We start from the raw sequence: 56174 nt of genomic DNA on the forward strand, positions 1-56174 counted from the left end.
AAAAAAAGCGCCGGCGGCCGTTTGCAGGATGCCGAAGCACGATTGAAAGACATAACTGAAGAAATCAAAACAGTAAAATCGGCGATAGAAGCAAAGCCGCTCGCAGACAAAAAAACAGCCTTGGAAAGCGAACTTTCTTCTTATCCGGAAGCATTGAAGCAATTCCCGAAGGACGGAATGCATCAGCTTGAAAAATACGAATCGCATCTCCATCCGAAAGCGGCCCGTCTTGAGGGGCTTCGGGCAAAAGCGGCTGAACTCAGGCGGCAGGCTGATCTGCTCGCTCCAAATGAGGACTTGCTGCAAAAAGAGCGGCAGCTGCAGGAGCTTTCCGGCGAGCAGCATATGTACGAATCGCGCGGCGAACAGCTTGCCGCCATCCAATCACAGATCCGGCAGACATCTGCCCGCGTTTCGTCAGGATTGCAGCAGCTCGGAAGACATGAGGAGGACGGCATTCTTTCACTGAACACCGATTATGAATATGAATGGCGGCTGCAGGAAGCCGTGCAGAGCGCCGGACAGGCTAGAGAAAGAAAGACACAGCTTGATGCGATTTTCGAACAAGCGCGGCTGGAGCTGGAAGAAGCCGAACGAAAACATGCCGTGACGGCGGAAAACATTTTGGACCCCGCTGTCAGGAAAGAAAAAGAAGCCGCTTTACAATCATATAAGCAAACGGCTGATACAGAAGGAAACAAATGGCAGGCACATGTACAGCATCTGGAAAAACAGCGCGCCAAACAAAAAAAGCTCTTTCTCTGTGCGGGCATTCTGTTCATTGCGATTTTCGCTATGTTAAAGGAATGGCTGCCCGCTGCCCTTTTTACCGGTGCTCTGCTGCTATATATGCTGTCCGGCATGCAAAAACCGCTGCCGTCAGAAAGAGGAGGGCCCGGACACAAGAAAAAGAAGCCGGCGATCTCCAAAGAAGCGGCTGATCTTCTGCAGGAAGAGCTTTGGCGTGACGGCCGGCACCGGCAGCAGCTGATTGCGGATCAAGCCGTGCTCGAACAGAAAGAAGCGGCATATGAAAGAGTCATCCGCCAATATGAAGAATGGGAGGCCGAAATGGCGCCGTCTGAAAAACAGGCGGAACTTTTTATGAATGAACTGGGGTTTTCAGGAAGTCCTTCCCATCTTCTTGACGCATATCATGTGATGAAAGATGTCAAAAAAGAAATCCTTAACAAGCATGAGCTGACCATTGAAGCGGGCAGGCTGCAAAAGCTGCAAAGAGCATTTGAGGACCGGGTCAAAAAGCTGAGTCCTTCAGACGGAAGGGAGCTGTCCGTAAAAGAAAGACTGCACGTTTTGCTGGCGCAGGCGGAACGGGCCCGTGAGGAAGCAAAACGAAAACAGGCGCTCGAAACGGATCTGCTGCATGCACAAGAGCAAATGCGTGAATTAAACGAAGAAGTTCATTACTACGAACAGCAGGTCAAACAGCTTTTCATGGCGGCAGGCGCAAACAACCGCGAACACTTTTGTGAACTCGCCAGGCTGAATGAAAGCCGCCGGGAAACAGAGCGGCAGCTGCGCGAAATCAAAACGCACTTGTCCGGCATAGGCGGAAAACAGCTGGAGCCGTACATGAGCCGCACAGTGTCCGAACTTGAACATACAGTCGTTCAGAAGGAAACAGAGAAAAAAACGCTTGAGGAAAAAAGCGCCCAGCTCCGTGAGCAAACCGCTTTATTAACGGTGAAGCAAGAGCAGCTGGAGTCCTCGGGGCTTGTATCCGATTTAAAACAGCAGACAGAAATGCAGAAGGAGCGCGTGAAAAAAAACGCTAAAGAGTGGGCTGCATTACAGACGGTCAGACACATCATCAGGGAAAAAATGGAGCGGCATAAAAAAGTGACGCTTCCCCGTCTGTTAGAAACCGCCGGTGCATTATACGGACCGCTTACGGACGGACGCTATCACAAATTGTATTTCTCCGAGGCTGATGATTCCATTATGGTCATGCGGAAAGACGGAACGGTGTTTTCTGCAGGCGAACTCTCACAGGCGGCATGCGAGCAGCTTTATGCGGCGATTCGTTTTGCCCTTGCGTCAGAGAGGGAATCTGCGGTATCACTGCCGTTTTTACTTGATGACAGTTTTGTCCATTTTGACAGGCAGAGGCTGCAGCGGCTGTTTGATGTGCTGAATCAGCTTTCAGAAGGCGGGCGGCAGATACTTTATTTCACCTGCCATGAGCATGTCAGCCGGTCTTTTCACAGCGGACAAGTCATGCGGCTCCTGTCATAAAAGAGTTTATTTTCAAAAAAGAGGTATGTGCTATACTGGTATTATGTAAGATATGGAGGGAGCTTTTAATAGAATGGCAAAAGGTATTATGCTGCACGAGGTCGGCGAGCAGGTCGATCAATACTTTCTGATTAAATCTTCGACTAAGGGAATCGCAAGCAACGGAAAACCATTCCTGACGTTAATGCTGCAGGACCAATCGGGAGATATCGAAGCGAAGCTGTGGGATGCCAAGCCGACTGATGAAGTAACATACGCGGCGCAGACGATCGTGAAGGTGATCGGAGATGTCCATCACTATCGCGGACGAAACCAGCTTAAGCTGAGAAACATCCGGCCGGCCGGCGAGAACGAAAATGTCAGCATTGATGATTTTCTGGAAACGGCGCCGATTCCGAAAAATGAAATGATGGAAACCGTCACTCAATACATTTTTGAAATGAAAAACCCAAACATCCAGCGGATCACAAGACATCTGGTCAAAAAATATGCGGCTGAGTTTATGGATTACCCGGCTGCGGCTAAAAACCACCATGAGTTCGTCTCCGGGCTCGCGTATCATGTAGTGTCCATGCTGAACCTGGCAAAAGCGATTGCCGATCTGTATCCGTCTCTTGACCGGGATTTACTGTATGCCGGAGTCATTCTGCATGATCTAGGCAAAGTAAAAGAGCTTTCAGGCCCCGTCTCCACAACGTACACCGTGGAAGGGAATCTGCTCGGGCACATTTCGATCATGGTGACAGAGCTTTCAAAAGCAGCCGAAGAGCTTCAGATTGACGCTGAAGAAGTGCTGATTCTGAAGCATTTGATTTTAAGCCATCACGGAAAAGCGGAATGGGGAAGCCCGAAACCGCCGATGGTGAAAGAAGCGGAAATTCTGCACTACATTGACAATCTGGATGCAAAAATGATCATGATGGACAGAGCGCTGGAACGGGTGAAGCCGGGCGAATACACAGAGCGTGTATTTGCGCTTGAAAACCGTTCTTTCTACAAACCGACTTTCCATCAATAAGATAAAAAGGCCGATTCTCTACGATCGGTCTTTTTTACGTTCAGCTCTCATAACTTGTCTTTATCAAGCATAGCTTAGAATAAAGACTCTGGGTGAAAAAGGGAGGAAACCGACGTGCTATTTTTTCCTTGGTGGGTATACCTTTGCATTATCGGAATTATTTTCAGTGCTTATAAGCTTTTCACAACAGCTAAAGAAGAGGAAAAGCTTGACCAGTCGTTTATTGAAAAAGAAGGAAGGGTGTATATTGAACGGATGGAACAGGAACGCGAGCGCCGTATGGCGGCGCCCGCAGGTGAAAACGGGGATGCAGAAGAAAACTCCAATCATTCGATCGCATAAAAAAACTGTGCGGCTCGCCGAGAGCCCGCACAGTTTTTTTATTTAGATTGAGAAGATGATGATGTTGAAGTGTTAAACGTGTCTTTTAAGTCCTTGTCTTCAACTTTTACGTCAGCTTTTTTCATGACTTTTTGAATTGCCGCCTGTACAGCTGAGTTGTCGTTTAATTTCTGCTTAAGAACTTCTTCTTTCAGTTCTTTTTTCATGTCATCATATTTGCCGCGTTCTTCTGTCTTTTTGATGATATGATAACCGAATTTTGTTTTGACCGGATCGCTGACTTGTCCGACTTTCAGGCCGAATGCAGCTTTGCTGAATGTTTCATCCATTGACTTTTTATCGAACCAGCCAAGGTCGCCGCCGTTGTCTTTTGAGCTGTCAGTTGAATATTCTTTCGCAAGCGTTTCAAACTTCTCGCCTTTTTTCAGCTTTTTCTCCACTTCGTCAGCTGTCTTTTTGTCAGCGACAAGGATGTGGCTCGCGCGGATTTTACCTTTTAAGCCGTCGTAATATTCTTTCGTATCGGAGTCAGTCACTTTGATGTTGTCTTTCGCCGCTTTTTGCGCAAGCAGTTCGTACTTCACCTGATCTTTCAGGTAATCTTCGCCGTACTGCTGTTTAAGGGCGCTGTACTGATCGCCGAGCTGCGTTTTGTACTCTTTCAGCTTGTTATCGATTTCTTTATCCGATACTTTGTATTTTTTTGCTAATACTTTTTCTTGTACGAGCTGTGTCAGCACACTTGCGCCCGCGGTTTTTTTCATGTTCGTGTAGAGCTCGCCTTTTGTTACATTTCCGGCATCCGTCTTGGCAATCACGTCGTTGTCGCCGCTGCTGCAAGCGCTGAGAGCCAGGACGCTCGTTGCCGTAATAGCTGCTATCGCGATTTTCTTCATTCCATTAAACACTCCTAATCATCCAAATTAAATTGCATATGCGTATCATAACATATTGTGGCTTTCTGTAAAAAGATTTTAAATAAAGGGCATTCGTCTAGTCAAACTTTTTCCTGATACATACAAATATATTGATCATGAAAAGGAGGTAATGAACCATGGGCGGAGGATATTCAAACGGTTTCGCACTGCTCGTAGTACTGTTCATATTGCTTATCATCGTAGGTGCAGCTTACATTTGTTAAGCGAAACGGATCGCTTTTTCCAAAAGCGGTCCGTTTTCTTACCCGGGCGCCTAATCGTTTCAGAAGTAAATTGCATATGATGTAATTGGAAAAATAAAACGTTTTGTAGGAGGTGCTTTTGGAGATGGGTGAAGTATTTGCAGGCGGTTTTGCATTATTGGTTGTTCTGTTCATCTTATTGATCATCATCGGCGCTTCTTGGCTTTATTAAGAAAAAAATATGGCTGTCGGGGGTCAGACCTCCGTCAGCCATATTTTTTGCCTGTTTACACAGTAAAGGAGATCTCGACGAATGAAGAGATCAGTAAAATTAAAATAGATACATTAATAAAACGGAATACCTTATCCTGCCGGTCTTCAGGAATCTCTCTGACAAGGCATAATGTATTTGTGAGCCTGTTTATGAAATAAAGAATAAACAGGGCAGCCACGATAAAATAGAATAAAATGATGGGAGATTCCCCCTCTCTCTGAACTGCTCCCATATTACATTACCAAATATTTATTAAAAAAGATAGAATGTAACCTGAAAAATCAGCGGGACATCAAGACTCCGGCACTTTTTTTACTAAAATATCAAAACCGTCGGATTCCTGGTCAATCAGACATGATTTGGGCGCTTTGACCAGATGGAGCGCAAACAGAAGATCAGGCAGGCAATACCCCGCATGAATACTCGAAATCATATAAAAGTAATGAGCGTGTCTCGGAAATGCCAGTCCGGCATAAAACAATAACGGCGTAATGAATAAAAACGGGCTGATCGTTGAAATCAGCATCGTTGTTTTCGGTATGCCTTTCCATGTCGGCATCCGCAAGAAGTACATTTTCATTTCCTTTTTTCTTTTTTTACAGATCATCGGCAGGACATGTATGACTTTATGTACAAATAAAGTAACAACGAGCAGAACACAAAAAGCAAACACGTGCCCGTCACTTAAACTGATATTCGGACGCAGCAGCCCGAATGCCAAGAAGTTGCATATAAAAAACAGGATCATAAAACCTACAGCAGTCAATAATAAACGAACCGCACCATAATCTTTGATCAGATTAATGGTTTTCCAGCAATTCATCAGAGTCATCCTTCCGTACAAAGATGGAATACAATCTCAAAATAATTTACTCTCTTCAGGAGAAAAAATCAATCCTTTTTTAAAGAAAAAAATAAACCTGGAAAGAGAAGAACAGAAGAGCTCGGTGAAACATGGAAATGTACGGTTTAACCTTTCTTCTCCATTCATTATCAGCTAAAATAAGATTAAAGATAGAAAGAAGTGAAACGGATGGATTCAATGGATCAGCGTATCGGGCGTTTAGAATATTACATACAATTGCTGGTGAAAACGGTGGATATGGATAAGTACCCTTTTTATGCGATGATGATTGAAAAAGGGCTGACCGAAGAAGAAGGAGAAGAGGTCGGGCGGATCTGCCGCGAATTGGAGGACGAGCTGGAGTCGCAAAAAGCGCAAGGCTTTGTGACGTTTGACAAGCTCCTTGCGCTTTTTGCGGGACAGCTGAACGAAAAATTAGATGTTCATGAAACGATTTTTGCTCTGTATGAGCAGGGGCTTTATACAGCGCTGATGGAAGAATTTATTGAGATTATGAAGCACTTTGATTAACTGTTGATCGGTTCCAGCTCTTCAGCCGTTTCATGGGCAGCCGATTCGTCTGTTTTTTTCTTCAGCCTTCCGTCTTCACTATCAAAATCATTGTTTATGTTTGTCAATGATTTCTCGAATATCTCCATAAAATCTTCGCCGTAAATGTGGCGGATGACACAGGTTAATTCTTCAACCTCAGGAAACTTCCCGAATAAGTGGTAGATCGGCTGTGAGCCTTTAAACACAGCGTTTCTCGACGGATCAAACTCCTCAAGCAGGCTTTCGAATACATTTTCCCCTTCTTCTGTTAACTGAATGTACGTGTTCCGTTTATCATTCAGCCGCTTGGAAAATTTCAGATATCCCCGTTCTTCAAGCTTTTTTGAAAAGTTAAATGCAGTTGATACGTGCATAACGCCGAATTTGGCGATTTCTGAAATAGAAGCTCCTTTAAGCTGATAGGCAATCCATAATATATGATGCTCATTAATATTAAGGTCGTACGGCTTCAGCCAATTCTGCCAGTCTTTCTCGATAGATTTCCAGAGCGCTTTGGACAGCTGCGCCATTTTTTGGGTATAGATTAAAGCTTCTTTTAGATCGTAAGGCGGTTCAACACGATTCAATACAGATCACCTGCTTCACATTTTCTTTTCCTCTATTATGCCAATAAAATAAAGATTAATAAAGATGAAAATTTAAGAATTTTATAATAAATTCTTGATCCGTTGCTGGGAAAGGCTTTAAACCGCAAAAAAAAGTGCGGAACGCAATATGTCCGCACTTTTTTTGGTTGTATAGGATATTAGTTTTGTAAGGTTTTCTCCAGCTGTCTGATTTTCTCTTCGATATCAGCGATTTCCTTTTGGAGATCCTGCTGGTGCGGCTTGATTTCCTCCTGCCACCTTTTAATGCTGGTCTGAAGCTCTCCGCCTACGTCTTTAATGACTTCTGCGCTTTCTTTCGCCGTTTGGACAAGCTGGTCCTTAAGCGCCATTCCGTCTTTTTTTAACCGTTTGATTGTGTCCTCAATTGAATTGCAATTCGCTTTGATTTTGCCCCGCAGCTCTTTTCCGGATGAAGGAGCCGAGAGTAACACCGCTGCGCCTCCGATCAATCCGCCTACGAAAAGGCCTGTTAAAAGGGAACGTCCGTCAGCCATTTGAAATCACCCCGTTTTTTTTCTCGTAACTTTTATCATTTTTGTTCAGAAGAATAAACTTCTATACATAGCTTGCTTTATTTTAGCATATTTTTTAAGGGAAAAGGAGGGAGAAGGTTGTCTGTCTTTATGATTGTTTTATCTTGTATGGCTCTTGTCTTTGCGGCGGGCGCCGTTTATTACCTGAAACTGCTCGGCCAGGCCGCTTCTTATCCGCCGAAGCGGGTCGTCCGCCAAAAGGCCATTGTCTGCTCAGCAGGAACCGCCCTCGCATTGTTCCTTATCTTTTTCACAAAACTTCTCGTATAAAACATGCTGAAACACATTAAAAAACCTCTTCCGGCCGGAAGAGGTTTCGGTATGCGGTTATTTCACCGTTTCAATCATATTGGACCGTTTTAAGATCGTCTGCACAATCGGATGCATAATGATAATGGCGATCGTATTCAGCGCAGCCGCCGGAAGGACGACCGCGAGCACCAATGCGGTGAATCCGCCCGGCAGGCCGACAATCAGAAGGGCCAGCGCCAAAAAGAGCAAACCGGAGATGAAGGTGCCGGCTATCGTAATGACGGCGGCGGCCGCTGTTTTCACGCTCTTTTTCACCAAAAGCGCCAGCGCGAGAAACAGAAACGCCGTTACCGGTTTTTCAATGATATTCGGAAGCTGTCCGCCCGGAAAAGATGTCGTGAGTGCGGAAATGATTCCCGTTACAATCCCAATCATCAGCACGTTCTGCACACGGGGGAATAACAGAATACCCATAAACATCATCACAAGCATCATATCGGGTTTCATTCCGAATAATACCGGCGGCATAATGGAATGAAGCACCGCTCCGATTGCCGCAAACAGGGCCATAATGACTAATTCTTTTGTTTTCATACTAAGCTCTCCTCTGCTAAGCTTTTTCGCCATCCAATAATATGCTCGTCATTTATTGCGATGGCCGGAAAAATTGATATGCAAACAGTATATCAAAGGAACCGTTATGTTAGAAGAAATTTATTCGTTTTCCTGCTGGAACTTTCTCATAAACTGAGCCAGTTTTTCACAATCAGCCAGGCTGACGGCGTTGTAGATAGACGCCCTGCAGCCTCCGACTGAGCGGTGGCCTCCGAGTCCGGTCATTTTAGCCGCTTTCGCTTCTTCAACGAATTTTTTCGTGAGACTGCTGTCGCGGAGGGTGAACGTGACGTTCATGTGAGAACGGCTGTCTTTTGCGGCATGCCCCGCGTAAAACCCGCCGCTTGCGTCGATTGTGCCGTACAGGACGTCGGCCTTTTCCTGATTGCGCCGTTCAGCCGCTTCGACACCGCCGTTTTCAGCCAGCCATTCAAGGACGAGGCTCAGCATATAAATCGCAAATGTAGGCGGCGTATTATACAGTGAATCGGCTTTTGTGTGAGTGGAGTATTTCAAAATTTTAGGGACGTTGGCGTTTTCGTTTTCAAGCCATGATTTTTTCATGATGACGACCGTGACGCCGGACGGCCCGAGGTTTTTTTGGGCTCCGCCATAGATGACATCAAACGTTTTGACATCAATTTTTCTGCTCAGGATGTCGCTTGACATGTCGGCTACGAGCGGGATCGGTGAATTCGGGAACTCTTTCCACTGCGTTCCGAAAATCGTGTTGTTTGACGTAACATGCAGATAGGCGCCGTCTTTGATTCCTGAGAGGTCTGCTTCCGGTATGTGGTTGTGGTTTGAATCTGCGCTTGTTGCCGTAACGGATGTGTTTCCGAACAGTTTCGCCTCGGCGAGTGCTTTTTCAGACCATGCGCCCGTTACGATGAAGTGCGCCGTTTTTTCCGGCGTTAAAAAGTTCATCGGCAGCATGGAGAATTGAAGGCTTGCGCCGCCTTGAAGAAATAAAATATCATAATCGTCGGGAATATCCATCAGTTCTTTCAGAAGGCTTTTGGCTTTTTGGTGCACCGCGTCATATTCTTTGCTCCGGTGGGACAGCTCCATGACGGACATGCCGGTATCATTGAAGTTGACAAATTCTTTTTGTGCTTTTTGCAGCACATCCAGTGGAAGGGCTGCGGGTCCTGCATTGAAATTCGTTGTACGTTCCATGTTTACGATCTCTCCCTGTTTTCCGCTTTAGTGTAAGAAATAATACAATTATCCTATCACAATTTTTTGATTTTTTTGATATGAAAAAATATAATTTATGTTTTTTGTGTTTCCGGACGCAAAAAAACCTCATCTTTAAGATGAGGCAAGCCGTTTTCTGACGGTTGAAGCGATCTCCTGAAGATCGTCAGGCGTATAGTCTTCGGCGTGGGTCTTCCAGACAGCCCCGAAACCGTCTCCTTTTCCGTAACGCGGAATGATATGCATGTGAAAATGGAACACCGATTGGCCCGCTTTTTCACCGTTGTTATTGAGAATATTCAGCCCGATCGGCTCGAATTCATCGCGGATGGCGCGTGCGATTTTCGGCACCGCTTCAAAATATTCTTTAGAAAGCTCAGGCGTAAACTCGTACACGTTTTCGATATGTGTTTTCGGAATCACGAGCGTATGGCCTTTTGTGACCTGGCTGATATCAAGAAACGCCACGACGTGTTCATTTTCGTATACTTTTGAAGACGGAATGTCACCGGCAATGATTTTGCAGAAAATACAATCGTCCGCTTTGTGCATAGATGGGTTTCCTCCCTGAAAAGAAATATATGTATATTCTCATCGTACCACAAAAACGGCCAAAACAAAAAACAGGATGAACGGCTGCGCGTTCACCCTGATGCAGAAGTACGAGCTTTATCACAGAAAATTGAATATGCCTTTTGTAAGCACCTCATTTGTTTTTAAAATGAAGACTTATGGGTCTGCTTAATCATTCCTGGGACAAACACCTCATTTGATTATTTCATCATGAATGAAGAACATCATCAAAGCAGTGTGTGAAGAAATTGTAAGCACAGGACATGTTGATTTTCATCCAACTGTTCTAAGACGTCTTTTATAAACACCTCATTTTCAGTTGATTAAAGCTGTTTCCTTCTACATATATTATGATGTCCGCCAAAACGATAACTATGCACACTTTTCACGTGAGAAAAAAAGGGAATCGTTTCAAATCAGACTTTATTTTTGGTACTATGAAGAAAAACGAATCAGAAGGGGAGAAATTATGTCTCTGCTATCGGTAAAAGACTTAACCGGCGGTTATACGAGAAACCCGGTCTTAAAAAATGTTTCATTCACCCTTGAGCCGAACCAGATTGTCGGACTCATCGGATTAAACGGCGCGGGCAAAAGCACGACGATCCGGCATATTATCGGATTAATGGACCCGCATAAAGGCGCGATCGAGCTGAACGGCAAGACGTTTTCGGAGGATAAGGAAAGCTACCGCTCGCAATTTACGTACATCCCAGAAACGCCGGTGCTGTATGAAGAACTGACGCTCAAAGAGCATCTGGAGCTGACGGCCATGGCGTACGGCCTTTCCAAAGAAACGCTTGAAAAAAGGCTTCCTCCGCTTCTGAAAGAATTCAGAATGGAAAAAAGGCTGAAATGGTTTCCCGCTCACTTTTCCAAAGGGATGAAGCAGAAAGTCATGATCATGTGCGCGTTTCTCGCGGAGCCTTCGCTTTATATCATTGACGAGCCGTTTCTCGGCCTTGACCCGCTTGCGATCAATGCATTGCTGGAGCGGATGGACGCCGCGAAAAAAGCCGGATCAAGCGTGCTGATGTCAACGCATATCCTGGCTACGGCAGAGCGCTACTGTGACGCTTTCATTATTTTACATAACGGCGAAGTGCGGGCAAGCGGCACACTGGAAGAACTGAGAGAGCAGTTCGGCATGGAAGACGCAGCTCTTGATGACTTGTATATTGAACTGACGAAGGAAGACGCCGGCCATGAATAATATGTCTACTATTTGGCAGTCCCGGCTTGAAGAGCATATAAAGGAAACCAGAATGTATATGAAATATATGCTCAATGATCATCTCGTCATTGTGCTGATCTTTTTTATTGCCGGCGCGGCAAGCTGGTACAGCAAGTGGGTCAAAGACATTCCCGTTCATTTTCCGTCATTTTGGGTGATGGCGGTGCTCTTTTCATTTGTGCTGACCGGTTCATACGTCCGGACGCTGCTAAAGGAAGCGGACCTCGTGTTTCTGCTGCCGCTTGAACCGAAAATGGGGACATACTTTAAACATTCATTTAAGTACAGCTATCTGTCACAGCTGTTTCCGCTTATTGCCCTGTCGGTTGTATGCATGCCCCTGTTTTTCGCTGTAAGTCCGGGGGCGTCGCTTGCGTCGTATGCCGCCGTATTTATTCAGATGCTGGCGGTAAAAGCGTGGAATCAGGCCATGGAGTGGCGGATGACGTTTATGAATGACAGAAGCATGAAAATGATGGATGCGGTCATACGCTTTATCTGCAATATGCTGCTTTTATACTTCGTCTTACAGTCGTTTTATGTGTACGCTGCCGCCGTCTATGTTGTGATGGCCGGCCTTTATGTGTATTTCACATCGGCCGCAAAACATAAATCATTAAAATGGGAAGCCCATATTGAATATGAATTAAGAAGGAAGCAGCGGTTTTACAGAATCGCCAATCTGTTTACCGATGTGCCTCACCTGAAGAAACAGGCAAAACGCCGGGCGTATCTCGACTTTTTGCTCAGAATGATTCCATTTGAACAGCGGAAAACGTTCTCCTATATGTATGCGCGGGCCTTTCTGCGTTCAAATGATTATCTCGGCATTCAGGTCAGGCTCACGATTATTTTTATCCTGATTATTATGCTCGTTTCCGCCAATCCGTGGATCACGGCGGCGTTAACCGTATTTACCGTCTTTATTACGGGAATACAGCTTCTGCCGCTGTTCGGGCATTTTCATCACCTTTCTCTGCAGGAGCTTTACCCGGTCAATCAGAAAGCGAAGCTGCAAAGTTTCTTTTCGCTGATGAAATCGGCATTAACCGTGCAGGCGCTGCTGTTCTGTGCAGCGTCAGCTTATGCCGCGGGAGTCAGCGGGGCGCTGTATGCGGCTGTTGCTTCAGCCGTTCTGATTTTTGTGATCATGCCTTCGTATATGGGCGGAAGATTGAAAAAGTACGGCAAGCTGTAATCTATCGGGTTTTTGAGACCTCAATGAAAGAAGGAGACACAGATGACCGACGATCAGCAGCTGATACAGGAAGCACTGCAATGGAAAGCGCGTTTTTTGCGCAAAGATTCTATGCTTGAACGTTTTTCTAAAGGAATGCAGGCGAAAATAAATGAGCGGATTCCCGATAAAATTCATGCCGTTATCACAGAAAGCATAAAAAAAATGACCGAAGCAACAATGGCGGGTTCAAATCTGGTGAAAAGCAAGCGGGATACAAACGGTATGACGCTTGCTGAAAAAGATGCCCTCGCCAGACAAACCATCGTATCGTACCAAAAGGTCGCGGCAGCCGAAGGTATCGGTACGGGGGCCGGCGGAATTTTTTTAGGGATGGCTGATTTTCCTTTGCTGCTATCCATTAAAATGAAATGTCTGTTCGATCTTGCCTCCATTTACGGCTATGATGTGAAAGACAGGGATGAGCGATTGTTTTTGCTGTTTATTTTTCAGCTGGCTTTCTCAAGCGGTGAACAGCGGAAACGCATATACTCAATGATTGAACAATGGGATTCGAAAAAGCATGATGTCGATTGGAGAGTTCTTCAGCAGGAATACCGCGATTATCTGGACGTGGTGAAGTTGTTTCAGCTTTTGCCGGTTGTCGGAGCCGCCGTGGGCGGAGCGGCCAATTATAAACTGCTGTCACAGCTCGGTGAGACGGCAAGACACGTTTTTCATTTAAGAATCACAGCAGCCGGTACGTAATGTACCGGCTGTTTTTTATGCCCTATCGGGGGTAGCTCACCGCGGCGCCGATAAGCACCTTGGCGGCCGTCAGCATCGCTTTTTCATTAAAATCAAATTTCGGATGATGATGAGGATAAATGGTTTCCGCATTTTCTAAAGCGGCGCCCGTAAAGAAAAAAGCGCCTTTTGTATGCTGCAGATAATAGGAAAAATCCTCTCCGGCCATCTGCGGCTCTCCTTCAACGACTTTCGTGACGCCCTCTGTTTCCGCTGCGGCTGCCGCAGCGTGCGCCGCTTCCTCAGGATGATTGACGACGGCGGGATAGCCGCGTTTGAAACGATATTCATAGGAAGCGGAGTGCATGGAACAGATTCCTTTTACGACGGCTTCTATTTCTGCTTCGAGCAGGCTGCGCACACTTTCGTCAAACGAGCGGACGGTGCCTGATATGACTGCCTGATCGGCAATCGCATTAAACGGATTTTCAGCGATGAACGAGCCGGCTGAGATGACGGCCGGCTGCACCGGATTTACCCGCCGGCTGACGATATGCTGAAGAGCCGTGACGATTTGTGAGCCGATTAAAACGGCGTCCTTCGTATCGTGAGGAATCGCGCCGTGACCGCCTTTGCCGATGACTTTAATCGTAAAGCCGTCAGCGGCGGCCATCACTGCGCCCGGGCGGCATAAGACCGTTCCGACGGGTTCAGTCGCCCATAGGTGTGTGCCGAAAATGGCATCGACATGCTCGAGGCAGCCATCCTCAATCATTGCTTTTGCTCCGCCGGGAGATAATTCCTCGGCGTGCTGATGGATCATCACAAATGACCCTTTCAGTTTTTCCCGGTTGCGGTACAGCACTTTTCCGACCGCGAGCAGAGCCGCCGTATGGCCGTCGTGCCCGCAGGCGTGCATGACGCCGGGAATTTGTGAAGCATAGGGCACATCTTTTTCATCCTGTATCGGCAAAGCGTCAAAATCAGCTCTGAGTGCCACGACCGGTCCCGGTTCACTCCCTTCAATATAGGCTGTGACACCGTTGCCCCCGACATTCGTCCGGATGGGAACGCCTAGCTTTTCATAAAATGAGGCGATGAACGCCGGTGTTTTTTTCTCCTTAAAGGATGGCTCGGGATTCATGTGAAAGTGACGCCTGATTTCAACCATTTCCTCATACAGCCCGTCAAGCTGAGCGTTTAAGCTTTTTTGAAGTGTCGTTAACGTCAAAAGCGATGCCCCCTCGTCTGCTTTTCCCATGATTGTATAGAAAATGTCAGAAGATTTCAATCCTTTTGCTACGGGAGAATGATGATGGCGGCGATCGTTGTGACGACTAGCCCGGCCGCAACCGGGATAAAGTTTTTTCTGGCAAGCTCAAACGGGTCAACTTTACAAATAGCCGCAGCGGGGATCAGTGCCCAAGGGACCAATGTTCCGCCCCCGACCCAGATCGCTGAAATCTGGCCCAGCGCCGTTAAAACGGACGGGTCCGTATGAAGCGCGGCGGAAAACAGCTTTGCCATCGAGCCTGCAAGAGATATACCGGAAAACCCAGACCCGTCGAGCCCGGTAATCGCACCGACTGCGGCCAGGGCGATGCCGGCGAATTCTCCGGACATCGGAAAAGAATGGGACAGGGCCAGTCCGAGGTCATTGACGATCCCCGCAGACCCTTTCGGCAGCGGGGTGTTCAAAATATTTTTAAACCCCGCGTCACCGAGATAAAAGAAGGCCGCGATCGGAATGACGGGGCCGAATACTTTAAATCCGAATTGAAAACCGCCGATAAAATACTCGGTGATCTTTTCTAAATGCCGCTCTTTATATACAATGAAATGAATGATCAGGAGAATGCCGATCGCGGTTCCTCCGACGAGTGCCGTCGCATCGTTTCCTTGGAGGCGGTATACGATCATGCAGATAATATCGGCGAGAAAAACAAGCGGAATGAAAACCGCCAGGATCACCCTGAGTTTTTTCGGCAGATACATACTTGTGTCCAAAGAACCGGAGCTGTCCAAGGAGAGGGGGGCCTTCGTTTTTTTTCGATCCCGCATGATGAGGAAGAAAGCGGTGATTGTCGTCGTTAACCCCATGATCAAAACGAGCGGAATACTTGCCTGCATGACATCGCTCACGGGAATGCCCGCGGCGTCGGCCGTTAATTTCGGGGCCGCCTGAATGACGTAATCGCCCGATAAAGCGAATCCGTGGCCGAACAGGTTCATCGCCATAGCCGCGGCGATCGGAGAAAGGCCCGCCCGGATCGCTGCGGGAAGCAGCACAGCGCCGATCAGCGCCACCCCGGGTGACGGCCAGAAAAAAAGAGAGATGGCAAACATCAGACAGCCGATAACCCAATACGCGACAGCCGGCCCTTTCATCAGCTTTGCAAACGGAGAAATCATCGCTTCATTAATACCGGTTTCGGTCAAAAGGCCGCTCATCGCCACGATAAAACAAATGATAAAAATCGTCGGCAGCAATTCTCCGGCGGCATACGTAAAGCTGTGAAACAGGCTGCTGACCGAAGCGGAGAATGAATGCGTCGTCCATAGCGCAATCACAAAAATGCCGGCGAGTGAAATAAAGGTTGTATCTTTTCTGAGAAGCATAAAAACGATAATGGCCGCGATAAAAGCAACATAAAGCAGATGTACCGAGTAGACGCCGATCCCCAATTGAACCACTCCGTTTATAAATAGGATTGCTACAGGGTATTCATAGGCGGGCGGAAGGTGCAAAGAAGGATGCGTAAAATCGGGACATCAAAAAAGCCGGAGAATCTCCGGCGGTTTTTTAGTCTATTGCGTAATAAGCGGTTACATAAGACGGACGGGAAAAAATAGACGTCGTGTCGATGCCGGCAGATGTTCCGCGTTTTTTATGAGCTTCCTGATAAGAGTTTGACTGCTGCCAATCCTGAAAGGCTTTTTCCTCTTCCCACAGGGTCAAAATGACATACGTATCGCCTTCGAGCGGTCTTAATACGCGGATGGCTTTAAAACCGGGTTCATTTTCCACTTTGCCGGCGCGGTTTTTAAACCGGTTTTCAAACAGCGGACGGCCTTCCTGGGTAACGGCGATGTTGTTGAGGACGGCGTAGCCCGGATTTTTGATTTCCCCGACGCTGTCGATGCTTTCATAGGAATGGGGCGCCTGAAAAACGGTTTCTCCATTTGTTTCATGAATTAAAACCGCATTATCCTCCCCTTGCATCAGCACCATATTCTCACTCGGGTGTTTCTTGGCAATCGTCTTTAAAAAATCGGCTGTCCCATATGTAATATAAACCTTCATATCAGCCACCTCCTGCTTGCTAGTATATCAAAAGAGTGGTATAAGTTTCTATTGGCGACTCATTCTGACATAATTCGAAACAATATTTCCCATACTACAAGTTAAGAAAGGCGAGGTGACTTATGCTGAAAAAGAAAAAAAGATTCTTTATTCCGGCTGTAATTGCGGCGGCAACCGCTTTTCTCGCGTTAATCGGATACATTATCATTATATTTCTCGGCCATTATGTCATCGATGAAAAGAAATTAATACTGCACGCATCTTCAAAAATCGTCGATCAAAACGGTGATGAAATCGCGAGCCTCTATACGGAAAATCGCGAGCCGGTATCCATTCAGCAGGTTCCGGAAGATGTGAGAGATGCCTTTATCGCCGTTGAAGATAAACGGTTTTACGAACATCACGGCATTGATGTGAAGTCTGTCGGCCGGGCGGTGTTCCGGGATGTTTTAGCAGGCGGCAAGGTGGAGGGCGGAAGCACGATCACCCAGCAGCTGGCGAAAAACATTTTTCTGACTCATGATAAAACATTTTTGCGCAAGACGAAGGAAGTCATTATCGCCATCAATCTTGAGCGTGATTACAGCAAGGACAAGCTGCTTGAAATGTACCTGAACCAGCTTTATTTCGGCCATGGCGTTTACGGCATTCAAGCCGCGTCCCACTACTACTTTAATAAAGAAGTAAAAGATTTAACCGTTGCAGAAGGAGCCGTTCTGGCAGCGATCCCGAAGGCGCCATCTCTCTATTCGCCGATTCAGCATCCGGATAAAAATAAAGAACGCCGCGATACGATTCTTGCAATGATGAACGATCAAGGCTATATCAGCGCCAAGGAAGCCGTCAGAGCCCAGGGCCGGACATTGGGGCTTAATGTCAAGAAAACATCAGAAACGCCTTGGTTTGACAGTTATATCGATCTTGTCATCAAGGAGGCGGAAGACCGTTATTCGATGTCAGGAGAACAGCTGCTTCAAGGCGGCTATACGATCCGGACGTCACTTGATTCCAAGCTGCAGAAAGCGGCATATACCCTCATGAAGGAAAGCGGCTATTTTCCGGGGACGGATCAGGCGGCAGAGGGAAGCGCCGTCTTTATTGATAATAAAACCGGAGGCGTGCGCGCGGCGGTCGGCGGGCGCGACTATGTGGCAAAAGGATACAACAGGGTTACGGCGAAGCGGCAGCCGGGCTCAACGTTTAAGCCGATTGCCGTATACGGGCCCGCCATGCAGGAAGACAAGTTCAAACCGTATTCGCTTCTCCAAGACAAACTGACGTCCTACGACGGGTATGAACCGAAAAATTATGACGGACAGTACAAGGGGGAAGTGACGATGCAGGATGCGATCACTTACAGCATAAATGCGCCCGCTGTCTGGACATTGAAGCAGATCGGCGTGGATACGGGAAAATCGTATCTTGAGAAAAACGGCATGAACATTTCTGACAACGGACTCGCGATTGCGCTGGGCGGTCTGTCTGAAGGCGTCACTCCGCTTCAGCTTGCCGGAGCTTATCATACCTTTGCGGCAAACGGAATGTATACAAAGCCATTTTTTATAGAGAACATCACGGACGAAGACGGAGAAACGTTATCCGGGCCAAAAAACGGCAAAACGCGCGTCTTCAGCGGACAGACGGCATGGAATATGACGAGAATGCTACAGCAGGTCGTAAAAGAAGGAACCGCTTCACAAGGCAGCTATCAAGGCGACCTGGCGGGGAAAACCGGCACGACCACATTTACCGGCATCCCCGGCGCCACAAAGGACGCCTGGTTTGCGGGATACACTCCCGGACTGACGGGAGCCGTCTGGATGGGCTATGACAAAACGGATAAAACCCATTACCTGAAAGGCGGCAGCCAATACCCGGTCAGACTCTTTAAAGATATCGTCACAAAAGCGGGTGAAAACGGCCGGACATTCAAAAAGCCTGAAAATGTGAAGGAACTGGGCAGCCCGATTGAGCTGGAGGCGGTAAAATCCCTGTCGGCCCGTTATACATTTAAGGCGATGGGACTGATTACGGTTCAATTAAAATGGGATATTCAAAAGGATGATCGGGTTGTTTACCGAATATATGAGAAGAAAGACGGAAAAGACAAGCTTCTGGATTCGGTGAAAGGAAAAGGCAACTTTGACATACCGTACGCCAATCTGTTTTCAGGGGCTTCATACAAAGTCGTTCCATATAATTCACAGACGAATCAAGAAGGAGAGGGAACGGAATACGTTCAGCCGAAGCTTTTTTCTTCTTAATCATGAATTCGGCGATTTTTTGAACATTAAGCCTCAATTCTATACCATTCAGAAAAAACAAGGTATAGTGTAATGGGCGAAGAACACGAACGTATGGTTGCAGGAGGAAAGGTGGAAATTCAGATGAGTAAACGAGAAGCGTTTAATGATACGTTTTTAAAAGCGGCACGGGGAGAAAAAACAAATCACGTCCCTGTCTGGTACATGAGACAGGCGGGGAGGTCTCAGCCGGAATACCGCAAGCTGAAAGAAAAGTACGGCTTAGTCGAAATTACGCATCAGCCCGAGCTGTGCGCGTATGTGACGAGGCTCCCGGTCGAGCAGTACGGAGTGGACGCTGCCATTTTATATAAAGATATTATGACGCCTCTTCCTTATATCGGAGTGGATGTTGAAATAAAAAACGGAATCGGCCCGGTGATCGATCAGCCGGTGCGCTCTGCTGCGGATATTGAAAAGCTCGGCGAACTGAATCCCGAACAGGATGTTCCTTATGTGCTGGAAACGATCCGATTACTCGTAAACGAACAGCTGAATGTTCCGCTCATCGGTTTTTCGGGAGCGCCTTTTACGCTGGCCAGTTATATGATTGAAGGCGGACCTTCTAAAAATTACAACAAAACAAAAGCGTTTATGCACAGTATGCCGCAAGCGTGGCAAATGCTGATGGACAAGCTGGCGGACATGATTATCGTTTATGTAAAAGCGCAGATTAATGCCGGCGCAAAAGCCATTCAGATTTTTGATTCATGGGTCGGCGCGCTGAACCGCGAAGATTACCGGCAGTTTATAAAACCGGTGATGGACAGAATATTCCGGGAGCTTTCAGCAGAGCAAGTCCCGCTGATCATGTTCGGCGTAGGCGCAAGCCACCTGGCCGGGGATTGGCATGACCTTCCTCTTGATGTCGTCGGTCTTGATTGGAGACTCGGCATAGATGACGCCAGAAAACAAGGCATTACAAAAACGGTTCAGGGCAATCTTGATCCGTCGCTTCTTCTTGCGCCTTGGGAAGTCATCGAGAAAAAAGCGAAAGCGATACTTGATCAAGGCATGAAAACGGACGGGTTTATTTTCAATTTAGGGCACGGCGTATTCCCTGATGTCAATCCGGCAACGCTGAAAAAGCTGACGGCGTTTGTACATGAATACTCCGCGGCCCAAAAAACGGAACAATCTTCCTGAGCAGATCGTTGGTTATAAGAAGATTTTCCTGTCAAAATCAAGGTAGACAGACCATCAAAAGAGGTGTTTAACTAAATGAGCAGCAAAAAGAAAATGGGACTTCTCGTCATGGCTTACGGAACGCCTTACAAAGAAGAAGACATAGAACGTTATTATACACATATCAGACGCGGAAGAAAGCCTGAGCCGCACATGCTTCAAGACTTAAAAGACAGATATGAAGCGATCGGAGGCATTTCGCCGCTGGCAAAAATTACGCAGGAGCAGGCGGAGAAGCTCGCACAGCGTTTAAATGAAATCCAGGACGACGTAACATTCAAAGTGTACATCGGATTAAAACATATTGAACCGTTTATTGAAGACGCGGTGGCGGACATGCATAAAGACGGCATTACAGAAGCTGTCAGCCTTGTGCTCGCCCCTCATTTTTCAACATTCAGCGTCCAGTCATACAACAAACGCGCGAAAGAAGAAGCGGAGAAGCTCGGCGGCTTGACCATCAAGTCTGTTGAAAGCTGGTATGATGAACCGAAATTCGTTGATTATTGGGTCGGCCAGGTGAAGAAAACGTATGAATCAATGCCGAAAGAAGAACGGGATGACGCGATGCTGATCGTCTCAGCGCACAGCCTTCCTGAAAAAATTAAAGAATACGGCGATCCGTATCCTGACCAGCTGGAGGAATCCGCAAAACTGATTGCCGAAGGCGCCGGAATTACCGATTACGCAGTCGGCTGGCAAAGCGAAGGGAACACCCCTGATCCGTGGCTCGGGCCGGATGTGCAGGATCTCACGCGCGAGCTGTATCAAAAGCATCCTTATAAAGCATTTGTATACGTGCCCGCAGGCTTCGTTGCCGATCATTTAGAGGTGCTTTACGATAATGATTATGAATGCAAAGCTGTGACCGAAGAAGTCGGCGCAAGCTACTATCGTCCGGCCATGCCGAACGCACAGCCTGAATTTATCGACGCGCTTGCAGCGGTCGTGCTGAAAGAGCTGGACAAGTAGAATTAAACGGTAAAGAAGGCGATAAAAATGAGTGGCGATAAAAAACATCTGGTCATCATCGGCGGCGGCATAACGGGATTAGCCGCCGCCTTCTACATGGAAAAAGAAATCAAGGAAAAACAGCTGCCGCTTGAGGTCACCCTGATCGAAGCGGGACCGAGAGCGGGCGGCAAAATTCAGACGGCGCATAAAGACGGCTACATCATTGAGCGGGGGCCGGATTCTTTTTTGGAAAGGAAAAAAAGCGCGCCGCAGCTCGTTAAGGATTTGGGGCTTGAGCATCTGCTCGTCAACAATGCGACCGGCCAGTCTTACGTGCTCGTCAATGAGACGCTTCATCCGATGCCGAAGGGCGCGGTGATGGGCATTCCGACCAAAATCGCTCCGTTCATCTCCACCGGTTTATTTTCTGTTCCCGGAAAAGCGCGGGCGGCGCTTGACTTTGTCCTGCCTGCGAGCAAACCGAAGGAAGATCAGTCTCTGGGTGAATTTTTCCGCAGACGCGTCGGTGACGAAGTCGTTGAGAATTTAATAGAACCGCTATTATCAGGGATTTATGCCGGAGATATTGATAAGCTGAGCCTCATGTCCACGTTTCCGCAATTCTATCAGACTGAGCAAAAGCACAGAAGCCTGATTCTCGGTATGAAAAAATCACGTCCGCAGCCTTCGGGACAGCAGCTGACGGCCAAAAAGCAGGGCCAGTTTTTAACACTGACGACAGGGCTTCAAACGTTGGTGGAGGAGCTGGAAAAGCAGCTTACGCTGACAAAGGTGATGAAAGGAACGAAAGTCACCCATATCGGCCGCGAGGAGAAAGGATATTCAGTGACGCTTGATAACGGCAAAGTGCTCTATGCGGAAGGATGCATAGTGACAGCCCCGCATAAAGCCGCGGCGAAAATGCTTTCTGATCTGCCGGCGGTTTCATGTCTCAAAGACATGCATTCTACGTCCGTTGCCAACGTCGCCTTAGGTTTTCCTGAGGGAGCCGTCAAGATGGAGCATGAAGGTACGGGATTCGTTATCTCAAGAAACAGTGATTTCTCCATCACGGCCTGCACATGGACGAATAAAAAATGGCCGCACGCGGCGCCGGAGGGCAAAACGCTTCTCAGGGCGTACGTCGGAAAGGCCGGAGATGAATCCATCGTAGATCTTTCAGATAACGAGATCATTAAAATCGTAATGGAAGATTTGAAAAAAGTAATGAAAATAAATGGCGAACCGGAAATGACCTGTGTGACCCGCTGGAACGAAAGCATGCCGCAATACCATGTCGGCCATAAGGAGCGCATCAAAGAGTTCAGAGATGCGCTGAAAGCTTCCTATCCGGGCGTATACGCGACGGGCGCGTCTTTCGAAGGGGTGGGCATCCCCGACTGTATCGACCAGGGAAAAGCCGCCGTATATGATTCACTGGCTTATTTATTTGAAACGTACCAGCCTCCGTTATCGTAAAACGGAGGTTTTTTTGCATGTTCCCGTTCTGTAAAGGGAACACCAATAAAGAGAAAAAACATTTGAATCTTCTCTGCGACTGTGATAAGTTATCTTATGTACAAAATGACTAAAACGTTCAAACGGTCAATTTAACGAGGTGGGAAACATGTCCGTCGATCGGAAAAAGCTCATTCTGGAAGCGGCAACGAAGTCTTTTACACAATTCGGCTACAAAGCAACGACAATGGATCTGGTGGCAAAGCTTGCAAATGTGGGGAAGGGAACCATCTACACGTTTTTCAAAAACAAAGAAGAACTGTTTGATGATATTTTCACCACTATTTTAAGAGAAATGAAGGAACACGCAGACGAAGCGATGAAACCGGAGCTTTCATTTCACGAAAATGTTCACCGGGCGCTTATCGCGATTTTGGAATTCAGAAAAACACACCAGCTGACTATTAAAATTTTTCAGGAGAACGCTGAGATTGGTACAATAGCCGTTCAGGATGTCATTGCGAAAATGGAGCGGGCCATTCTGTCATACATTAAAGAAAAGATAGAAACAGCCATTGAAAACGGAAGCATTAAACCGTGTGATCCGGAACTGACCGCTTTTGTGATGCTCAAGCTCTACATCGCGCTGATATTTGACTGGGAAAAAAACCATCCGCCTCTTGAAAAAGAGACGATCGCCGAATTGCTGGAAATGTATGTTGGTCAAGGATTATCTAAATAATAGATGATCCTTCACTTTTTAGGTGCCGTGACCGTTTTGTCAAATGAGTCAGTTTGCGGAAGGAGGCAACAGGGTTGAATACAATAAAAAGCCAGTGGAAAGACATTGTAACGAACAAGAAACTGTTAATCCCCATCATTGCCATATTATTCGTTCCGCTGATCTACAGCGGAGTGTTTTTGAAGGCGTACTGGGACCCGTACGGCACGGTGGATCAGCTGCCGGTTGTCGTTGTCAACCAGGATAAAGGGGCGGACTACGAAGGGAAACATCTTCAGATCGGTGACGATCTTGTGAAAGAGTTAAAGAAAAATGATAATTTTGATTGGCATTTTTCAAACGATCTTGATCAATCGTTAAAGGACTTATTAAATGCTAAATATTATTTATTGGTCGAGATTCCTGAAGATTTTTCTAAAAACGCCAGCACGGTAATGGATAAAAATCCGAAGAAGCTGGATCTGAAATATCATACGAATGCCGGATCAAACTATGTCGGCGCGACAATCGGCGAAAAGGCGATCGACAAGCTGAAAGCCTCCGTGTCGAAAGAAGTGACGGAGCAATACGCAAAAGTCATTTTTGACAATTTTAAAGATATTGCCAAAGGACTCGGCAAAGCCAGCAGCGGCGCCAAGAAAATAGACGACGGCACGAAAAACGCGAAAGACGGCAGCGCCAAGCTGAAGGAAAATTTAGCGAAGCTTACTGAAAGCACCGCCACCATCGGCGATAAAACGCAGCAGCTTGCAGACGGAGCGGCGAAAGTGACAAGCGGAATTCAAACGCTTGACAGCTCTATCGCAAAACTTCAGAGCGCAAGCGCCGAAATTCAAGATAAATCAGGACAGATTGCTTCAGGAGGAGGCCAAGTGGCCAGCGGGCTGAAAACGAGCCTTGACGCACAAAAGCAGCTCCAGCAAAAGCTTCCGGATTTAACGAATGGATTAAGCGCGTTAAACAGCAAGGCGCAGGAAGTGTCGCAAAAAGCGGCGGCATTTGAAGATGCGATCAATTCAGTCAACCTCTCAGATATTGAAAAAGCGGTTGGCGAGCTTGAGCAGACTGAAAAGGAATTGCAGCAGTTTAAGAAAAAGCTTTCTGATCTGAAAAACAGCCTGGATGCCCGGGATGACGCGGTCAAAAAGGTGATTAAGGACAGTGATTTCTTAACGGATGAGCAAAAAGCGAAACTTGTTCAGCTTCTGAATGAGAAGCTTCCGAAGGCCGACCTTCCGGATTTAGACAATATCGTCAGCCAGCTTCCGTCCGGCGGAGATATCCAGCTTCCGGATATGTCAGTCATAAAAAGCGCGCTGGCAGATGTAAAAGCGAAGGCTGATCAGCTGAAAGCACTGCCTCAGTCCACATCGAAACTGTATAACGGCGCGGCGGCGGTACAAGACGCGATTAACCAGCTGACGGCCGGAACTGATAAATTGTACAGCGGAGCGCAGACCGTCTTTGAAAGCCAAAACAAATTGACGGCCGGTATCGGCGAATACAACAGCAAGTTCGGACAGCTCAAATCAGGATCAGAAGCGTTAGTGTCAGGGAGCGGCCAGGTGTCTGGCGGCTTAACGAAACTGCTGGACGCGCAAAACAAAATCCATGATGGCTCGTCCAAAATTGAGCAGGGTCAAGCGTCTCTCGGCACCGGTTTAAGCAAGCTTTTAGACGGCACCGGACAATTGTCCAGCCAGCTGAAAGATGCGGCTGATCAAACCGGGGATATTAAGACAGATGACAAAACGTACAGCATGTTTGCCGATCCGGTAAAAACGGACGATAACGCGATTCATTCCGTGCCTAACTACGGTACCGGACTGACGCCTTATATTCTCTCTATGGGCTTGTATGTCGGCGGATTGATGCTGACGGTCGTATTCCCTCTGAGTGAAGCTTCAGGGCGTCCGAGAAACGGTTTTGAATGGTTCCTCAGCAAATTCAGCGTCATTCTGCTCGTCGGACTGATTCAATCCGTTATTGTCGCCACGGTTCTGTTAAAAGGAATCGGGCTTGATGTGGAGAGCACTTGGAGATTCTATCTCTTTACGATGATTACCAGCATCGCGTTCCTGTCCATGATTCAATTATTGGCGACAACGATGGGAAATCCGGGACGCTTTATCGCTGTCATCATTCTGGTGCTCCAGCTCGGGGCAAGCGGAGGAACCTTCCCGCTTGAACTCCTGCCGGGATTCTATCAAGTGATTCACGGGGCACTGCCGATGACTTACAGCATCAACGGGTTCCGCGCCGTCATTTCAAATGGCGATTACGGCTATATGTGGCAGCAGGCATCCATTCTGTTGGGCATCGCCGTTGTCATGATCGCGCTGACCATCGTGTATTTTACGGTGCAAAGCAAAAAAGAACACAAAACGGAAGAAGAAATAACAGCATAAGAAAAAGAGGCTCTGAGCAGATGCTCAGGGCCTCTTTTTTTAGATTTCGATCGTCGTACCATTAAAATCCCCATCTCACCAACAGTCCGGTATACGTCAATCCGCCGCCGAACCCGAATAATACCAGCGTCTGGCCTTCCGACAGTTTTTTTGCTTTCACAGCTTCATCCAAAGCGAGAATAATAGAAACCGATGAGGTGTTGCCGTAATATTCAACGCTTGTCAATGTCCGTTCAAGCGGGAAGGGCAGTTTTTCGCAGATGGATTCGATCATCCGCATGTTGGCGCTGTGAGGAACGAACCAATCCAGATCGTCTTTTGAAAAGCCGGCTTTTTCTAAAAGGGCATTGCATTCCTCAGGCACGGTTCTGGCCGCCCATTTATATACTTCGCGCCCGTTTTGCACCATGTTTCCTCCGCCTTTAAGCGGCTCGCCGTTTAATTCTGCGCTCAGTCCCGTGCGATACAGCACGTCCGCACTTCCTCCCGCTGTTCCTTGCACGGCTGCCAAAAAGCCCGGCGCTGATTCATCGCGTTCCACCAATAGGGCGCCTGCAGCGTCTCCGAAAAGAACGCAGGTCGTCCGGTCAGTATAATCTGTTACCTTTGATAATGTTTCACCGGCAATGACAATCACTTTTTGATGGGAACCGGCAGTAATTAATGCGTCTGCGAGCTGAAGGCCGTAAGTGAGTCCGGCGCATGTGGCGTTAATATCAAGCGCCCCTGTGTGCGGCCAGCCGAAGTAAGCCTGCACGCGTGCCGCGGTGCTTGGAAACGCATAGTCCGCCGTCGTTGTGGCGACAAGGATCATATCGACATCATCAAGAGTTCCGCTGTATCGTTCTGCAAGGTTTTTCACCGCTTCCACACACAAATCCGATGTGAATTCATGTTCGCCGGCAATGCGTCTTTCCTTCATACCGGTGCGCTGGACGATCCATTCATCAGATGTATCGACGATGCGCTCCAAATCCGCGTTTGTTAATCGGCGTGCCGGAGCATATGTACCGATTGCTGTAATTTTAGATTTTGACATGAAAAAATCACTCCTTTATATCAGATTATAACACCTGATATTATTACTTGGTACTAATTTTAATAAAAAAACCCAAGCAGCATCCGCTGTTTGGGGAGCATGAGAATCTATTTGTAAAACGGGCTTGTGTGAACGATTACCAATGACGGCAGCGGCAGCATGAATGATGATGCTTCTTTTTGTCTTTCTTCTTTTTGTCTTTCTTCTTTTTACAAGGGTCTTCTTTTTTCTTTTTACAGTGATCTTTTTCTTTTTTACAGCCCCAGAAGGCTGCACCAGACCAATCATCCTCAAACCAATCCTCAAACCAATCATTATGAAATCTTTTCCGCTTGTGCGGTTTACGGCTGATCATACATTTCCCTCCTATGCTCATGCTCCCTTCATTCTATGAAAAAAGAGAAGGAAAAGATTGGACGGGTTGTGGATCAAAAGAGTATATTTTAAGAAGAATAAAATTGATAGGAGGAATGACCTGTGGAAAATATGAAACATACGATGGAACTGATTAAAGAATTGGTGTCGATTCCGAGTCCGACGGGTAATACATACGAGGTTATCGCCTATACAGAAAGTCTTTTAAAAGAATGGGGCGTCTCCTCTTACAGAAGCCGCAAAGGCGGTCTTTTTGTCACAATTCCCGGCCGTGATGACAAGAAACACAGATTGCTGACGGCGCATGTCGATACGCTCGGCGCGATGGTAAAGGAGATAAAGGCGGACGGCCGGCTGAAGATTGACTTGATCGGCGGCTTCCGATATAACTCGATTGAAGGGGAATATTGCGAGATCCAAACTTCTTCCGGCAAAACCTATACAGGCACCATCTTAATGCATCAGACTTCAGTGCACGTCTACAAGGACGCCGGCAAGGCAGAGCGGAATCAGGAGAATATGGAAGTCCGCCTTGATGAGCCTGTCCGGACGAAGGAAGAGACGTCTGATCTCGGCATCAGGGTCGGCGATTTCATCTCATTTGACCCGCGTGTGCAGATTACGCCGAGCGGCTTTATTAAGTCTAGGCATCTTGATGACAAAGCGAGCGTGGCTCTGCTCTTGAATTTAATCCGCCGCATCACGGAAGAGAAAATCGAACTTCCGTATACGACGCATTTTCTGATTTCTAATAATGAAGAAATCGGCTACGGCGGCAATTCCAACATTCCTCCTGAGACCGTCGAATACTTGGCTGTTGATATGGGAGCGATCGGCGACGGCCAGTCTACGGATGAATATACCGTCTCCATTTGCGTGAAGGATGCGAGCGGCCCGTACCATTATCAGCTCAGAAAACATCTGGCCGGGCTTGCGGAGCGCTATGGCATTGATTACCAGCTTGATATTTATCCGTATTACGGTTCTGATGCCTCAGCAGCCATCCGTTCGGGCCATGACATCGTTCACGGGCTGATCGGCCCGGGAATTGACGCTTCACACGCTTTTGAACGCACGCATGAGTTATCGCTTCTTAATACGGCGAAGCTTTTGCACCGGTACGTTCTATCGCCGATGGCATAAAAAACCCTGCGCGGAAATCATTCCGTGCAGGGTTTTCATTTTAACCTGAGATGGTTGTGTTTTGTTCTGTTTTGGCGAGGCTCATGACCTTCGCGCCTTTAACGGGATCATACTGGCCTTCCCATTTTGACATCACAACGGATGCCAGCGCGTTTCCGGTCAGATTGACGACCGTACGGGCCATGTCCATAATCCGGTCAACACCGGCGATGAATGCAAGGCCTTCTGCAGGAATGTTGAATGCGCCTAATGTCGCAAGCAGGACGACGAAAGAAGTCCCGGGCACGGCAGCCATTCCTTTGGAAGTGACCATCAAGACAAGCACAAGGGTAATCTGCTGCCAAATGGACAAGTCAATGTGGTATACCTGAGCGAGGAATAAAGCGGCGATTGATTGGTACAGCACAGATCCGTCTAAGTTAAAGGTATATCCGATCGGCACAACAAAGGAAACAATACCTTTCGGACAGCCGATTTTCTCCATTTTTTCCATAACGCGGGGGAGTACGGTTTCGGAGCTTGACGTACTGAACGCTAATAAAATTTCATCCTTCATATAGGCGAGGAATTTGAAAATGTTTACTCCGGCAAGCTTTCCGACGATTCCGAATACAACAATGAGAAAGAAAGCCAAAGCTACATATACTAAACCGACCAGTTTACCGAGTGAAAGCAGGGAACTGAGCCCAAATTTGGAAACGGTAACACCAATCAATGCAAAAACACCAAACGGCGCAACTTTCATGACGAGGTTCACAACATGGAACATCGCATGAGAAACACCTTCAAAGAAGGCCAAGACAGGCTTTCCTTTTTCACCGATTGCCGAGATGCCGAGTGCAAACAGCACGGTAAAGCAGATGATGGCAAGCAGATCTCCTTCGGCTAATGATTGGAAGAAGTTTGTCGGTACGATATGCAGGAATGTGTCTGCGATAGATTTGTTATTTTGTTCTTTTTCTGTTTCAACATATTGACTGATATCTGTCTTTTGAGCTTCATGTATATTAACGCCTGTTCCCGGATGAAACAGATTCGCCAAAGCCAGCCCGAGAATAATGGCAAAAGTGGTAATGATCTCAAAATACAAAATCGTTTTGAAGCCTAATTTTCCGACTTGTTTTCCGCTTCCCGCACCGGCAACGCCGATGATTAAGCTGGAGACGACAATTGGAATCACTATCATTTTGATTAAGCGTAAAAACAAATCGCCGATAGGCTGTAAATATGTTGGAATGGCGGGATTGCCGTACCAGATGACACCGACTACAACCCCTAGTATGAGTCCGACGAAGATTTGCGTCGCTAGTCCAAAGCGTAATTTTTTCATAGATTACCTCCCGAAGAAAAAAGTGCAATAAGTATCTAAAAAGATAGCTATTAGAACAAATTATAATAGAAAAGAAAACAATCCGTCTATAGAAAAATATAGATTGAAAATACTGAATCTTTTAAAACGTACAGATAATTGCTAATAATGGTGAATAACGCCCTATTCAGAAAGTATGATGACGGCCGAAAAAACGGGCGCCGCACAACTTAGAATTGTGCGGCGCCCTATTGTCACATATCCTTAATTTTCAAGCAGTCATTGCACAGATTAATGTGACACTCATACTGCTCAACAATCTCATTTCCGCATTCTTCGCATTTCTTACCGGGTAAATTTCTGAAAAAATCCGACATCTTTTCCAACATACCCATCCCTCTTTCATTATTTTGTCTCTACATTGTATTATAACAGTTTTGGAAAATCAACGGCTGTTTTGGCACAATGTTTAAAACATGCAATTTGTACGAAAAATAGGTATATTGGAGGAAAGGATCTTTTTATCATAAACATTCGGAGGATTATATGAAAGTTACAGTCATTGGATGCTGCGGCGGATATCCGGCCGCAAACGAAGCAACTTCAGGCTATCTGTTTCAGTCCGGCGGCTATTCTCTGCTCGTCGATTGCGGAAGCGCCGTATTATCAAAGCTATTTGCCTATGTTCCGGCAGAAGAGCTTGATGCCGTCATTTTGTCCCATTATCACCATGATCATATCGCTGATATCGGGCCGCTTCAATTTGCCAAACAGGTCGGCTCCTTTCTCGGAAAAGGGACGCATGCACTGCCGATTTACGGGCATGATGCTGATATAGAACAGTTTGAGCGTCTTACATATAAAACGCATACAAAGGGAGTGGCCTATCAGCCGGACCGCCCGCTTTCTGCAGGGCCGTTCACCATTACCTTTCTGAAAACGGTGCATCCGGTCACTTGTTATGCGATGCGGATTACTGACGGTTCAGCTTCTGTTGTGTATACGGCTGATTCAAGCTACCAGGACGCGTTTATCCCGTTTGCGGAAAATGCCGATCTGCTGATCTGCGAGTGCAATTTTTACGCAGACCAGGACGGCACGTCAGCCGGCCATATGAACAGTTTGGAAGCCGGACGTATCGCGAAGGAGGCCGGAGCGGGGGAGCTGATTCTCACGCATCTGCCTCATTTCGGCGAGCACCGGAAGCTGAAAGAAGAAGCGGAATCCGTGTTCGGGGGCGAAGTGACAATCGCCGCTTCCGGATTGAAGTGGGAGAAATAAAGGAGGAGCACCATGTTATTTATCGACAACCAAAACATAACCGATCCGAGGATCAACCTCGCGATCGAGGAATATTGCGTGAAGCATCTCGACCCTGAACAGACTTACCTGCTGTTTTATGTCAATCAGCCGTCGATTATCATCGGGAAGAACCAAAACACAATAGAAGAAATCAATACGAAATACGTAGAAGATAACGGAATTATCGTCGTCCGCAGGCTGTCAGGAGGCGGTGCGGTTTACCATGACCTCGGGAATCTGAATTTCAGTTTTATCACCAAGGATGACGGCGACAGCTTTCACAATTTTAAAAAATTCACCGAACCCGTTATTCAGGCGCTGCGCCAGCTCGGTGTAGAAGCTGAATTAAGCGGCCGAAACGACATCGTCGCGGACGGCAGAAAAATTTCCGGCAACGCTCAATTTTCGACGAAAGGGCGTATTTTCAGCCACGGAACATTAATGCTGGATTCCGCCATTGATCATGTTGTGTCAGCCTTGAAAGTGAAAAAAGACAAAATCGAATCAAAAGGCATTAAGTCAATCAGAAGCCGTGTCGCCAACATCAGCGAGTTTCTTGATGACAAAATGACGGCGGACGAATTCAAAAAGCATCTGCTTCACCATATTTTTAATACAAATGATCTTTCCGAAGTGCCGGAATATAAACTGACCGATGAAGACTGGAAAGCGATCCGGAAGATTTCCGAAGAGCGCTATCAAAACTGGGACTGGAATTTCGGCAGGTCGCCCGCATTTAATCTTCAGCATTCGAAACGTTATCCGGTCGGATCGATTGATCTGCGTCTTGAAGTGAAAAAAGGAATCATTCAGGACTGCAAAATTTTCGGTGATTTCTTCGGTGCGAAAGATGTGAGTGAAGTCGAACAGGCGCTGACCGGAAAACAGTATGACAGAACCGCTATCAAGGAGGCGCTGGCCGGAATCGATCTGAAACAGTATTTCGGCAAAATAGAGCTGGAAGATTTCCTCGAGCTGATTTATTAGAACATTTGCCGAACGCATGATTTGAATCAGCGCCCGTTTTTGTGAAATGATAGAACCATAATGAATGGGGAGGGATCATGATGAAAGTATTTCTCATCGGAGCAAACGGACAGATCGGACAGCGGCTGACCGGGCTTTTTCAAAAAGACGGCACGCATACGCTGCGGGCGATGGTCCGGAAACAAGAGCAGAAAGAAGCGCTTCAAGCCGCGGGAACAGAAGCCGTTCTTGCAGATTTGGAAGGAAGCACAGAAGACATCGCGAAAGCCGCTGAAGGCTGTGACGCGATTGTGTTTACCGCCGGATCAGGGGGAAGCACCGGATACGATAAGACGCTTTTGATTGATCTTGACGGAGCGGCGAAAGCGATAGAAGCGGCAAAGAAAGCCGGCATCAAGCGGTTCATTATGGTAAGCGCCCTGCAGGCTCATAACCGCGGCAATTGGAATGAAGCGCTGAAGCCGTATTATGCCGCAAAGCATTATGCGGATAAAATTCTTGAAGCGAGCGGTCTGACGTATACGATTATCCGGCCGGGCGGGTTATTAAATGATCCCGGCACGGGAAATATCAAAGCCGCGGCCGATTTAGAAAGAGGCTCCATTTCAAGAGACGATGTCGCCAAGACCGTTATCGCATCCCTTGATGAACCGAATACGTATGAAAAAGCGTTCGATCTGACAGCGGGCAGCACGCCGGTCAGTGAAGCGCTGAAACAATTATAGTTTCCGGTTTTACGGCACTCGGGGCTTTTTGCCCTTGAGTGTTTTTCTATATTTTTCTATAATAAAAGTGAACGTTTATTCCGGATAAATGAATGACTATTCATTCATTACTTTTTTAAAGGGGTGGGAAAATGAATCTGGTTTCCAAATTGGAAGAAACGGCATCGCAGAAACCGGAAAAACCAGCTTGTCTGTTTCAAGATCAGTACATGACGTATGAGGAGCTGGCAGGTAAAATCAAAGCATTTGCAAACGGCTTGGAGGACAGGGGACTGAAAAAAGGGGATCATCTCGCGCTGCTGCTCGGAAATACGCCTGATTTTGTTATTGCGTTTTTCGGCGCGTTAAAAGCGGGAATTGTCGTCATACCTGTTAATCCGGCATATACACCTTCAGAAATCGCATACATGTTGAAAAACGGCGATGTCAAAGCGATCGCCGGCATCGACCTTTTAATTCCCGTATTTGAAAGCCTGCACGGCTCGCTGCCGCTGCTGGAGCATATCATTATCAGCCAGACAGCAGAGAACGCTCCATCGACAGAAGACCCTCAATTGCGCTTAAAAATGACAACGTTTGCAAAAATGCTCCGCCCGGCGGAGCGCAGCAGAACTTATCCGACATTGTCCAAAGATGATACTGCCGTCATTTTATACACCTCAGGGACGACCGGAAAACCGAAAGGCGCCATGCTCACCCATCAGAATCTTTTCTCCAATGCAAATGATGTCGCCGGATACTTAGGAATGAATGAGAAAGACAAAATTGTGGCGGCATTGCCGATGTTTCACGTTTTTTGTTTAACCGTTTGTATGAATGCGCCTCTGATGAGCGGAGCGTGTGTCTTAATCGAGTCGCAATTCAGCCCGGCTTCTGTGTTTAAACTGATTAAAAGCCGTCAGGCAACCATTTTTGCCGGCGTACCGACGATGTATAACTATCTGTATCAATACGAGCACGGCAAGGCGGAGGATTTTGCGTCCGTCAGACTGTGCATTTCAGGCGGGGCCTCCATGCCGGTCGCTCTGTTGCAGACGTTTGAACAAACCTTTGACGTCACCATTCTGGAGGGGTACGGACTTTCTGAAGCGTCGCCGGTTACTTGTTTTAATCCGTTTGACCGGGGGAGAAAGCCCGGCTCGATCGGGACGAATATTTTACATGTCGAAAATAAAGTCGTCGATACACTCGGACGCGAATTGCCCGACCATCAAGTGGGAGAATTGATCGTGAAAGGGCCGAATGTAATGAAAGGCTATTACAAGATGCCCGAGGAGACGGAGCACGCGCTGAAAGACGGCTGGCTGTACACGGGTGATTTGGCGAAGCGCGATGAAGACGGTTATTTTTATATCGTCGACAGAAAAAAAGATATGATTCTCGTCGGCGGATACAACGTCTATCCGCGCGAAGTAGAAGAAGTGCTCTACAGCCATGAGGGCATTAAAGAAGCCGTGGTCATCGGCGTTCCTGACGCCAAAACGGGGGAAGCGGTGCATGCTTATATAGTGCCTGGGGACGGTGAGCTGACAGAGCAGGCGGTTTTTGATTACTGTGAAACACATTTGGCAAAATATAAACGGCCGGCGGAAGTGGTTTTTCTTGATGAGATTCCGAAGAACGCGACCGGGAAGCTGCTGAGACGGGCGGTCCGGGACATGCTTCCGAAATGACGGACGAAAAGCGAAGCCGGGGGGCTTCGCTTTTACATGCTGATCCGGTCAGCTCTGCGATTCTTCCTTAATGATGCTTTGCACAAGCTTCGTATCATGCCGGGTCAGTTTGTAATACGTGTTTTTATACTTGTACATCATATAATTGCCGCTTTCGAGCCACATGCTGAATGAATCAAAACGGTCTTCATGGTATTTGACCGTTCCGTCGTAATCGGGAGATACGCTTTTGGTCAGTTTGACTTGTTTTCCTTGGTTCAAGATATCGAGCATATCTTTTACATTCTGCCTGTCTTTAATTTTGATTTCTTTTTTTCCGTGCTCAGACAGAATAATCAGATCTGCGTTGCTTGATGGAAACACATCGCCGGTCCGGCTGTATACATAGAAGAAAGCAATAACCAAAAGGGCGATTACTACAATAAACGCGATTATTTTTTTCATATTCATCACTCCGTCTTTTAGTCTTTCCCGCTTCCTGTTGTTCCATTCTTTTCTGTTGTGAAAAGATTAACATCCGTTTCGGAGGCTTGGTTCTATTTATTTGCATTTATGCTTACAATAGGAGTAAGTCATAAGGCTAAGGAGGGAGACTTCCATGCGCAAATGGATAGCGGCAGCGGGGCTTGCCTATGTGCTGTACGGCCTTTTTTTCTATTGGTATTTCTTTATGACAGGAGACTCCGCCGTCCCGGAGGCCGTAAAGGGAACGAAAGCCGATCCGTCCTCGTTTATGGACCCGGGCCGCCTGGCAGCCGCTGAAAACTTTTCAAATGTAAAAGATTTTTTATTTTTCATCGGAGCGCCGTTAGATTGGTTTTTATTTTTTCTGCTGCTCATTACGGGGCTTGCCAAAAAAATAAAGCATTGGCTCGAAGCAGCGGTGCGCTTTCGGGTGCTGCAAATTGTAAGCTTCGTATTTGTGATTTCACTCATCGTTACGGCGGCTTCGCTTCCGCTTGAGTGGATCGGATATCGGGTTTCGCTTGCGTATCATATTTCGACGCAGACAACAGCAAGCTGGATAAGAGACCATGTCGTTGATTTCTGGATCAGTTTTCCGCTGTTTGCCGTGTGTGTGCTTGTGTTTTACTGGCTGATCACAAAGCATACAAAAAAATGGTGGTTTTACGCTTGGTGTCTTACTGTGCCGTTTACCCTGTTTTTGTTTTTCCTGCAGCCGGTCGTGATTGATCCTTTATACAATGATTTCTATCCGCTGAAAGACAAGGAGCTGGAAAGCAAAATTTTGTCGCTTGCCGACAAGGCCGACATTCCGGCCAGCCATGTTTATGAAGTCAATATGTCGGAGAAAACGAATGCGCTGAATGCGTATGTGACGGGAATCGGTTCGAATAAGCGAATCGTTTTGTGGGATACGACGCTTAACAAACTGAAGGATCGGGAAATTTTGTTCATTATGGGGCATGAGATGGGGCACTATGTGATGAAGCACGTGTACATCGGACTGGCCGGGTATCTGCTGCTGTCATTAGCCGGGTTCTATATCATTGACAAGCTTTATAAGCGGCTGTCCAAATTCTTCGGCCGAATGCTTCATATAAAGGGGCCTGAAGATCTGGCCGCCCTCCCGCTGTTATTGCTGCTCATATCCGTTCTCAGTTTTGCTTCTGATCAAATTACGAATGCCGTCTCCAGGTATCAGGAAAACGCCGCCGACCGCTACGGCATTGAGCTGACCGGAAACCGGGAAGCGGCGATTGAGACGTTTCAGGACTTGGCCGATACGGGACTGAGCCGGGTCAACCCGCCGTTTCTCGTCAAAATTTTCAGAGGGAGCCACCCATCGATCATGGAGCGGATTGAACATGCGGAGGAAGAAAAATAATAAAAAAACCGGCGGGGCCATGGCCGACGCCGGTTTTTTTATGTTTTACTGAGCTGCCGCCTGTACGTTGATCAGCCCTTTTCCGTAGTAGAAAGCATCACCAAGTTTTGTAGTGGTGTTTTCTAAACTGCTGCGGACTTGAGTGTTTGTCCAGTTCGGGTGCTTAGAAAGAATCAAAGCAGCCGCTCCGGCAACGTGCGGAGATGCCATTGACGTACCATTGTACGCGCCGTATTTGTTTCCAGGAAGCGTACTTTGGATAGAAACGCCTGGTGCCATGACATCAAGCTCAGAACCTACGCTTGAGAAAGATGCTCTTTGGTTGCTGCTGTTAACAGCGCCTACCGCAATGACAGAAGGGTATTTACCAGGGTAGCCCACTGTGCTAGAGCCGCCGGAAGTGCCTTCGTTACCGGCTGCCGCAACCACTACGACGCCGGAAGCAACGGCTTTGTCAACTGCCGCTTTTAACGCTGCAGAACCAGAAGGTCCGCCGAGGCTCATGTTAATAACGTCCATATTGTTTGCGATCGCCCACTCAATTCCGTTAATGATCCAGCTGTACTGGCCGGAACCGTCAGCGCCGAGAACTTTTACCGCGTAAAGAGATGCGCTTGGCGCAACGCCTAATACACCGACTGAGTTATTAAGAGCTGCAACTGTACCGGCAACGTGAGTTCCGTGAGAGTTTCTGTCTTGGAAAGGATTTGTTTCAGAAGGAACCATGCTGGCTCCGCCTGCTACCTTTAAATCAGGATGAGAAGAATCGATACCGCTGTCGATAACCGCTACTTTAACATTTGATCCGGTGAAGCCTTGAGAGTGCAGAGCAGGGGCTTTAATCTGTGATACGCCGTAAGGCACGGACTGCGCGTACGCTTGTGCAACGTGATCTTCTTCAACGTAAGCGACGCTAGGGTCTTTTTTCAGCTCTTTTACAGCTTTTTCATTTAATGTAGCTGAAGCTGCGTCTACATATTTGAATTGCTTTTGCACTTTCCCGCCTTTTTCAGAAATGACATCTTTTTTCTTGGCGGCGCTCATCGTGCTCATTGTCTGCTTAAATCCGACAATATATTTCTTTTCCCCGTTTGATTTCCCTGCAGCCTGGGCAGAAGTCGTGCTGCCGAACGCCATCGTAAAGATTAACGCTAAAGCAAACAGCAAACTGATCCATACCTTTTTGCCTCTCACTCTTTATCCACTCCTTTTTTCATTTGCAGAATAACCAATAGACAGATTATTCTGTGGATTAATTGTATAGTATGGAATAATATTTTAGTAGACCCAATTTTTTTCAGTTTGTTTTATTTCTATTTAGGTATATCATCTCTCTTTCGTTTAATAGGAACCCGAAATATTTAAATTTTAATGGAAAAAACCGATGGAAGGACATGAGTATTTGTACACAGCCGCAAACGCTCTCTTGTTTACTGGGTCGAACGGTTTGATTCCATTTTTGGAAGCTGAGGCAAAAACAGGATAAATGTCACCTTTTGTTGAATGCAGAAGTCTGATGGAAACGAAAGCGGAATGAAATAAAGCGGCCGGCATGAATCAGTCTTTGGCTTTCTTGACGGAGAAAAGCTGTGAAACCATTTTATAAAAATAATGATAATGAATATCATTGATACTTATATTGTCAATGATATAATTGCGGAAAAACGAAAGAGGGGGAACAGATGAAACCAATTTTCAGTATGCTGATGATCTTATCCGTTCTCTTCATAACGGCATGCTCAGAACAGGAACATGAAACCGCCGTCAGGCACGATCTGGGGACGGCGCATGTGGCTGCGCACCCGCAGCGCATCGCCGTATTGAATGAGGGCTTTATTGACACCCTCCATGACCTCGGCATAAAGCCGGCGGCCGCGGCGGATAACCGGAAAGAGCGAAACGACGGCAGTCCGTCCGTCGGGCCCCCGTCACATCCCGATTTGAAAAAGGTCACTTCGTTAAAACCCGATCTCATCATTGCAGACTCAAGCCTGCACAGGGGGATATACCATGAGCTGACAAAGATCGCTCCGACAATCGCTTTGAAAAATGAAGCTGCGGATTATCAGGATGCGGTTGATGCTGCCCTTACCATTGAAAAGGCGGTCGGTAAAGAGGGCATCATAGAGAAACAATTGTCGGCTCAGGAAGAAAAGCTGAATGACATCAAAAGAAAGCTGGATGCAGAAGGCGGCACGATTTTATTAATTGACGCTGCAAATGGCAGCATTTCCGTAAAGGATGATCAGTTTTTTACGTCCCGGCTTTTGGCGCTCGCAGGGTTTACATATGCGGTCCAGACGGATTCCGGCGGGAAATCAGACTCTATCAAAATGACGCCCGGGCAGCTTTTGCATATCGATCCTGATTACATCGTACTGCTGGACGGTGAGAAAGAACTCGAAAAAAATCACCTTTGGAAACAGCTGACTGCCGTAAAAAACGGCCGCGTTTACCGCGCGGACAGGGCGGTATGGACGGAGCGCCGGAGCATTGACGGTGCGGACGCCATATTACATGATCTGCAGAAAAAAATGCTCGCTAAAAAGGCCCAAAACTGAATTCGGGCCTTTTTGTTATGATTCTGATAGGTGGCTGCTTACATTGTAATCTTTGACGCGCCACTTATTTTCAATTCGTTCGATATTGCTCAGGCACGCATTGACAAGCTTAGCGTTTTGTATGTCGGTATCACCGTCAGAAATGGCGGACAAGAGGGCGTGAATGGCTGCGCCGTGAGCGACGATCAGTACTTTTTGCTCAGGAAACCGCTCCTGAACTTTCACTAAACCGGCAAGCATTCTGTCTGTCAGCTCTTCTGCGGTCTCCATGTTCGGGTAGTTTTTATCCGGGTAGCGCTTCGACCGTTCCGGTAAAGACATTCCTTCCGCATCACCGTAGCTCCGTTCTCTGAAATCTTCCATGACGACAATGGGAAGATTCAAAAACCCGTTAATAATGTCAGCTGTTTTTCTGGCCCGTTTCATCGGGCTTGAGACGATGACATCCCATTCAGACCCCTTTAAGTACTCTCCTGTTTCTTTCGCCTGACGCTCTCCCGTCGCATTTAACGGAATATCCGATTTGCCTTGAAGCTTCTTTTGGGCATTCCAATCAGTCTCTCCATGTCTTACTAAACAAACGGCAGTCATAAAGTCTCCACTCCGATCATTTTTTATCGATATCATCTATTATACTGCCGTTACGTTAACACTTCAAAGAGAAGCGCCAGTCCGACTCCGCCTCCGCTGCCGATCGCTGCTGCTGCATAGCGGGCATCAGGGCGTCTTTTTGCTTCATAAAAAAGCCGGGTGACAAGCGCCGCCCCGGAAGCCCCGTACGGATGCCCGACGGCCAGAGCGCCGCCCCGGACATTTATTTTAGAATACGGCACTTGAAGCTGCTGTGAAAAAACGCATATTTTGACGGCAAACGCCTCGTTGATTTCGTATATATCAATATCATCCGGTGACAGGTCCCGTTCCTTCAAAAGCTTTTTGACGGCATAAACCGGAGCTGCTGACGGATAATGCGGATGGACGCCGCTTACCGCGCTTCCGATAAAACGCAATCCCGGCTTTAAACCGAGAGATCGCGCTTTTTGTTCTTCCATCACACAAACTGCCGCCGCCCCGTCAGAAATTCCGCAGCTGTTGGCGGCGGTTACAGAGCCTCCGGACTGAAAGACGGGTTTGGCGCGGGCGATGAGAGGCGCCATGTTCCGCTTTTTCAGCATGTTTTCGTCAGCGGCGAATCCGTGGCAGGGGAGAATTTCCCGGCGGTACAAGCCGTCTTCGTGTGCTTTGACGCTCCGTTCATAGCTGAGAAGGGCATATTCGTCCTGCATCTTTCTCGTTACGCCGTAAGCCTGTGCCGTATACTCGGCCGCTATGCCCATATCAGGATCGCCGATGTGTTCAGGAGAAAAGCGCGCCCGGGATGAGAAAGGGGAACGGCTGCTGCTCTCCGCTCCTCCCGCGATGTATGTGCTCCCCGCGCCGGCTTTAACAAAGTGGCACGCGATTCTCACGGCGTCCAATCCGGAACCGCACTGCCTGTCGATGGCCGTACCGGACACGCTCAAAGGAAGCCCGGCGGCCAAGGCTGACAGCCGGGCGAGGTTCCCGCCGCGGCCCGTCGCGTTTCCGATCAGGACTTCATCAATGTCTTCGGGCATGTTCCGGCTCAAATGTCGGATCAGCGGAGCTGCCAAATCTTCGGGGAGACAGTCTTTTAACAGGCCGTTTTCCCGGGCGAAAATCGTCCGCTTCGCATCCGTAATTACAGCTTCCATTCCATCATGTCCTTTGCCTGCTTTTGTACGGCGGCACGGGCGATCTTTCCGCCGGCTGTTTCCGGTATTTCTGAAAACAGCCATTTTTTCGGGATTTTATATGCTGCCAGCTGCTCGCGGCACTGTTTCTTCAGTTCCTTTACATTTGCATGTCCGTCGATCACCGCAACGGCGATGCTGCCCCAATAATCATCAGGAATGCCGATGACGGCCGCTTTTCTGACGCCCGGACAGCGGTTGAGCACACGTTCTATCTCTTCCGGGAATACATTCAGGCCGCCTGATACGATCATCCCGTTTTCACGTCCTTCGATATAAAGATAGCCTTCATGATCGATATATCCCATGTCATCAACCGTCATCCAGCCGGAATCATCAGGTTTTGCGCCGTTGATGTATCCGGAAAATTTCATCGGGCTGTTCACGAAAATCTTCCCCGTTTCGCCCGGCATGCAGCGTTCTCCTCCGGGGCGGCGGATTTCGATTGTAACATTTTCAAACGGACGGCCCGCCGCGTCAGGCTTCCGGGCGCTGTCTTCAGGCGATAAGAACGCCACGAAACTCAGCTCAGACGTTCCGTAAAAATCGTACAGCCGCAAATGGGGATAGCGCTCTGACAGCGCTTGTTTTGATGAAGCGGGCCAGTCTGCACCGGAAGAAATCACCTTGAGCGGTGTATCGGGAAACGCCTCTAGTGAGAGCAGGGCGTCTGTCATTGTCGGAACGGTATATAGAACGTCAGCTTGTCTGAGCCGGTCTTTCATTCCGGCCGGATTGAATTTTCTTTGAAGGATGACGGTTCCGCCGATAAACAAAGTGCTGACGGCGCCGTATAAAAAGTGTGACGATCGAAGTGTGCCCGGTACCAGCACTTTGTCATCAGGGGAAATGCCGAATTCACGTTTCGTACAAGAAAAGCTCTCCAGCCACGAACGGTGAGAGCGGGTGAAGGCTTTCGGCTTACCGGTCGATCCCGAGGTGAATCCGGTATAAAAGGGCAGGCCGGCGTTTTTGATCAAAGCGCCTTCCGTTTTTTCCGCCTCGATCAAAGGCCTGCATTCATCCCACAGGATGACAGGCGTTTTGACGCCGTCCAGTCTGCCGCTCAGCCGGCGGTCACAGATGACGAGGTCGGTTTTGCTGATGTTCAGCTGATCCGCGAGTTCCGCCGCTGCCGAGCGGGGATCTAACGGAACCGCCGTGCAGCCGGCATGCGCCGCCCCTGCGAAAAGTTGTAAAAAAGGGATGCCGTTCGGCAGTAATATTGCAATGTTTTCCGGCTTACCTGAAAGGCTGCCAAGCCAGTTTGCGGTTTGGTTTACCAGCCTGTTCCAAGTTTGATAGGTGATCTGTTCTGTTTCTGTCTGAATTGCGATCTGTTCCGGCGCTTGTCCGGCTGTATCTGAATATGATGATGTAATCATGATGACTAAAATCAGCTTCCTTTCGTCGGCAAAAGCCGGCTAGCTTGAAGAGTTTTTCTGATTCTTACGGCTGCGAATGAGGCTGCGGCCGCTTTAAGCAGATCTCCGGGCACATAGATGAGGCTGAGCTTTACGGCAGTTAAGATATCAATGTGCATTATAAAAGCCTGAACGGGAATGCCGATGACATACAAAAACAGCACGCCGAACAAGAACTGTCTGATAAACAAATGGGGGACAGCAGCTGAGCGAAGGCCTTGGATGCTGAGGCTCAGCAGTAATGCCGCCAGCGGATATGCGATGAGATATCCGGCGCTCGGCCCGAAAAAAACCCCGAACCCGCCTCTGCCGCCTGAAAGGAGAGGCGCTCCGCATGCCACAATCAGCAAAAACAGCAATTGGCTTAAAAACGCCGCTTTCGGTTTTAGGATGCTTCCCGATAAGAGCACACCGATCGTCTGGAGCGTAATCGGAACCGGCGTAAAGGATAAGAAAAGCGGCGGGAGCAGTCCCAAAAGTCCCATAATGGCGGTAAACACGGCAATATGCATCATTTCTGTCAATTTCATTATGTATTCCTCCAGCTTATCAAAATATGTTTATACAATAAAGCGAGTCTTTATATATGTCAACTCTATTATATTTTGAGTTAACATTAAAAAGACCGGCCCTTTATGAAAAAGGCCGGTCGGTTTATCTTTATTCTTCTGTAAGGATAACAAGTGAATCAACGGATGATGCAACGTGGGATACGGCGCGGCTGACTTCTTGAAGACCGCCGAGAAAGGCCTGCAAATCAACGTCGATTTTGCCTGTCTGGTCTTTGCTCGTTTTCATGCTTTGGACGATGTCATCAAACAGACGGTTGATCTGCGCCATTTTTTCTTTCGTTTCACTTACAAGTCCGTTTACATCTTTAATATGTTTGGACACGATGTCGATTTGTGTATTGGTATTGTTCACGAGCTCTGATACGGTGGAAACGGTTTTTTTCGTATCCTCTGAAAGCTTTCTTACCTCCGTCGCGACAACGGCGAACCCTTTGCCGTGCTCACCGGCTCTCGCAGATTCTATTGAGGCGTTGAGTGACAGGAGATTCGTTTGCTCGGCGATCCCCGTCACGATGCCGAAGATTTTTTCGATCTGCTGGGCGATGTCATTCAGCTTGTCCATTTCTTCTTCAATCTGCAGAAGGCTGGCGTCGATTTTATTCATCTGCTTCTGCTGGCTTTCAAGTTCTTTTTTCCCGCCGATTGATTTTTCTTCGACATGTACGGAAGTGACGGTGCCGGCTTTTGACGCCTCGGAAATGCCCTCGGATTTGTCGACCAGCTCCTGCACGGCTCTGCTCGTTTCTGAAAACAAATCAGCGAGTGATCCGGATGTTTCCTGGATTTTTTGATGAAGACGGGCTTTCTTTTCCTCTTGTTCGTCACGCTGGCAGTTATATTCGCTCTGGAATGCTTCAAGGACGAGCTGCTGTTCAAGATTCAATATTTTCGTCGTCGCTTTGATCGCTTTTAAAAGCTCATGCAAATCCGGGATTGCTGCTTCATATATGTTCATCATCGACAGAAGCAGATCCTGAAACGCTCCCATATACCATTTCGGTTCAAGGCCGATCCGCAAGTGGATGGAAGCGATGCGCTGTCTTTTTTCAATGAATTCATCATCAATCGTGCCGGCAAACATCTCATGGATATGACGCCGTAATGTTTTTTTCAGGCGCTCGACCGTGCTGTGGTCGTTAATGATCGTCATTAATGATTTTTCGTGATCTAGATTTCGGTAAAAGGAATCGACGATTGTTGAGATATGTTCTTTAATTAACGGCTGCAGCTCTTCAAGCACATGAAGTTCTTCGTTTCCGAGCCTGACCATTTTCAGCTGTTTTTGGACATCTGCATATTGATTTGAAAGCGCGATGCGTTTTTTTCCATCGGCTTCTGAAAAATAAGCTGTTTCTTTTTTGCGGTCTTTTTTAAATAACAATATAAGTTCCCCCAGATATTCTCTTTTTCTTTTTATCGGTATGGAAGGAACTTGAATGAAGGAATCTGATAAAAATATTTTAATGCAGAAAAAAATAAAACCATTCGTACAGAATGGTTTAGTCAATCTTGGCTGAGGCGCTTCAGCGGCTTGATGGCGGGACCTTCGGCAACCCCGCCGTCAGGTGTGAACCGGGACCCGTGACAAGGACAGTCCCACGTCCGTTCGCCATCATTCCATTCGACCTCACAGCCCAAATGGGTGCATGTCGTATCGACAAGATGCAGACAGCCTTTTTCATCTTTATAGGCGCCGGCCCGTTTGCCGTTTACCGTTACGATTTTTCCCTCCCCGGGCCGAAGAGTCTCAGGTGAAGCGCCCGGCCTCTCAAGTTTGCCCGAGATAAGGTGTTTGGCCACGTCGGCATTATAAGAAATCAGTTTTTTCAGTCCCGGATCTGCGTGGAAGCGTGACGGAATAAACAGGCCGGAGAACGGGTTCTTTTTGTTTTGAATATGATCAGACAAAAGCTTCGCCGCGAGCGCTGAGCTTGTCATGCCCCATTTTTTAAAACCGGTCGCCGCCAAAATATGTTCTTCATCGCCTGAGATGGGACCGATGAACGGAATTTTGTCTATGGTGACAAGGTCTTGTGCAGACCAATGATATGGGATGCTTTCAACCCCGATTGTGTTTTCCGCAAATTGTTTCAGCGCTTCGTAATGCTCGGACATTTCTTTTCCTTGGCCTGTTTTGTGGCTTTCGCCGCCGACAAGAACCAGTTTTTCACCGTTCAAATCGGTGTATCGCAGTGATCTGGACGGCTTGTCTATGCTGAGATACATCCCGTCCGGATACGCTTGTTTCGGTTTTACCGCGAGTACGTAGGATCTGCTGGCATACATTCTGGCGGCGTAAAGCCCCCCTCCGTCATAAAAAGGAAAGTGGGAAGAGCAGACAATGTAGCTGCACTTGATGCCGTGTCTGTTTTTCGTGACCACTTCCGGCTGCGGTTCTTTTTTTATGTCGATCGCAGCCGTCTGTTCAAAAATCCGCGCCCCGTTTTTAACGATCTCTTTGACGAGCGCCGCACCATATAAAAGCGGATGGAATTGCGCCTGATTCTTCATGGCGAGACCGAGCCTGCAATCAACGGGGACGGGAAGTTCTTTCACAAGCTCGTGTTCAATGCCGAGCTTGGTATAAGCTTCCTGCTCGCTGCGGATTTTTTTGGCGCCTGATTCTGTATTGGTGTAAAGATATGCGTCTTGTTCAGCCAGTCTGCATTCAATCGAAAGGTCCTGCATAATCTGCTTCATGTCTTCCATGGCGCGGAGATGGGCTTCGAAATACAGCCTTGCGCTGGTCAGGCCGATCTGCTGAATAAGATCGGCATAGATGAAATCATGCTGGGCGGTGATTTTTGCGGTCGTTCCCGCGGTCGTCCCGTTTAAAATCCGGTCTGCTTCAATGACAGCGACACGGAAACCTCTTTTCGTCAGTTCGTATGCCGTTGTCAGGCCCGTAATTCCTCCGCCGATAACCGCAACGTCACATTCCGTATCTTCAGTGAGGGCGGGAAAGGAAGGAATGTCAGCTGTTGCTTTCCAATAGGAAGCCGGTTCCTCGTTTGAAAAAGTAGTCAATTCAGATTTACCTCCTCTGTTGTATATTCTTAATTTTTCCAATAAGACTCTATTCATACATGAAATTCGTATAAGATGCTCAAATTACTCATAATATAGTAATTAATGTAAAGGAGTGATCAAAATGGCTAATCAGAAGAAGAAAACCTTGCCGCCGCAGCATCAAAACCGGCAGCCGGGCTTTGAATATGTAATGGACCCGCGCCCCGTTTTTGACAAACCGAAAGCGGCGAAAAAACTTGAAGGGAAAACGGCGATCATCACGGGCGGAGACAGCGGGATCGGCCGCGCCGTATCCGTTTTATTCGCGAAGGAAGGCGCTAATGTGGTCATCGTTTACTTTGATGAGCATCAGGATGCCGAAGAGACGAAGCAATATGTAGAAAAAGAGGGGGCGAAGTGTCTGCTGATCGCAGGGGATGTCGGCGACGAAGCTTTTTGCAACGATGTCATCCGCCAGGCGGGCCAAGCCTTTCCTTCCATTGACATCCTGGTCAACAACGCGGGTGAGCAGCACGTGCAGCCGGGGATTGAGAAAATCACGAGCCACCAGCTCATCAGAACGTTTCAGACGAATATTTTTTCAATGTTTTACTTAACGAAAGCCGCGCTCCCTCACCTGAAAAAAGGAAGTTCAATCATTAATACGGCTTCCATTACCGCCTATAAAGGCCACAAAACATTGATTGACTATTCAGCGACAAAAGGGGCGATCGTCACGTTTACAAGATCTCTTTCCCAATCTCTTGTCACTCAGGGCATCAGGGTAAACGCAGTGGCGCCGGGGCCGATCTGGACGCCGCTGATCCCGGCGAGCTTCTCGGCGAAGGAAGTGGAAGTCTTCGGCTCAGACGTGCCGATGCAGCGCCCGGGAGAGCCTGTTGAAGTGGCGCCGAGCTATTTGTACTTAGCAAGCGATGATTCTACCTATGTCACGGGTCAGACGATTCATGTGAACGGCGGCACCATCGTAAACGGATAATGTAAAAAAAGCCAATCCATATGGATTGGCTTATTCACTCTGTTTGAGTGCTGCATATTCTTTTGAAAGCGTGAGGAACGCTTCTTTATTTTTATCATCAAGCGCCTTATTAATCTGCATTGTCAGTATGGCGATCCGGCGTTTATACAAGGATTCATCAAGCACCATTTGAATGTAAATATCGGCCATTGTCACATCGAATTCGTTTGCTTTTTGCGTGTTGCGGGACTTCATGAGCTCAGTGTACGACTTTTTCTCTTTCATAAAGAATCCCCCCAATGCCTTTTTTATAGTATATGGATAACGGCCGGAAAAATCAATTAATTTTTATAATCTTTAGACAACTAATACTTGGAAATATATCGACATATCCTGCAAATTGACGAAAAAACGAAAATGATCGTTGTATAAATGAGGTGAAATGAAAAAGAAAAATAATATTTAAATAGTAATTTAAGACTAAATTACATCTTTAAAAGGTGATTTTTAGCTATATTCAAAAAAAACCTGTCGTTTTTCAATGACAGATGATAGATTATTAGTATAAATTTTCAAGAAAAGGATTGGAGGCTGCACATCATGTGCCAGAAAACACACGCACCCTTAGAAAGCTATGAAGTAAATCGTTCAACCATCGCTGTTTTGCCTGAGGAAATAGACGGTAAAATGGGGTCGAAGGTCATTGAAAAAGACTGCATTCTGTATGTCAGCATGAAGCCGATTCACATCATCGACAGAAGCTGCCGCTACTTTGGCTCCAGCTATGCCGGGAGAAAAGCGGGAACATATGAAGCGATTAAAATTTCTCACAAGCCGCCGATTATGGTGGACCCTTCAAATCACATCTTTTTATTCCCTACACTTTCTTCTGCAAGGCCTCAATGCGGCTGGATATCGCATGTGCACGTTAAAGATTTTCAACCGACGGCATTTGATGACACAGCGGTCACGTTCTCAAACGGCAAAACGATGGAACTGGAAGTATCCTATCATTCTTTTGAAAATCAGGTTTACAGAACCGCCTATCTCAGAACCACTTTTCAGGACAGGATGGGCAGTCATATCCCGAAGCGGCAGGAATTCATGCTGTATCCGAAAGAAGAGCGGACAAGAATGATCTACGACTTTATTTTGCGGGAGCTGGGGGAGAGATATTAGAGAAAGCTGTGATGTGAAGGGACGGGCCCTTTCCTTTTAGGAAGGGCTTTTTTCGATTTACATGCCCGGATAGAGTTGTATCGTGTCCGTCTGTTGGCTATGATGATGTAAAGAGTAATGATATTTCATTTTAGGAGAGATGGGCATGGATGTGTTTGCAAAATATATATCAGGAATCGATAACCCGGATCACCGTCTCAAAGCAGAGGAAATTTTGTCGTGGACGGCTGACCAATTTCCGAACTTAGAAGCACAGATCAAGTGGAACAAACCGACATTTACCGATCACGGCACCTATATCATTATGTTTGCCGCGGCAAAAAATCATTTGAGCATTTTACCTGAAAAAGAGACGATGGAGCATTTTGCCGATGACATCGCCCAAGCCGGGTACAGCGCTTCTTCACGCCTGTTCAGAATTCGGTGGACTGATCCGGTGCACTATGATCTGCTTAAGAAGATCATCGAATTTAACATCAAGGAAAAAGCTGAAAATCCGGGGTTTTGGCGCTAGCGGACGTGATGTTGAAGGAGGAAGACATGGACGTTTTCAAAGACTATTTATCAAGTATCGACAGCCCTGATCATCGTCTGCGAATGGAGGAAATCCTGTCGTGGACGGCTGAGCAATTCCCGGGTTTAACACCGCAGATCAAGTGGAACACGCCGATGTTTACCGATCACGGCACGTTTATTATCGGCTTTGCGGCAGCAAAGCATCATGTAAGTGTTTCTCCCGAAGAAGCTGGAATTGCGCATTTTGCCGACGACATTGCCCGTGCCGGCTACAGCGCTACTTCCCGTTTGTTCAGAATTCAATGGACTGAACCGGTGCATTATGAGCTGCTTGAAAGCATGATTCAATTCAATGTTCAGGATAAGGCGGACTGCTCAGCGTTTTGGCGGAAATAACGAAAGAAATGTTAAAAAAACAACCCTGAGGAGGGCTGTTTTTTATTAAACGTATTCCGAAAAATAAGGGATTTGCGTATCCGGCAGACCCTCACGAAACGCACGATGGCTGAAATCGTGCGTTCAACATTCTTTATTTGACGACAGACATGCTGACGCTGCTGCCTGACACTGTCAATTTGGCAAAATCCTGTGTATCAATCACAGGGGTGACTGCTTTATTGTCGATCGTGATGTTCGTAAAGGCTGTTGAGAAGTTTGATTTGATGTAAGGGCGCTGATCCTCTGATGTGACCGCGACGGTGGCGAGCGCTTTCCATTTTGAGACAGAGCCTACATTTGTTTGGGCGAGTTCTGAGATGATGCGGCCGGTGTATCCGTCATTATTCGTGCCCCAATATGTGGCGCGGGTGTTGCCGTTCAGATTTTTGTAAATGGTCAGCTGTACGGTGCTGCCGGGCCGGAAGCCTTTCGTATAAGTGAATTGGCTTTCTCCTTCCAGATACCGGACCTGGCCTTGTCCCTTTGAACCGACTTTCATGATCGGTTTCCATACATGATAGGTGTCACTGTACTGAAGCCCGATATCAGCCTCTGTGCCTCCGGTAAATCCTGAGTAAATATAGGCTGTCCCATTTGACACCTGAATCGAGCTTGGAAGCTGAATTTTCGTGACGAGAACTGAGCCCGTGCTGTTCAGATAGGCCCTTCCGCCGATTCCTTTACTGAGCTGGGACGCCGCTTCCGCCGTATTGGGACTGATCACCCCCGGAATATCCGCCGTACATGCGCCGAATAGAACGGCTGTAGTGAGAACACCCGCAACAAGCCCTTTTTTCATCATCATTTCTCCTCCTATCATCATAGTCAGATAGCGCTATCAATTCATATTATAAAAGGTTTTGGGAAAAATTCCATAAAAGATATACGGGCGGACATAAATTAAAACTATTTTCCTATTTATCTTGTAAATGGAGATTATTTGAACTATGATATGTTCAGCAATACAGCATGATTCAGGAAAGGGGATAGGATAGAAATGAAAAAGACGGCAGCTGTGCTTTTGTCTTTCGGCCTGGTGTTCGGTTGTTCATACGGAGCGGGGCAGACGGCAGAAGCGAAAACAAAGGTAAAAACGTATCAAAACTGCAAGGCGCTGAATAAGGTGTATAAGGGCGGCGTGGCCAAATCGTCGAAAGTGAAAAACAAGGGCGGCAGAACAAAGTACAAGCCGTATGTATCAAAAGCGCTTTATAATGCAAATAAAAGACTTGACCGGGATAAAGACTATATCGCATGTGAGAAATAAAAAAACAAGCCTCTTTAAAGAGGCTTGTTTTTTTAAATGGATTCGGCGGTGACGGCGGTTCCGTATCCGATTAATTCGGATGTGTTCTGTCCTGCGGTCAGTTCGAACCGCAGGCCGACGATGGCGTTCGCTCCGAGCTGCTCCGCCTCTCTGATCAGCCGCTCTTTCACCGCTTTTTTGGAGTCTTCCAGCATTTCGGTATAGCTTTTTAATTCGCCGCCGACGACAGATTTTAAGCCTGCAAGCAAGTCTTTTCCGATGTGACGGGACTGGACGATACTGCTTGTCACTAAGCCTTTTACTTCCGTAATCTGTTTTCCGGCGACGGTTTCGGTCGTTGTCATGATCATGCGGCTTTCCCCCTTCATGTGTCTTACCGCTATTTTATCATTAAGCCGCCTTTTCGGCTGCGCTGATTTGTTTTTTTCTGACTGCGGCGCTGACTGCAAACATGACGGCAATGTTCAGAACCAGCGCGATGATGCCTGTATTCATATCCTTAACGATCTGCGGAAGAAACGGAAAGAGGGTTCCGACGGTTGATTCGGTCAGCGTAATGAAGGCCACCGTTCCGACCCCGGCCGTTATGCCGGCAAAAGCGCCGTGGCTTGTGATGAAACGCCGCTTCGGCAGGCTGAATAAGAGGGCGGGGAAAAGCTGGGTGACAAGGCTGTAGCCCATTAAAAGCAAGGTGACGATGGTATTTCCGCCTTTCAGCGTAAAATATACGGAAATCAGCGCGATAACGGGTACGGCGTATTTTGCGAGCCGCGAGACTTTTTCGTCAGTCGTGCCGGGCAGAATGGCTTTGTACACATTTTTGGCGAACAGCGTGCTTGAGGCCATTAATATCATTGAACCGGGTACAAGCGCCGTCAGAATGCCCGCCGATCCGATCAGCCCGACAAACCAGGGATCAAAGGTTTTCACAGACAGCTTTAATAACGCGAGATCCGTGTCCGCCCCTTTTAAACCGGGCACCTGCAGAATCGCCGCAAATCCGGTAAAGATGACAAACAGCAGGACGAGCTGATAAAGAGGCATGATAATCGCATTTTTCCGAAACACCCGCGGATGCTCCGCCGAATAGGAAGCGGCAAAGGTATGAGGCCACATATAAAAGCCGAGGGCGGTCAGCAAAACCGTTGAGCTGAACCAGGAAACGCTCTGTCCGGTTTCCGGCAGCGTGAGAAAACCGGGTTTTGCGGCGTCAATTTGTTTGAACATCTCCGTAAACCCGCCGTAATAATGAATGGGCAGATAAATACCTAAATACAGGACGATGCCTAAAATCATGATATCTTTGACGACGGATATCCACGCTGAACCGTGGATTCCTGAAATCATCACATAAATTGTGATGGAGACAGCGCCGATCCAGACAGCGGCGGAGGGCGGAATCTGTCCGTATGACGTTGCTGAAACAATTAATCCGAGCCCTTTCAGCTGCAGAACGAGATAGGGGATGAGGGATGCGATGCCGACGAGCGATACGAGAATGCCGAGGAGCGGGCTGTTGTATTTTGAAATAAAAAAATCTGATTGCGACATCAGTTTGTGTTGTTTGGCGTAAGTCCACACGGCTGGCAGAAGCCAATATGACAAAATGTAGGCAAGGCAGCCGTACGCGATAATATAAAAGGCCGGGCCTCCTTTTCCGTAAGCCCATCCGCTTCCGCCGAGGAATGTGAAGGTCGTGTATATTTCTCCCGCCATTAATAAAAAGACAAACATCGTGCCGAAGCCGCGTCCGCCCACCGTCCATTGTTCAAGGTCCATATGTTTTCCTTTTCGGGCCCGGATTCCGAGATATACACAAAACAGGAGCACGGCGGCCATTACGGGAAATGCTGCATTCATTCCGTCTCACCCGCCTTGTTTTCTTTGTCCAATTTGTAAACGGCGGCCATCAGAACGGAAGTCAGCACCGCCCAGATGACGACATATGCGAGAATGAAAGGCATTCCGAAAACATAAGGCGTCACCCGGTTTGCAAATGGAATGCCGGCGAGAATTCCGAAAAAGGGCAGGGCGGCGAGAACATGAATCAGTTTCATAACATTCCTCCTTTTCATTGAAAACAGCGTGTCCCGATTATAAAGAAAATCATGTCGAATGTATAGTGTGAATAGTCTGAATTTTATTTTTTAAAAAGGAAAAGCAGTCCCGGCTGCTTTTTAAATGGTCGCAAGAGACAGGTAATATTCCAATAAGGCGGTTACCTGTTCCCGTATTCTCGGGTTGAAATAACGGTGTTTTTCTTCATAGCCGTTAATGGTGCATATATAAAGCGTAAATGCTTCGTCTCTTTCCGCTTCGTATATTTTAATTTTACGCTTTCTTAACTCTTTTCGAACATCACTCAAATCCTTTTGTGCTAATTTTAAAGAGCAGCTGATAAGCTGTTTATAGGGTTGTTTTAATTTGAACGGGCACGAATCAAGCGCTTCGAGGTCCCGGTTCAGGATGGCAGCCGCCATGGGCAGAAACAGCCCTTTTTCGATGAGATCGCGGGTGCCGCTCCGAATGTCAGGCATAAATACTCCTTCTTTCTTAAAAAAGAGAACATTTGTTCTTATTTTATACTCGCTTACACGATATTTCAAGACGGAAAATCTCGTAAACATTTTCGTTTTTTGGAGATAATGTGTAGAATAAGGATAGACAAACTCGTTAAGGAGTATAAACGTTGGAGCAATTTTTATCATATTTGACTGAGGAACAGCTGACGGAATGGTTCCAAAGCTATAGAGCTTTCGGCCCGGCGGCTGCGGCTGTACTGCCTTTTATTGAAGCGTTTCTTCCGTTTTTGCCGCTCGTTGTATTTGTGGTGGCGAATACGAATGCATTTGGTTTGTGGGAAGGTTTTTTTCTGTCATGGCTCGGGTCTGCGTCAGGATCGATGCTGATGTTTTATACCGTCCGCCGTTTCGGACAGAAAAGAGCCTTCGGTTTCATCCGCAGGCATCAGACCATAAGGCGGATGATGCTCTGGGTTGAGCGGCACGGTTTCGGTCCGCTGTTTATTTTACTTTGCTTCCCCTTTACGCCGTCCGCTGCGGTTCATATCGTTGCCGGTCTGTCACGGGTGGGAGCGCTGCAGTTTATATCAGCAGCCGCGATGGGGAAAATGGTTATGATCTTTATGATCAGTTTTATCGGGTATGATCTTCACGCACTCATTACACAGCCTTTCAGGATGGCGGGCGCCATAATGGTGATCGCGGTGCTGTGGTATGCCGGAAAGCATATCGAACGGCGTTTACAGACGAGAATCAGTCAGCATGAGAAAGACGGAGGGAGACAGGAATCTTGAAAAAACGATTTTGGTTTATAGCCGGCGTGCTTATCGTTGTTTTGGCCATACAATTAAAGAATGCCATTTTTATTGATTATAAAGTCGAAGGAATCAGCATGAATCCGACCTTTAAACAAGGAAATGAGCTGATGGTCAACAAGTTTTCCCATCGTTACAAAACGATCCGCCGTTTCGATATTGTTCTGTTTAAAGGCCCGCACCGCAAAGTGCTGATCAAACGTGTCATCGGGCTCCCCGGCGAGTCAATCGCATACAGGGAGGATCAGCTGTATGTGAATGGAAAACGGGTGGCGGAACCGTTTTTAAAACCGTTAAAGTCATCATTGTCCGCCGGGAGCCATGTGACCGGTGATTATACGCTGAAGGAAACGACCGGGCGCAAAAGCATACCGAAGGGACAATACTTTGTTATTGGCGACAACCGCATATACAGCCTCGACAGCCGTCATTTCGGTCCGATTAAGGATAAAGACATTGTCGGAGTCATCAGTGAATCAGACGCCAAGTGAACGGCGTCTTTTTTTCGGAAATGATTGTCAAAAAGCGGAGGAAAGACTATAATGAAAATTGTTACGCACGAAACAAAAAAGGAGGCGTTTATTTTTTAGTAGTTTTGTTACGTGTGTAACAAAAAAAGGAAAGAGGGCTGATGAGATGAAAACACAGGTTGCCATTATCGGGGGAGGTCCGGTCGGGCTTATGCTTGCATCAGAACTGGCGCTGGCCGGAGTGAAAACGACTGTCATTGAACGATTGAAGAAGACGGTGCCATATTCCAAAGCGCTTATCATGCATCCGCGCACACTTGAGCTTTTTGCCATGAGAGGCATATTGGAACGCTTTGTGGATCAAGGGACGAAGGTGTCTTCCGGCCATTTTTCCATGCTGGATACACGGCTGGATTTTTCTCGGCTGGATACGAAGCAGAATTATTCGTTAATGCTTCCTCAGGCAGAAACGGAGCGGATGTTGGAGGAGTATGCATCAAGTCTCGGCGCAAATATCATCCGCGGGGCGGAAGCGGTGGCTGTCACCCAGACGGATGACGGAGTGGAGACGGTGTTCCGGGACGAAAGCGGAATCGGCACTCTTCACAGCTTATATGCCGCGGGTACAGACGGAGCGGGGAGCATTGTCCGGAAACAGGCGGGCATCGCTTTTTCGGGCACTGATGCCGACTTAACAGGAACCCTTTGTGATGCCGCTTTGAAACATCCGCCCGAATCTTCCTTTTTTTCAACGTGCCGGCTGGAGGGATCGGTTGTGATTATCCCTCTTACGGACGGACTTTTCCGCGTCCTCATCGTTTCTCCGCACGTCCCGCAAAAGCGGAAGGAAGAGCGGGTCACCGAAGATGAGCTGAAAGAAGACCTGCGGCGGATATGCGGCACTGATTTCGGATTGAGTGATCCGGTATGGATGTCGCGGTTCGGCAATGCCGAGCGTCAGGCTGAGCAGTACCGCTCCGGCCGGATTTTTGTAGCCGGGGATGCGGCGCACATTCATTTTCCCGCAGGCGGCCAAGGCCTGAATACGGGGCTTCAGGATGCCGTCAATCTAGGCTGGAAGCTGGCGGCGCAAATGAAGGGAAAAGCGGCGCCTCATCTTCTGGACAGCTATCATCAGGAAAGGCACAGCACAGGAAAAGAAGTGCTGCACAATATCAAAACGCAGATAAAGCTCATGGATTTTACCGAGTCGGGGATGGCATTAAGAGAAACGATGACCGCTTTGCTGGATTTTCAGGAGTCCAACCGTTTATTGGCGGGAAAAGTATCCGCGCTTGATCTGCATTATGAACCGGATGCGGAGCTGCCGCCGCATACGCTGAACGGAAAACGCCTGCCGGATATCGAACTGACCCTTCATGACGGGCGGCCGGCCCGGCTGTATGATTTTCTCCGCAAGGGCGGCTTTGTGCTTCTGTCATTAAGAGGGAGCATTCCCGCCGGTATTGATACGGACAGTGTGGCAGCAGTCAGGGCGGAGCTTGCTGAAACACGTGCCGATTGGAATGACGTCCACACCGTTTTAATCCGGCCGGACGGCCATGCGGCATGGGCAGCCGGCGGCTCGGGACGTGAAGCGGAAGAAGCCGTTCTGGCCGGTTTGGAGAGATGGGGATTATTCATCTGATAACCTTTTTATGCGCCTGTGTGATTGTTTCTTGTGTAACAAAACGTTATAGTAAAAGAAACAATCAATACGGAAGGGTGACTCAGCAGTTGGACAGAAGACAGCCAGACCATGCAAAACACATGATTCTTGAAGGGCTGACAGATATTTTTCACGAGCAGGAGAGGTGCCAGGAGGATATCAGGGCGTCGTTGGCCGGACGGATGGATGAACTCCGTGAAGGAAACGGGAAAAAATTACAATTGACCTTGACGGAAATTCACATTTTGTCGTGTATCGGAGATCATGAACCGATCAATGTCACGTCAATAGCGGAAAAAATGAAGACGACAAAGCCGACCGTGTCGAGAAGCTGCGCGAAGTTTTTGGAAGCCGGCTTTCTGCGCAGAACCCGGCTGAGCGACAATAAAAAAGAAGTCTATTTCCGGCTGACTCCTGCCGGGAAAGAGCTGCATTCCCTTCATCATGAATATCATGAATTGATAAAACAGCGGCTCTTGGCGTTTTTAGACCGCTATACAGATGAAGAACTGTTATTTGCTGAACGGCTGTTCCGTGATCTTTCAGCAAACTGGCGGTCTGTAAATGGCGGCGGTGAGCTGTTCAAATAAAAAACACGCATATGGATGCGTGTTTTTTTATTCGGATCATGTTCCTCTTTCTGCCCGGCCTCTTTCGCCGTGTGCCCGTTTCAGCTGAGAAAGGTGGTGCAGCAGCCGATAGAAGGGCGGAAGCATGGCGATGACGAGAACGATCCGGATGACCTGAACCGCGACGACGAAAGTCGAGTCTTCGTGCAGGGTGATCGAAGTCGCCGCCATCTCGGCGATCCCGCCGGGAGAAAAGGCGAGAACAGATGTAATCATGGAGATGCCCGTTA

At 47.6% G+C, this 56174-nt stretch carries 62 protein-coding genes and 1 pseudogene (2 of these 63 running past the window's edge); 32 read left to right on the forward strand and 31 right to left on the reverse strand.

Annotated elements, in window-relative coordinates; translation table 11 throughout:
• The 3 genes from G4O42_RS05020 to G4O42_RS05030 form a co-directional block, all read left to right on the forward strand.
• Positions 1 to 2256 carry the 3' portion of an ATP-binding protein gene (locus tag G4O42_RS05020; RefSeq protein WP_032874327.1) on the forward strand. It extends 627 nt beyond the left edge of the window, so the window shows 2256 of its 2883 coding nt (coding positions 628–2883); its start codon lies off the left edge, out of view; it ends in the stop codon at positions 2254 to 2256.
• 73 nt (positions 2257 to 2329) lie between these two features.
• Positions 2330 to 3274 (forward strand): 3'-5' exoribonuclease YhaM, encoded by a 945-nt coding sequence (gene yhaM, locus G4O42_RS05025; RefSeq protein WP_003155251.1) that lies wholly within the window; start codon positions 2330 to 2332, stop codon positions 3272 to 3274.
• A gap of 114 nt (positions 3275 to 3388) precedes the next feature.
• On the forward strand, positions 3389 to 3616 hold the full coding sequence (locus tag G4O42_RS05030) for a sporulation YhaL family protein (protein ID WP_032874329.1): 228 nt from the start codon (positions 3389 to 3391) through the stop codon (positions 3614 to 3616).
• Positions 3617 to 3654: 38 nt separating this feature from the next.
• Here the strand turns inward: G4O42_RS05030 and G4O42_RS05035 are convergent, their stop codons facing one another.
• Positions 3655 to 4512: a peptidylprolyl isomerase gene (locus G4O42_RS05035; RefSeq protein WP_032874331.1), complete on the reverse strand. Its 858-nt coding sequence runs from the start codon at positions 4510 to 4512 to the stop codon at positions 3655 to 3657.
• 158 nt (positions 4513 to 4670) lie between these two features.
• On the opposite strand from G4O42_RS05035, the gene yhzE1 reads away from it, so the two are divergent.
• Positions 4671 to 4757 (forward strand): sporulation protein YhzE1, encoded by an 87-nt coding sequence (gene yhzE1, locus G4O42_RS05040; RefSeq protein WP_017417375.1) that lies wholly within the window; start codon positions 4671 to 4673, stop codon positions 4755 to 4757.
• A gap of 124 nt (positions 4758 to 4881) precedes the next feature.
• A complete protein-coding gene (yhzE2, locus tag G4O42_RS05045) occupies positions 4882 to 4968 on the forward strand; it encodes a sporulation protein YhzE2 (RefSeq protein WP_003155248.1) in 87 nt (28 codons plus the stop codon).
• A gap of 55 nt (positions 4969 to 5023) precedes the next feature.
• Here the strand turns inward: yhzE2 and G4O42_RS05050 are convergent, their stop codons facing one another.
• Together G4O42_RS05050 and G4O42_RS05055 are read right to left on the reverse strand one after the other, a co-directional pair.
• On the reverse strand, positions 5024 to 5242 hold the full coding sequence (locus tag G4O42_RS05050) for a hypothetical protein (RefSeq protein ID WP_003155245.1): 219 nt from the start codon (positions 5240 to 5242) through the stop codon (positions 5024 to 5026).
• Between the two features lie 60 nt (positions 5243 to 5302).
• Positions 5303 to 5833, reverse strand: coding sequence for a DUF3267 domain-containing protein (locus tag G4O42_RS05055; protein ID WP_007409225.1), 531 nt, complete (start codon positions 5831 to 5833; stop codon positions 5303 to 5305).
• A gap of 210 nt (positions 5834 to 6043) precedes the next feature.
• On the opposite strand from G4O42_RS05055, the gene G4O42_RS05060 reads away from it, so the two are divergent.
• On the forward strand, positions 6044 to 6385 hold the full coding sequence (locus tag G4O42_RS05060) for a YhaI family protein (protein WP_003155243.1): 342 nt from the start codon (positions 6044 to 6046) through the stop codon (positions 6383 to 6385).
• Here the strand turns inward: G4O42_RS05060 and G4O42_RS05065 are convergent.
• Positions 6382 to 6993, reverse strand: coding sequence for an HTH-type transcriptional regulator Hpr (locus G4O42_RS05065; protein ID WP_007610395.1), 612 nt, complete (start codon positions 6991 to 6993; stop codon positions 6382 to 6384). The genes G4O42_RS05060 and G4O42_RS05065 overlap by 4 nt on opposite strands.
• Positions 6994 to 7172: 179 nt before the next feature.
• Positions 7173 to 7529, reverse strand: coding sequence for a YtxH domain-containing protein (locus G4O42_RS05070; RefSeq protein WP_007409224.1), 357 nt, complete (start codon positions 7527 to 7529; stop codon positions 7173 to 7175).
• A 117-nt stretch (positions 7530 to 7646) separates the two neighbouring features.
• Here G4O42_RS05070 and yhzF point away from each other — a divergent pair, with 117 nt between their 5' ends.
• Positions 7647 to 7838, forward strand: a complete 192-nt coding sequence (gene yhzF / locus G4O42_RS05075) for a membrane protein YhzF (protein ID WP_007409223.1) — start codon at positions 7647 to 7649, stop codon at positions 7836 to 7838.
• Positions 7839 to 7895: 57 nt separating this feature from the next.
• Here yhzF and G4O42_RS05080 read toward each other — a convergent pair whose 3' ends face one another.
• The 3 genes from G4O42_RS05080 to G4O42_RS05090 all read right to left on the reverse strand — a co-directional run bounded on the left by G4O42_RS05080 (position 7896) and on the right by G4O42_RS05090 (position 10187).
• Positions 7896 to 8414, reverse strand: a complete 519-nt coding sequence (locus G4O42_RS05080) for a tryptophan transporter (RefSeq protein WP_012117208.1) — start codon at positions 8412 to 8414, stop codon at positions 7896 to 7898.
• Between the two features lie 120 nt (positions 8415 to 8534).
• Positions 8535 to 9614, reverse strand: a complete 1080-nt coding sequence (serC, locus tag G4O42_RS05085; protein ID WP_032874334.1) for a 3-phosphoserine/phosphohydroxythreonine transaminase — start codon at positions 9612 to 9614, stop codon at positions 8535 to 8537.
• A gap of 135 nt (positions 9615 to 9749) precedes the next feature.
• Positions 9750 to 10187 carry an HIT family protein gene (locus G4O42_RS05090; RefSeq protein ID WP_007409220.1) on the reverse strand — a complete coding sequence of 146 codons (438 nt, stop codon included), beginning with the start codon at positions 10185 to 10187 and terminating at the stop codon, positions 9750 to 9752.
• 490 nt (positions 10188 to 10677) lie between these two features.
• Between G4O42_RS05090 and G4O42_RS05095 the strand changes: the two genes are divergently transcribed.
• Genes G4O42_RS05095 through G4O42_RS05105 form a run of 3 tightly spaced genes read left to right on the forward strand, consistent with a single transcriptional unit; the run spans position 10678 to position 13387 of the window.
• Positions 10678 to 11421 carry an ABC transporter ATP-binding protein gene (locus G4O42_RS05095; RefSeq protein WP_032874336.1) on the forward strand — a complete coding sequence of 248 codons (744 nt, stop codon included), beginning with the start codon at positions 10678 to 10680 and terminating at the stop codon, positions 11419 to 11421.
• Positions 11414 to 12640: an ABC transporter permease gene (locus G4O42_RS05100; protein ID WP_032874339.1), complete on the forward strand. Its 1227-nt coding sequence runs from the start codon at positions 11414 to 11416 to the stop codon at positions 12638 to 12640. The genes G4O42_RS05095 and G4O42_RS05100 overlap by 8 nt, the downstream gene beginning before the upstream one ends.
• Before the next feature lie 42 nt (positions 12641 to 12682).
• Positions 12683 to 13387 (forward strand): EcsC family protein, encoded by a 705-nt coding sequence (locus tag G4O42_RS05105; RefSeq protein WP_032874340.1) that lies wholly within the window; start codon positions 12683 to 12685, stop codon positions 13385 to 13387.
• A 22-nt stretch (positions 13388 to 13409) separates the two neighbouring features.
• Here G4O42_RS05105 and G4O42_RS05110 read toward each other — a convergent pair whose 3' ends face one another.
• The 3 genes from G4O42_RS05110 to hmoB form a co-directional block, all read right to left on the reverse strand.
• Positions 13410 to 14597 carry a M20 family metallopeptidase gene (locus tag G4O42_RS05110; RefSeq protein WP_032874343.1) on the reverse strand — a complete coding sequence of 396 codons (1188 nt, stop codon included), beginning with the start codon at positions 14595 to 14597 and terminating at the stop codon, positions 13410 to 13412.
• A gap of 68 nt (positions 14598 to 14665) precedes the next feature.
• Positions 14666 to 16051, reverse strand: a complete 1386-nt coding sequence (locus G4O42_RS05115; RefSeq protein ID WP_032874345.1) for a membrane protein — start codon at positions 16049 to 16051, stop codon at positions 14666 to 14668.
• Between the two features lie 118 nt (positions 16052 to 16169).
• Positions 16170 to 16670, reverse strand: coding sequence for a heme-degrading oxygenase HmoB (gene hmoB / locus G4O42_RS05120; protein ID WP_003155224.1), 501 nt, complete (start codon positions 16668 to 16670; stop codon positions 16170 to 16172).
• Positions 16671 to 16792: 122 nt separating this feature from the next.
• On the opposite strand from hmoB, the gene G4O42_RS05125 reads away from it, so the two are divergent.
• The 6 genes from G4O42_RS05125 (at position 16793) to G4O42_RS05150 (ending at position 25720) form a co-directional block, all read left to right on the forward strand.
• Positions 16793 to 18934: a transglycosylase domain-containing protein gene (locus tag G4O42_RS05125; RefSeq protein ID WP_032874348.1), complete on the forward strand. Its 2142-nt coding sequence runs from the start codon at positions 16793 to 16795 to the stop codon at positions 18932 to 18934.
• Positions 18935 to 19057: 123 nt separating this feature from the next.
• Complete coding sequence (gene hemE / locus G4O42_RS05130) at positions 19058 to 20119, forward strand: uroporphyrinogen decarboxylase (RefSeq protein ID WP_032875175.1); 1062 nt, start codon at positions 19058 to 19060, stop codon at positions 20117 to 20119.
• Positions 20120 to 20194: 75 nt separating this feature from the next.
• Positions 20195 to 21130, forward strand: coding sequence for a ferrochelatase (gene hemH, locus G4O42_RS05135; protein ID WP_003155221.1), 936 nt, complete (start codon positions 20195 to 20197; stop codon positions 21128 to 21130).
• A gap of 27 nt (positions 21131 to 21157) precedes the next feature.
• A complete protein-coding gene (gene hemY / locus G4O42_RS05140) occupies positions 21158 to 22591 on the forward strand; it encodes a protoporphyrinogen oxidase (protein WP_003155220.1) in 1434 nt (477 codons plus the stop codon).
• 148 nt (positions 22592 to 22739) lie between these two features.
• Positions 22740 to 23312, forward strand: coding sequence for a TetR/AcrR family transcriptional regulator (locus G4O42_RS05145; RefSeq protein WP_032874350.1), 573 nt, complete (start codon positions 22740 to 22742; stop codon positions 23310 to 23312).
• A gap of 74 nt (positions 23313 to 23386) precedes the next feature.
• Complete coding sequence (locus G4O42_RS05150) at positions 23387 to 25720, forward strand: YhgE/Pip domain-containing protein (protein ID WP_014304734.1); 2334 nt, start codon at positions 23387 to 23389, stop codon at positions 25718 to 25720.
• A 61-nt stretch (positions 25721 to 25781) separates the two neighbouring features.
• Here G4O42_RS05150 and fabHB read toward each other — a convergent pair whose 3' ends face one another.
• On the reverse strand, positions 25782 to 26759 hold the full coding sequence (gene fabHB / locus G4O42_RS05155) for a beta-ketoacyl-ACP synthase III FabHB (RefSeq protein ID WP_003155217.1): 978 nt from the start codon (positions 26757 to 26759) through the stop codon (positions 25782 to 25784).
• A gap of 136 nt (positions 26760 to 26895) precedes the next feature.
• Entirely contained in the window at positions 26896 to 27114 is a 219-nt protein-coding gene (locus G4O42_RS20160) for a hypothetical protein (RefSeq protein WP_032874353.1), read from the reverse strand.
• Positions 27115 to 27245: 131 nt separating this feature from the next.
• Here G4O42_RS20160 and G4O42_RS05165 point away from each other — a divergent pair, with 131 nt between their 5' ends.
• Positions 27246 to 28277: a M42 family metallopeptidase gene (locus G4O42_RS05165; protein ID WP_228549691.1), complete on the forward strand. Its 1032-nt coding sequence runs from the start codon at positions 27246 to 27248 to the stop codon at positions 28275 to 28277.
• A 40-nt stretch (positions 28278 to 28317) separates the two neighbouring features.
• Here G4O42_RS05165 and G4O42_RS05170 read toward each other — a convergent pair whose 3' ends face one another.
• Positions 28318 to 29607 carry a glutamate/proton symporter GltT gene (locus tag G4O42_RS05170; RefSeq protein WP_003155211.1) on the reverse strand — a complete coding sequence of 430 codons (1290 nt, stop codon included), beginning with the start codon at positions 29605 to 29607 and terminating at the stop codon, positions 28318 to 28320.
• Between the two features lie 233 nt (positions 29608 to 29840).
• Positions 29841 to 29981: a protein YhfH gene (gene yhfH, locus G4O42_RS05175; protein ID WP_012117221.1), complete on the reverse strand. Its 141-nt coding sequence runs from the start codon at positions 29979 to 29981 to the stop codon at positions 29841 to 29843.
• Between the two features lie 151 nt (positions 29982 to 30132).
• Here yhfH and G4O42_RS05180 point away from each other — a divergent pair, with 151 nt between their 5' ends.
• From G4O42_RS05180 to G4O42_RS05195, 4 genes are all read left to right on the forward strand, one after another.
• Positions 30133 to 30867, forward strand: coding sequence for an MBL fold metallo-hydrolase (locus tag G4O42_RS05180; protein ID WP_032874357.1), 735 nt, complete (start codon positions 30133 to 30135; stop codon positions 30865 to 30867).
• Positions 30868 to 30879: 12 nt separating this feature from the next.
• On the forward strand, positions 30880 to 31875 hold the full coding sequence (gene lplA, locus G4O42_RS05185) for a lipoate--protein ligase (protein ID WP_007409204.1): 996 nt from the start codon (positions 30880 to 30882) through the stop codon (positions 31873 to 31875).
• Positions 31876 to 31955: 80 nt separating this feature from the next.
• Positions 31956 to 32600: an SDR family oxidoreductase gene (locus G4O42_RS05190; RefSeq protein ID WP_032874359.1), complete on the forward strand. Its 645-nt coding sequence runs from the start codon at positions 31956 to 31958 to the stop codon at positions 32598 to 32600.
• Between the two features lie 131 nt (positions 32601 to 32731).
• Positions 32732 to 34273, forward strand: coding sequence for a fatty acid--CoA ligase family protein (locus tag G4O42_RS05195; RefSeq protein WP_032874361.1), 1542 nt, complete (start codon positions 32732 to 32734; stop codon positions 34271 to 34273).
• A 48-nt stretch (positions 34274 to 34321) separates the two neighbouring features.
• Here G4O42_RS05195 and G4O42_RS05200 read toward each other — a convergent pair whose 3' ends face one another.
• The gene (locus G4O42_RS05200; protein ID WP_003155199.1) at positions 34322 to 34717 is read right to left on the reverse strand and encodes a YhfM domain-containing protein; all 396 of its coding nucleotides are present in this window, start codon (positions 34715 to 34717) and stop codon (positions 34322 to 34324) included.
• A 154-nt stretch (positions 34718 to 34871) separates the two neighbouring features.
• Here G4O42_RS05200 and G4O42_RS05205 point away from each other — a divergent pair, with 154 nt between their 5' ends.
• Positions 34872 to 36122 (forward strand): M48 family metallopeptidase, encoded by a 1251-nt coding sequence (locus tag G4O42_RS05205; protein ID WP_032874363.1) that lies wholly within the window; start codon positions 34872 to 34874, stop codon positions 36120 to 36122.
• A 45-nt stretch (positions 36123 to 36167) separates the two neighbouring features.
• Here the strand turns inward: G4O42_RS05205 and G4O42_RS05210 are convergent, their stop codons facing one another.
• Complete coding sequence (locus G4O42_RS05210) at positions 36168 to 37316, reverse strand: S8 family peptidase (RefSeq protein WP_032874368.1); 1149 nt, start codon at positions 37314 to 37316, stop codon at positions 36168 to 36170.
• A gap of 488 nt (positions 37317 to 37804) precedes the next feature.
• On the opposite strand from G4O42_RS05210, the gene G4O42_RS05220 reads away from it, so the two are divergent.
• Complete coding sequence (locus G4O42_RS05220; protein ID WP_032874372.1) at positions 37805 to 38683, forward strand: ABC transporter substrate-binding protein; 879 nt, start codon at positions 37805 to 37807, stop codon at positions 38681 to 38683.
• A 15-nt stretch (positions 38684 to 38698) separates the two neighbouring features.
• Here the strand turns inward: G4O42_RS05220 and G4O42_RS05225 are convergent, their stop codons facing one another.
• The 7 genes and pseudogenes from G4O42_RS05225 to G4O42_RS05250 form a co-directional block, all read right to left on the reverse strand.
• Positions 38699 to 39274, reverse strand: coding sequence for a histidine phosphatase family protein (locus tag G4O42_RS05225; RefSeq protein WP_007610462.1), 576 nt, complete (start codon positions 39272 to 39274; stop codon positions 38699 to 38701).
• Between the two features lie 50 nt (positions 39275 to 39324).
• Positions 39325 to 40416: an acetyl-CoA C-acyltransferase gene (locus tag G4O42_RS05230; RefSeq protein ID WP_032874374.1), complete on the reverse strand. Its 1092-nt coding sequence runs from the start codon at positions 40414 to 40416 to the stop codon at positions 39325 to 39327.
• Positions 40404 to 41840 carry an acyl-CoA synthetase gene (locus G4O42_RS05235; protein WP_032874376.1) on the reverse strand — a complete coding sequence of 479 codons (1437 nt, stop codon included), beginning with the start codon at positions 41838 to 41840 and terminating at the stop codon, positions 40404 to 40406. The genes G4O42_RS05230 and G4O42_RS05235 overlap by 13 nt, the downstream gene beginning before the upstream one ends.
• Before the next feature lie 11 nt (positions 41841 to 41851).
• The gene (locus G4O42_RS05240) at positions 41852 to 42409 is read right to left on the reverse strand and encodes a biotin transporter BioY (RefSeq protein ID WP_014304743.1); all 558 of its coding nucleotides are present in this window, start codon (positions 42407 to 42409) and stop codon (positions 41852 to 41854) included.
• A 130-nt stretch (positions 42410 to 42539) separates the two neighbouring features.
• On the reverse strand, positions 42540 to 43055 hold the full coding sequence (locus tag G4O42_RS20225) for a methyl-accepting chemotaxis protein (protein WP_369878811.1): 516 nt from the start codon (positions 43053 to 43055) through the stop codon (positions 42540 to 42542).
• 243 nt (positions 43056 to 43298) lie between these two features.
• Positions 43299 to 43958 (reverse strand): annotated as a pseudogene (locus G4O42_RS20230) (protoglobin domain-containing protein); the annotation flags it as partial.
• Positions 43955 to 45478 carry an FAD-dependent oxidoreductase gene (locus G4O42_RS05250; RefSeq protein ID WP_032874378.1) on the reverse strand — a complete coding sequence of 508 codons (1524 nt, stop codon included), beginning with the start codon at positions 45476 to 45478 and terminating at the stop codon, positions 43955 to 43957. The gene G4O42_RS05250 and the pseudogene G4O42_RS20230, both read right to left, overlap by 4 nt.
• 124 nt (positions 45479 to 45602) lie before the next feature.
• On the opposite strand from G4O42_RS05250, the gene G4O42_RS05255 reads away from it, so the two are divergent.
• Positions 45603 to 46460: an SDR family oxidoreductase gene (locus tag G4O42_RS05255; protein ID WP_032874380.1), complete on the forward strand. Its 858-nt coding sequence runs from the start codon at positions 45603 to 45605 to the stop codon at positions 46458 to 46460.
• Between the two features lie 30 nt (positions 46461 to 46490).
• Here G4O42_RS05255 and G4O42_RS05260 read toward each other — a convergent pair whose 3' ends face one another.
• Positions 46491 to 46724: an IDEAL domain-containing protein gene (locus tag G4O42_RS05260; protein WP_032874382.1), complete on the reverse strand. Its 234-nt coding sequence runs from the start codon at positions 46722 to 46724 to the stop codon at positions 46491 to 46493.
• A gap of 315 nt (positions 46725 to 47039) precedes the next feature.
• Between G4O42_RS05260 and G4O42_RS05265 the strand changes: the two genes are divergently transcribed.
• From G4O42_RS05265 to G4O42_RS05275, 3 genes are all read left to right on the forward strand, one after another.
• Positions 47040 to 47618, forward strand: a complete 579-nt coding sequence (locus G4O42_RS05265) for a competence protein ComK (protein ID WP_003155179.1) — start codon at positions 47040 to 47042, stop codon at positions 47616 to 47618.
• Positions 47619 to 47763: 145 nt separating this feature from the next.
• Positions 47764 to 48132, forward strand: coding sequence for an iron chaperone (locus tag G4O42_RS05270; protein WP_032874384.1), 369 nt, complete (start codon positions 47764 to 47766; stop codon positions 48130 to 48132).
• 26 nt (positions 48133 to 48158) lie between these two features.
• Entirely contained in the window at positions 48159 to 48530 is a 372-nt protein-coding gene (locus tag G4O42_RS05275) for an iron chaperone (protein WP_032874386.1), read from the forward strand.
• A gap of 133 nt (positions 48531 to 48663) precedes the next feature.
• Here G4O42_RS05275 and G4O42_RS05280 read toward each other — a convergent pair whose 3' ends face one another.
• Positions 48664 to 49374 carry a YrpD family protein gene (locus G4O42_RS05280; RefSeq protein WP_003155170.1) on the reverse strand — a complete coding sequence of 237 codons (711 nt, stop codon included), beginning with the start codon at positions 49372 to 49374 and terminating at the stop codon, positions 48664 to 48666.
• Positions 49375 to 49569: 195 nt separating this feature from the next.
• Here G4O42_RS05280 and G4O42_RS05285 point away from each other — a divergent pair, with 195 nt between their 5' ends.
• Positions 49570 to 49839: an excalibur calcium-binding domain-containing protein gene (locus tag G4O42_RS05285; protein WP_003155168.1), complete on the forward strand. Its 270-nt coding sequence runs from the start codon at positions 49570 to 49572 to the stop codon at positions 49837 to 49839.
• Positions 49840 to 49871: 32 nt separating this feature from the next.
• On the opposite strand, the gene G4O42_RS05290 is transcribed toward G4O42_RS05285, so the two are convergent.
• The 4 genes from G4O42_RS05290 to G4O42_RS05305 form a co-directional block, all read right to left on the reverse strand.
• The gene (locus tag G4O42_RS05290) at positions 49872 to 50189 is read right to left on the reverse strand and encodes a YbjQ family protein (RefSeq protein ID WP_003155166.1); all 318 of its coding nucleotides are present in this window, start codon (positions 50187 to 50189) and stop codon (positions 49872 to 49874) included.
• A gap of 40 nt (positions 50190 to 50229) precedes the next feature.
• A complete protein-coding gene (locus G4O42_RS05295; RefSeq protein ID WP_015388467.1) occupies positions 50230 to 51699 on the reverse strand; it encodes a sodium:solute symporter family protein in 1470 nt (489 codons plus the stop codon).
• On the reverse strand, positions 51696 to 51896 hold the full coding sequence (locus G4O42_RS05300) for a DUF3311 domain-containing protein (RefSeq protein WP_003155162.1): 201 nt from the start codon (positions 51894 to 51896) through the stop codon (positions 51696 to 51698). Before G4O42_RS05300 ends, G4O42_RS05295 begins: the two co-directional genes overlap by 4 nt.
• 120 nt (positions 51897 to 52016) lie before the next feature.
• Positions 52017 to 52376 carry a YhjD family protein gene (locus G4O42_RS05305; RefSeq protein WP_012117241.1) on the reverse strand — a complete coding sequence of 120 codons (360 nt, stop codon included), beginning with the start codon at positions 52374 to 52376 and terminating at the stop codon, positions 52017 to 52019.
• A 152-nt stretch (positions 52377 to 52528) separates the two neighbouring features.
• Between G4O42_RS05305 and G4O42_RS05310 the strand changes: the two genes are divergently transcribed.
• The 4 genes from G4O42_RS05310 (at position 52529) to G4O42_RS05325 (ending at position 55905) form a co-directional block, all read left to right on the forward strand.
• Positions 52529 to 53155: a TVP38/TMEM64 family protein gene (locus G4O42_RS05310; protein WP_032874388.1), complete on the forward strand. Its 627-nt coding sequence runs from the start codon at positions 52529 to 52531 to the stop codon at positions 53153 to 53155.
• On the forward strand, positions 53152 to 53667 hold the full coding sequence (gene lepB, locus G4O42_RS05315; protein WP_003155158.1) for a signal peptidase I: 516 nt from the start codon (positions 53152 to 53154) through the stop codon (positions 53665 to 53667). The genes G4O42_RS05310 and lepB overlap by 4 nt, the downstream gene beginning before the upstream one ends.
• A 58-nt stretch (positions 53668 to 53725) precedes the next feature.
• Positions 53726 to 55294 (forward strand): monooxygenase, encoded by a 1569-nt coding sequence (locus tag G4O42_RS05320; RefSeq protein WP_322975852.1) that lies wholly within the window; start codon positions 53726 to 53728, stop codon positions 55292 to 55294.
• 89 nt (positions 55295 to 55383) lie between these two features.
• Entirely contained in the window at positions 55384 to 55905 is a 522-nt protein-coding gene (locus tag G4O42_RS05325; RefSeq protein ID WP_003155156.1) for a MarR family transcriptional regulator, read from the forward strand.
• A 36-nt stretch (positions 55906 to 55941) separates the two neighbouring features.
• Here G4O42_RS05325 and G4O42_RS05330 read toward each other — a convergent pair whose 3' ends face one another.
• Positions 55942 to 56174 carry the 3' portion of an AbrB family transcriptional regulator gene (locus G4O42_RS05330; protein ID WP_014304750.1) on the reverse strand. Its footprint extends 925 nt past the window's final position, so only the last 233 of its 1158 coding nucleotides appear in the window; its start codon lies off the right edge, out of view; it ends in the stop codon at positions 55942 to 55944.

Source organism: Bacillus sp. LUNF1, assembly GCF_011008975.1.
Lineage (GTDB): Bacteria > Bacillota > Bacilli > Bacillales > Bacillaceae > Bacillus > Bacillus velezensis.

Bases quoted from the DNA above. Each gene is read 5' to 3' on its own strand.
- yhaM (WP_003155251.1), top strand. From the start codon at position 2,330: ATGGCAAAAGGTATTATGCTGCACGAGGTCGGCGAGCAGGTCGATCAA.
- G4O42_RS05035 (WP_032874331.1), bottom strand. From the start codon at position 4,512: ATGAAGAAAATCGCGATAGCAGCTATTACGGCAACGAGCGTCCTGGCT.
- yhzE1 (WP_017417375.1), top strand. From the start codon at position 4,671: ATGGGCGGAGGATATTCAAACGGTTTCGCACTGCTCGTAGTACTGTTC.
- yhzE2 (WP_003155248.1), top strand. From the start codon at position 4,882: ATGGGTGAAGTATTTGCAGGCGGTTTTGCATTATTGGTTGTTCTGTTC.
- G4O42_RS05050 (WP_003155245.1), bottom strand. From the start codon at position 5,242: ATGGGAGCAGTTCAGAGAGAGGGGGAATCTCCCATCATTTTATTCTAT.
- G4O42_RS05055 (WP_007409225.1), bottom strand. From the start codon at position 5,833: ATGAATTGCTGGAAAACCATTAATCTGATCAAAGATTATGGTGCGGTT.
- G4O42_RS05060 (WP_003155243.1), top strand. From the start codon at position 6,044: ATGGATTCAATGGATCAGCGTATCGGGCGTTTAGAATATTACATACAA.
- G4O42_RS05070 (WP_007409224.1), bottom strand. From the start codon at position 7,529: ATGGCTGACGGACGTTCCCTTTTAACAGGCCTTTTCGTAGGCGGATTG.
- G4O42_RS05080 (WP_012117208.1), bottom strand. From the start codon at position 8,414: ATGAAAACAAAAGAATTAGTCATTATGGCCCTGTTTGCGGCAATCGGA.
- serC (WP_032874334.1), bottom strand. From the start codon at position 9,614: ATGGAACGTACAACGAATTTCAATGCAGGACCCGCAGCCCTTCCACTG.
- G4O42_RS05090 (WP_007409220.1), bottom strand. From the start codon at position 10,187: ATGCACAAAGCGGACGATTGTATTTTCTGCAAAATCATTGCCGGTGAC.
- G4O42_RS05095 (WP_032874336.1), top strand. From the start codon at position 10,678: ATGTCTCTGCTATCGGTAAAAGACTTAACCGGCGGTTATACGAGAAAC.
- G4O42_RS05100 (WP_032874339.1), top strand. From the start codon at position 11,414: ATGAATAATATGTCTACTATTTGGCAGTCCCGGCTTGAAGAGCATATA.
- G4O42_RS05105 (WP_032874340.1), top strand. From the start codon at position 12,683: ATGACCGACGATCAGCAGCTGATACAGGAAGCACTGCAATGGAAAGCG.
- hmoB (WP_003155224.1), bottom strand. From the start codon at position 16,670: ATGAAGGTTTATATTACATATGGGACAGCCGATTTTTTAAAGACGATT.
- G4O42_RS05125 (WP_032874348.1), top strand. From the start codon at position 16,793: ATGCTGAAAAAGAAAAAAAGATTCTTTATTCCGGCTGTAATTGCGGCG.
- hemE (WP_032875175.1), top strand. From the start codon at position 19,058: ATGAGTAAACGAGAAGCGTTTAATGATACGTTTTTAAAAGCGGCACGG.
- hemH (WP_003155221.1), top strand. From the start codon at position 20,195: ATGAGCAGCAAAAAGAAAATGGGACTTCTCGTCATGGCTTACGGAACG.
- hemY (WP_003155220.1), top strand. From the start codon at position 21,158: ATGAGTGGCGATAAAAAACATCTGGTCATCATCGGCGGCGGCATAACG.
- G4O42_RS05145 (WP_032874350.1), top strand. From the start codon at position 22,740: ATGTCCGTCGATCGGAAAAAGCTCATTCTGGAAGCGGCAACGAAGTCT.
- fabHB (WP_003155217.1), bottom strand. From the start codon at position 26,759: ATGTCAAAATCTAAAATTACAGCAATCGGTACATATGCTCCGGCACGC.
- G4O42_RS20160 (WP_032874353.1), bottom strand. From the start codon at position 27,114: ATGATCAGCCGTAAACCGCACAAGCGGAAAAGATTTCATAATGATTGG.
- G4O42_RS05165 (WP_228549691.1), top strand. From the start codon at position 27,246: ATGAAACATACGATGGAACTGATTAAAGAATTGGTGTCGATTCCGAGT.
- G4O42_RS05170 (WP_003155211.1), bottom strand. From the start codon at position 29,607: ATGAAAAAATTACGCTTTGGACTAGCGACGCAAATCTTCGTCGGACTC.
- yhfH (WP_012117221.1), bottom strand. From the start codon at position 29,981: ATGGGTATGTTGGAAAAGATGTCGGATTTTTTCAGAAATTTACCCGGT.
- G4O42_RS05180 (WP_032874357.1), top strand. From the start codon at position 30,133: ATGAAAGTTACAGTCATTGGATGCTGCGGCGGATATCCGGCCGCAAAC.
- lplA (WP_007409204.1), top strand. From the start codon at position 30,880: ATGTTATTTATCGACAACCAAAACATAACCGATCCGAGGATCAACCTC.
- G4O42_RS05190 (WP_032874359.1), top strand. From the start codon at position 31,956: ATGAAAGTATTTCTCATCGGAGCAAACGGACAGATCGGACAGCGGCTG.
- G4O42_RS05195 (WP_032874361.1), top strand. From the start codon at position 32,732: ATGAATCTGGTTTCCAAATTGGAAGAAACGGCATCGCAGAAACCGGAA.
- G4O42_RS05200 (WP_003155199.1), bottom strand. From the start codon at position 34,717: ATGAAAAAAATAATCGCGTTTATTGTAGTAATCGCCCTTTTGGTTATT.
- G4O42_RS05205 (WP_032874363.1), top strand. From the start codon at position 34,872: ATGCGCAAATGGATAGCGGCAGCGGGGCTTGCCTATGTGCTGTACGGC.
- G4O42_RS05220 (WP_032874372.1), top strand. From the start codon at position 37,805: ATGAAACCAATTTTCAGTATGCTGATGATCTTATCCGTTCTCTTCATA.
- G4O42_RS05225 (WP_007610462.1), bottom strand. From the start codon at position 39,274: ATGACTGCCGTTTGTTTAGTAAGACATGGAGAGACTGATTGGAATGCC.
- G4O42_RS05230 (WP_032874374.1), bottom strand. From the start codon at position 40,416: ATGGAAGCTGTAATTACGGATGCGAAGCGGACGATTTTCGCCCGGGAA.
- G4O42_RS05235 (WP_032874376.1), bottom strand. From the start codon at position 41,840: ATGATTACATCATCATATTCAGATACAGCCGGACAAGCGCCGGAACAG.
- G4O42_RS05240 (WP_014304743.1), bottom strand. From the start codon at position 42,409: ATGAAATTGACAGAAATGATGCATATTGCCGTGTTTACCGCCATTATG.
- G4O42_RS20225 (WP_369878811.1), bottom strand. From the start codon at position 43,055: ATGAATAAAATCGACGCCAGCCTTCTGCAGATTGAAGAAGAAATGGAC.
- G4O42_RS05255 (WP_032874380.1), top strand. From the start codon at position 45,603: ATGGCTAATCAGAAGAAGAAAACCTTGCCGCCGCAGCATCAAAACCGG.
- G4O42_RS05260 (WP_032874382.1), bottom strand. From the start codon at position 46,724: ATGAAAGAGAAAAAGTCGTACACTGAGCTCATGAAGTCCCGCAACACG.
- G4O42_RS05265 (WP_003155179.1), top strand. From the start codon at position 47,040: ATGTGCCAGAAAACACACGCACCCTTAGAAAGCTATGAAGTAAATCGT.
- G4O42_RS05270 (WP_032874384.1), top strand. From the start codon at position 47,764: ATGGATGTGTTTGCAAAATATATATCAGGAATCGATAACCCGGATCAC.
- G4O42_RS05275 (WP_032874386.1), top strand. From the start codon at position 48,159: ATGGACGTTTTCAAAGACTATTTATCAAGTATCGACAGCCCTGATCAT.
- G4O42_RS05280 (WP_003155170.1), bottom strand. From the start codon at position 49,374: ATGATGAAAAAAGGGCTTGTTGCGGGTGTTCTCACTACAGCCGTTCTA.
- G4O42_RS05285 (WP_003155168.1), top strand. From the start codon at position 49,570: ATGAAAAAGACGGCAGCTGTGCTTTTGTCTTTCGGCCTGGTGTTCGGT.
- G4O42_RS05290 (WP_003155166.1), bottom strand. From the start codon at position 50,189: ATGATCATGACAACGACCGAAACCGTCGCCGGAAAACAGATTACGGAA.
- G4O42_RS05295 (WP_015388467.1), bottom strand. From the start codon at position 51,699: ATGAATGCAGCATTTCCCGTAATGGCCGCCGTGCTCCTGTTTTGTGTA.
- G4O42_RS05300 (WP_003155162.1), bottom strand. From the start codon at position 51,896: ATGAAACTGATTCATGTTCTCGCCGCCCTGCCCTTTTTCGGAATTCTC.
- G4O42_RS05305 (WP_012117241.1), bottom strand. From the start codon at position 52,376: ATGCCTGACATTCGGAGCGGCACCCGCGATCTCATCGAAAAAGGGCTG.